The sequence below is a fragment of the Prevotella falsenii DSM 22864 = JCM 15124 genome (assembly GCF_000613945.1).
GTDB classification, from domain to species: domain Bacteria; phylum Bacteroidota; class Bacteroidia; order Bacteroidales; family Bacteroidaceae; genus Prevotella; species Prevotella falsenii.
Genome location: NZ_BAJY01000014.1, coordinates 1 through 57,671, shown reverse-complemented (window position 1 = coordinate 57,671; position 57,671 = coordinate 1). Strand labels below are relative to the sequence as shown.

The 57,671-nt window shown below is 42.6% G+C and carries 41 protein-coding genes, 2 tRNA genes and 8 pseudogenes (1 of these 51 running past the window's edge); 23 read left to right on the top strand and 28 right to left on the bottom strand.

The genetic code is table 11. The features are described from left to right. Together JCM15124_RS06930 and JCM15124_RS06925 are read right to left on the bottom strand one after the other, a co-directional pair. Positions 1-239, bottom strand: partial view of a DUF3575 domain-containing protein gene (locus JCM15124_RS06930; RefSeq protein ID WP_024998834.1) — the start only. Its footprint begins 694 nt before the window's first position; only the first 239 of its 933 coding nucleotides appear in the window; the start codon lies at positions 237-239; its stop codon lies beyond the left edge, outside the window. A gap of 74 nt (positions 240-313) precedes the next feature. After that, positions 314-395 (bottom strand) — tRNA-Leu (locus JCM15124_RS06925). Between the two features lie 584 nt (positions 396-979). Between JCM15124_RS06925 and JCM15124_RS06915 the strand changes: the two genes are divergently transcribed. The 8 genes and pseudogenes from JCM15124_RS06915 (at position 980) to JCM15124_RS06875 (ending at position 10,605) form a co-directional block, all read left to right on the top strand. Then, positions 980-2,323 (top strand): TolC family protein, encoded by a 1,344-nt coding sequence (locus tag JCM15124_RS06915; RefSeq protein ID WP_024998833.1) that lies wholly within the window; start codon positions 980-982, stop codon positions 2,321-2,323. Positions 2,324-2,366: 43 nt separating this feature from the next. Then, positions 2,367-3,671: an efflux RND transporter periplasmic adaptor subunit gene (locus JCM15124_RS06910; protein WP_024998832.1), complete on the top strand. Its 1,305-nt coding sequence runs from the start codon at positions 2,367-2,369 to the stop codon at positions 3,669-3,671. A 132-nt stretch (positions 3,672-3,803) separates the two neighbouring features. After that, on the top strand, positions 3,804-4,640 hold the full coding sequence (locus tag JCM15124_RS06905) for an ABC transporter ATP-binding protein (RefSeq protein WP_024998831.1): 837 nt from the start codon (positions 3,804-3,806) through the stop codon (positions 4,638-4,640). 124 nt (positions 4,641-4,764) lie between these two features. After that, positions 4,765-6,002, top strand: a pseudogene (locus JCM15124_RS13650) (ABC transporter permease). A 355-nt stretch (positions 6,003-6,357) separates the two neighbouring features. Then, positions 6,358-7,305 carry a sensor histidine kinase gene (locus tag JCM15124_RS06895; protein ID WP_232220114.1) on the top strand — a complete coding sequence of 316 codons (948 nt, stop codon included), beginning with the start codon at positions 6,358-6,360 and terminating at the stop codon, positions 7,303-7,305. A 13-nt stretch (positions 7,306-7,318) separates the two neighbouring features. Beyond that, the gene (locus JCM15124_RS06890; protein ID WP_024998829.1) at positions 7,319-8,050 is read left to right on the top strand and encodes a LytR/AlgR family response regulator transcription factor; all 732 of its coding nucleotides are present in this window, start codon (positions 7,319-7,321) and stop codon (positions 8,048-8,050) included. Positions 8,051-9,070: 1,020 nt separating this feature from the next. Beyond that, positions 9,071-9,889 carry a hypothetical protein gene (locus JCM15124_RS06880; protein WP_024998827.1) on the top strand — a complete coding sequence of 273 codons (819 nt, stop codon included), beginning with the start codon at positions 9,071-9,073 and terminating at the stop codon, positions 9,887-9,889. A 329-nt stretch (positions 9,890-10,218) separates the two neighbouring features. Beyond that, on the top strand, positions 10,219-10,605 hold the full coding sequence (locus JCM15124_RS06875) for an FMN-binding protein (protein WP_024998826.1): 387 nt from the start codon (positions 10,219-10,221) through the stop codon (positions 10,603-10,605). A 90-nt stretch (positions 10,606-10,695) separates the two neighbouring features. On the opposite strand, the gene JCM15124_RS06870 is transcribed toward JCM15124_RS06875, so the two are convergent. After that, positions 10,696-11,709, bottom strand: a complete 1,014-nt coding sequence (locus tag JCM15124_RS06870) for an aspartate-semialdehyde dehydrogenase (protein WP_024998825.1) — start codon at positions 11,707-11,709, stop codon at positions 10,696-10,698. Positions 11,710-11,884: 175 nt separating this feature from the next. Here JCM15124_RS06870 and JCM15124_RS13645 point away from each other — a divergent pair. The 4 genes and pseudogenes from JCM15124_RS13645 (at position 11,885) to JCM15124_RS13640 (ending at position 16,167) form a co-directional block, all read left to right on the top strand. Further along, positions 11,885-14,004, top strand: a pseudogene (locus JCM15124_RS13645) (cation:proton antiporter domain-containing protein). Between the two features lie 4 nt (positions 14,005-14,008). Then, complete coding sequence (locus JCM15124_RS06860) at positions 14,009-14,686, top strand: ABC transporter ATP-binding protein (protein ID WP_024998824.1); 678 nt, start codon at positions 14,009-14,011, stop codon at positions 14,684-14,686. A 23-nt stretch (positions 14,687-14,709) separates the two neighbouring features. Continuing rightward, positions 14,710-15,567 carry a CvfB family protein gene (locus tag JCM15124_RS06855; protein ID WP_024998823.1) on the top strand — a complete coding sequence of 286 codons (858 nt, stop codon included), beginning with the start codon at positions 14,710-14,712 and terminating at the stop codon, positions 15,565-15,567. 15 nt (positions 15,568-15,582) lie between these two features. Next, complete coding sequence (locus JCM15124_RS13640) at positions 15,583-16,167, top strand: tetratricopeptide repeat protein (protein ID WP_024998822.1); 585 nt, start codon at positions 15,583-15,585, stop codon at positions 16,165-16,167. 447 nt (positions 16,168-16,614) lie between these two features. On the opposite strand, the gene JCM15124_RS06845 is transcribed toward JCM15124_RS13640, so the two are convergent. The 14 genes and pseudogenes from JCM15124_RS06845 to JCM15124_RS13620 all read right to left on the bottom strand — a co-directional run bounded on the left by JCM15124_RS06845 (position 16,615) and on the right by JCM15124_RS13620 (position 32,854). Then, entirely contained in the window at positions 16,615-19,572 is a 2,958-nt protein-coding gene (locus JCM15124_RS06845; protein ID WP_024998821.1) for a leucine-rich repeat domain-containing protein, read from the bottom strand. 1,029 nt (positions 19,573-20,601) lie between these two features. Next, complete coding sequence (locus tag JCM15124_RS16560) at positions 20,602-21,306, bottom strand: leucine-rich repeat domain-containing protein (protein WP_232220117.1); 705 nt, start codon at positions 21,304-21,306, stop codon at positions 20,602-20,604. Beyond that, the gene (locus tag JCM15124_RS16555) at positions 21,303-21,866 is read right to left on the bottom strand and encodes a leucine-rich repeat protein (RefSeq protein WP_232220113.1); all 564 of its coding nucleotides are present in this window, start codon (positions 21,864-21,866) and stop codon (positions 21,303-21,305) included. Before JCM15124_RS16555 ends, JCM15124_RS16560 begins: the two co-directional genes overlap by 4 nt. 70 nt (positions 21,867-21,936) lie before the next feature. After that, a complete protein-coding gene (locus JCM15124_RS15885) occupies positions 21,937-22,152 on the bottom strand; it encodes a hypothetical protein (RefSeq protein ID WP_156930685.1) in 216 nt (71 codons plus the stop codon). A 246-nt stretch (positions 22,153-22,398) separates the two neighbouring features. Next, positions 22,399-22,530, bottom strand: a complete 132-nt coding sequence (locus JCM15124_RS16950) for a hypothetical protein (protein WP_262499271.1) — start codon at positions 22,528-22,530, stop codon at positions 22,399-22,401. After that, complete coding sequence (locus JCM15124_RS13630; protein ID WP_232220112.1) at positions 22,496-22,918, bottom strand: ADP-ribosylglycohydrolase family protein; 423 nt, start codon at positions 22,916-22,918, stop codon at positions 22,496-22,498. The genes JCM15124_RS16950 and JCM15124_RS13630 overlap by 35 nt, the downstream gene beginning before the upstream one ends. A 140-nt stretch (positions 22,919-23,058) precedes the next feature. Then, the gene (locus JCM15124_RS06820) at positions 23,059-24,474 is read right to left on the bottom strand and encodes a tetratricopeptide repeat protein (RefSeq protein WP_024998818.1); all 1,416 of its coding nucleotides are present in this window, start codon (positions 24,472-24,474) and stop codon (positions 23,059-23,061) included. Between the two features lie 81 nt (positions 24,475-24,555). Then, positions 24,556-25,515 (bottom strand): PstS family phosphate ABC transporter substrate-binding protein, encoded by a 960-nt coding sequence (locus tag JCM15124_RS06815; RefSeq protein WP_024998817.1) that lies wholly within the window; start codon positions 25,513-25,515, stop codon positions 24,556-24,558. A 9-nt stretch (positions 25,516-25,524) separates the two neighbouring features. Further along, positions 25,525-26,411, bottom strand: a pseudogene (locus tag JCM15124_RS13625) (energy transducer TonB). A gap of 34 nt (positions 26,412-26,445) precedes the next feature. After that, a complete protein-coding gene (locus tag JCM15124_RS06805; protein ID WP_024998816.1) occupies positions 26,446-27,105 on the bottom strand; it encodes an ExbD/TolR family protein in 660 nt (219 codons plus the stop codon). A 2-nt stretch (positions 27,106-27,107) separates the two neighbouring features. Continuing rightward, positions 27,108-27,761, bottom strand: a complete 654-nt coding sequence (locus JCM15124_RS06800; protein WP_024998815.1) for an ExbD/TolR family protein — start codon at positions 27,759-27,761, stop codon at positions 27,108-27,110. Between the two features lie 31 nt (positions 27,762-27,792). Then, positions 27,793-28,632, bottom strand: coding sequence for a MotA/TolQ/ExbB proton channel family protein (locus JCM15124_RS06795; protein ID WP_024998814.1), 840 nt, complete (start codon positions 28,630-28,632; stop codon positions 27,793-27,795). A 1,020-nt stretch (positions 28,633-29,652) separates the two neighbouring features. Further along, positions 29,653-30,861 (bottom strand): bifunctional 3,4-dihydroxy-2-butanone-4-phosphate synthase/GTP cyclohydrolase II, encoded by a 1,209-nt coding sequence (locus tag JCM15124_RS06790; RefSeq protein WP_024998813.1) that lies wholly within the window; start codon positions 30,859-30,861, stop codon positions 29,653-29,655. 74 nt (positions 30,862-30,935) lie between these two features. Beyond that, positions 30,936-32,854 (bottom strand): annotated as a pseudogene (locus JCM15124_RS13620) (LptF/LptG family permease). Between the two features lie 242 nt (positions 32,855-33,096). Here JCM15124_RS13620 and JCM15124_RS06780 point away from each other — a divergent pair. Beyond that, positions 33,097-33,170, top strand: a tRNA-Met gene (locus tag JCM15124_RS06780). 81 nt (positions 33,171-33,251) lie between these two features. Here JCM15124_RS06780 and JCM15124_RS06775 read toward each other — a convergent pair. Further along, a complete protein-coding gene (locus JCM15124_RS06775; protein ID WP_024998812.1) occupies positions 33,252-33,620 on the bottom strand; it encodes a winged helix-turn-helix transcriptional regulator in 369 nt (122 codons plus the stop codon). A gap of 245 nt (positions 33,621-33,865) precedes the next feature. On the opposite strand from JCM15124_RS06775, the gene JCM15124_RS06770 reads away from it, so the two are divergent. Both JCM15124_RS06770 and JCM15124_RS06765 read left to right on the top strand, forming a co-directional pair. Next, positions 33,866-34,318 (top strand): cupin domain-containing protein, encoded by a 453-nt coding sequence (locus tag JCM15124_RS06770; RefSeq protein ID WP_024998811.1) that lies wholly within the window; start codon positions 33,866-33,868, stop codon positions 34,316-34,318. 438 nt (positions 34,319-34,756) lie between these two features. Further along, positions 34,757-35,308, top strand: coding sequence for a 3'-5' exonuclease (locus JCM15124_RS06765; RefSeq protein ID WP_024998810.1), 552 nt, complete (start codon positions 34,757-34,759; stop codon positions 35,306-35,308). A gap of 108 nt (positions 35,309-35,416) precedes the next feature. Here JCM15124_RS06765 and JCM15124_RS06760 read toward each other — a convergent pair whose 3' ends face one another. After that, positions 35,417-36,322 (bottom strand): DMT family transporter, encoded by a 906-nt coding sequence (locus JCM15124_RS06760; RefSeq protein WP_024998809.1) that lies wholly within the window; start codon positions 36,320-36,322, stop codon positions 35,417-35,419. A gap of 177 nt (positions 36,323-36,499) precedes the next feature. Beyond that, entirely contained in the window at positions 36,500-37,282 is a 783-nt protein-coding gene (locus JCM15124_RS06755) for a tRNA threonylcarbamoyladenosine dehydratase (RefSeq protein WP_024998808.1), read from the bottom strand. A 142-nt stretch (positions 37,283-37,424) separates the two neighbouring features. On the opposite strand from JCM15124_RS06755, the pseudogene JCM15124_RS13615 reads away from it, so the two are divergent. Next, positions 37,425-38,706: pseudogene (locus tag JCM15124_RS13615) on the top strand (MFS transporter). A 15-nt stretch (positions 38,707-38,721) separates the two neighbouring features. Here the strand turns inward: JCM15124_RS13615 and mutY are convergent. Then, positions 38,722-39,704 (bottom strand): annotated as a pseudogene (mutY, locus tag JCM15124_RS13610) (A/G-specific adenine glycosylase). A gap of 778 nt (positions 39,705-40,482) precedes the next feature. On the opposite strand from mutY, the gene JCM15124_RS06740 reads away from it, so the two are divergent. The 6 genes and pseudogenes from JCM15124_RS06740 (at position 40,483) to rodA (ending at position 47,416) form a co-directional block, all read left to right on the top strand. After that, positions 40,483-41,076: an IMP cyclohydrolase gene (locus tag JCM15124_RS06740; protein ID WP_024998807.1), complete on the top strand. Its 594-nt coding sequence runs from the start codon at positions 40,483-40,485 to the stop codon at positions 41,074-41,076. Between the two features lie 116 nt (positions 41,077-41,192). After that, complete coding sequence (locus JCM15124_RS06735) at positions 41,193-42,215, top strand: rod shape-determining protein (RefSeq protein WP_024998806.1); 1,023 nt, start codon at positions 41,193-41,195, stop codon at positions 42,213-42,215. A gap of 84 nt (positions 42,216-42,299) precedes the next feature. Further along, the gene (gene mreC / locus JCM15124_RS06730; protein ID WP_024998805.1) at positions 42,300-43,181 is read left to right on the top strand and encodes a rod shape-determining protein MreC; all 882 of its coding nucleotides are present in this window, start codon (positions 42,300-42,302) and stop codon (positions 43,179-43,181) included. 88 nt (positions 43,182-43,269) lie between these two features. Continuing rightward, positions 43,270-43,773, top strand: coding sequence for a rod shape-determining protein MreD (gene mreD, locus JCM15124_RS06725; protein WP_024998804.1), 504 nt, complete (start codon positions 43,270-43,272; stop codon positions 43,771-43,773). Then, positions 43,770-45,891: pseudogene (gene mrdA, locus JCM15124_RS16945) on the top strand (penicillin-binding protein 2). The gene mreD and the pseudogene mrdA overlap by 4 nt, the downstream one beginning before the upstream one ends. Positions 45,892-45,940: 49 nt before the next feature. Beyond that, positions 45,941-47,416: a rod shape-determining protein RodA gene (rodA, locus tag JCM15124_RS06715; protein WP_024998803.1), complete on the top strand. Its 1,476-nt coding sequence runs from the start codon at positions 45,941-45,943 to the stop codon at positions 47,414-47,416. A gap of 1,065 nt (positions 47,417-48,481) precedes the next feature. On the opposite strand, the gene JCM15124_RS06695 is transcribed toward rodA, so the two are convergent. The 4 genes from JCM15124_RS06695 to JCM15124_RS17110 form a co-directional block, all read right to left on the bottom strand. Next, positions 48,482-49,936 carry a trypsin-like peptidase domain-containing protein gene (locus tag JCM15124_RS06695; protein WP_024998801.1) on the bottom strand — a complete coding sequence of 485 codons (1,455 nt, stop codon included), beginning with the start codon at positions 49,934-49,936 and terminating at the stop codon, positions 48,482-48,484. Between the two features lie 418 nt (positions 49,937-50,354). Further along, positions 50,355-50,939, bottom strand: coding sequence for a LemA family protein (locus tag JCM15124_RS06690; protein WP_024998800.1), 585 nt, complete (start codon positions 50,937-50,939; stop codon positions 50,355-50,357). Between the two features lie 41 nt (positions 50,940-50,980). After that, positions 50,981-51,571: a TPM domain-containing protein gene (locus JCM15124_RS13600; RefSeq protein ID WP_306303133.1), complete on the bottom strand. Its 591-nt coding sequence runs from the start codon at positions 51,569-51,571 to the stop codon at positions 50,981-50,983. Then, positions 51,520-51,909: a hypothetical protein gene (locus tag JCM15124_RS17110; RefSeq protein WP_306303132.1), complete on the bottom strand. Its 390-nt coding sequence runs from the start codon at positions 51,907-51,909 to the stop codon at positions 51,520-51,522. Before JCM15124_RS17110 ends, JCM15124_RS13600 begins: the two co-directional genes overlap by 52 nt. Positions 51,910-52,207: 298 nt before the next feature. On the opposite strand from JCM15124_RS17110, the pseudogene mfd reads away from it, so the two are divergent. Further along, a pseudogene (mfd, locus tag JCM15124_RS13595) lies at positions 52,208-55,677 on the top strand (transcription-repair coupling factor). A gap of 54 nt (positions 55,678-55,731) precedes the next feature. On the opposite strand, the gene JCM15124_RS06675 reads toward mfd, so the two are convergent. The 3 genes from JCM15124_RS06675 to JCM15124_RS16180 form a co-directional block, all read right to left on the bottom strand. Then, a complete protein-coding gene (locus JCM15124_RS06675) occupies positions 55,732-56,403 on the bottom strand; it encodes a hypothetical protein (protein ID WP_024998799.1) in 672 nt (223 codons plus the stop codon). 2 nt (positions 56,404-56,405) lie between these two features. Next, positions 56,406-57,269, bottom strand: a complete 864-nt coding sequence (locus JCM15124_RS06670; protein ID WP_084608929.1) for an AAA family ATPase — start codon at positions 57,267-57,269, stop codon at positions 56,406-56,408. Positions 57,270-57,416: 147 nt separating this feature from the next. Beyond that, a partial coding sequence (locus tag JCM15124_RS16180) for a hypothetical protein (protein ID WP_036885216.1) occupies positions 57,417-57,671 on the bottom strand: 255 nt, incomplete at its 5' end.

The window sequence follows — 57,671 nt, the reverse complement described above, 5'->3', positions numbered from 1 at the left end:
GAAACACCAAGTGTCCATTTGTTCCAACTTTTGTTACCCAAAGTGTATTCTAAGCCGAAATTAGGAGTTAGCGTAACCCAATCCACGGCATTGGTACGCAAACTGATTCGTTCACCAAATTTCAAGTTGTCTACTTTGCTATAATAAAGTGCAGAACTCTGCCCATAGGTTGCCACAAGCATTGGGTTGGCAAATAGTGCCGCTACCAATGTGAGTAAGCATTTCTTTAAATAAGTCATAACTCTTAAGAAGTAAGTACTGTTAGTGGAGTTATCCTCTTTTAAGTGAAAAATACCCTCAGTAAAAGGAAAAGTGCGCTTGACAGGAATCGAACCTGCACGATGGAAATCACCAGATCCTAAGTCTGGCGCGTCTACCAATTCCGCCACAAGCGCATTAGTGGGTGCAAAGATACGCTAACTTTCGTTAAAGACCAAATTATTTATCTTATTTTTCTTGCATAATGTTCTTCTTTTTTATTTTCGGCTTATAATAAAGGCTTTGTTATAAACCATTTTTGATTGTACTTCATAATCGTTTATCAGAGCATTTAGAGTTGCAGTGTAGTAGTTGGAAATAATCAATAGAAAGCTAAAACCTTATGTTTTAATGACCGGTTTGGAACAAAAAGAAGACAATAATACCGTAAACATTTTTCGCAAGAATGTCTCTTGTGTAACTCGCTTGTTATCAATGCGTTGCAAAACCTATTGTTTTGCGTTCCAAAACCGTAGGTTTTGCACGGTAAAAGCGTAGGTTTTGCGTTGCAAAACAGCCGCTTTCGCAACGCAAAAGCGATTATATCACTTTTTAACAGAATATTCTTTACAAAACCGGAGGAATTTCAACACAAATCGGTTATTGAACAAACTGAATTCGGAACATGATTTATAAATCCTAATTTTTCACAAAAAATCGTTTCAATAGCATCTTTTTTTGTTTTTATTTTTCTATCTTTGCATAGGTAAAAAGATTAAATATGAGCAAGGTAAAGATTTTATTCTTATTGGCTTTAGGCTTCTGTCTGCTGTCGGTTACACAGGTTGAGGCTCGCAAATGGACGCTTCAGGAGTGCATAGACTATGCTTTGGCGCATAATGTTACGCTCCGGCAGAATATTCTTACGAAAGCATCAGCCTACGAGAGTGTGCTTCAGTCGCAGGCAGAATTATTTCCATCGGTCAGTGCCTCCACTTCGCAGAACATGTCTTATACACCGTTCCCGCAGGCAGGGCGCGCTACGGTTGCCAATGGCTACGTGGAGAACAGCATTGACAAAGTATATTACAATGGAATGTATGCCATCAACTTCAACTGGACCATTTGGAATGGCAACCAAAATCGCATGAAGATTAGGCAGAACAAACTTACCGAACAGCAGGCTGCCATCGATTCAGCCATTACAGCCAATTCTATTCAGGAGCAGATAGCACAGATTTATATTCAAATTCTCTATACTGCCGAGGCTATTAAGGTGAACCAACAGAGCTTGGAATGGAGCAAGGAAAACGAGGAAAGAGGTAAGACGATGGTTGATGTGGGTACTTTCAGTAAGGCAGACCTTTCGCAACTTACTGCCCAACGTGCCGGCGATGAGTACAACGTTGTGGCACAACAGAGCAATCTTCGCAACTATACTCGTCAGCTGAAACAGCTTTTGGAAATAACAGACGATGATTTTGAGGTCGCCATACCGGACCAATTAGACGGTGATGCACTGGCTGAAATACCGGTATTACAAGTTGTTTATGAACGTGCTTTGACCTCTCGTCCGGAGATGAAAGGGCGTCAATTGGCGGTGGAAGCAGGGGAATTGAGCATCAAACAAGCCAAGGCGCAGCACCTTCCTACCATCGGACTTAATGGCGGAGTGTCGTCGAACGTTACTACGATGAGCAGTAATGCCTATGGAACACAGCTGAAGAACAATTTTGCAGGGGCGATTGGCGTAACGGTTAATATACCCATTTTGGACCAACGGCAGACCCGTACGGCAGTAAACAAGGCTCGTATCAGTTTGGAAAGCAGTCAGCTCGCCTTACAGAACCAGCGCACTCAGCTCTATTCGACAATTGAAAACTACTGGATTCAGGCAAGTATAAATCAGGCAAAGTATAAGTCGGCAGTAGTCAATTCGGAGAGTCAGCAGACCAGTTATGAGATGCTTTCCGAACAATTCCGCCTTGGATTGAAGAACATCGTGGAACTTCGAGAAGGTATGAACAACTTAATTACTGCCCGGCAAAATGAATTGCAGAGCAAGTATCTTACGCTATACAACCTTCAAATGTTGAACTTTTATGAGAATGGACAGGTGAAATAACAATGCAAACACATTGTCCTTTAACTCCCAATAATAAAGATATATGAAAAAGAAAATCAGTAAAGTATGGATTCTCGTAGGTGCGATAGTCATCGTTGCCATAGCTGCTTTCTTCCTTACGAGGGGCGGTGATACGGAAAAAGTGTCGTTTGAGACCGCTGCTGTCGGTGAGGCAAATATCCAAAACAGCGTTACGGCAACCGGTACCATAGAGGCTGTAACCACAGTAACGGTAGGTACGCAGGTTTCCGGTATTGTCAATCATCTCTATGTCGATTACAATTCTGTTGTCAAGAAAGGGCAAGTGATTGCCGAACTTGATAAAACCAATTTGCTCAGCCAGCTCAATTCAGCCAAAGCAGCACTTGCCGGTGCCAAGGCAAACGTAGCCAGTGCGCAGGACAACGTAGTGAAAGTGCAGGCTGACCTACGCAGTGCCGAGGCAAACATCGGTTATCAGCGAGCTAACTTCAACCGTTATACCACACTTCACAACAAGGGACTCATCAGTGCGACTGACTATGAGAATGCCCGCCTTGCCTATCAGCAGGCTGAAGCCTCTGTTGCTGCTTGCCGTCAGCAGGTGGCGCAGGCGCAGGCACAAGTGGTAACGGCACGCCAACAGGTGGCTCAATCGCAGGAACAAGTTAATCAGGCGCAGACCAATTTAGGCTATGCTACCATTACTTCGCCTATTGATGGTGTGGTTATTTCAAAGAGTGTGGAAGAAGGACAGACTGTTGCTGCCAGCTTCAGTACGCCGGAACTCTTTACCATTGCCAAGGATTTGACCAATATGCGTGTTATTGCCGATGTCGATGAAGCCGACATCGGCGATGTGAGAACGGGCGAACGTGTGTCTTTTACCGTTGATGCTTACCCTGACGACACCTTCTCCGGGACGGTAACACAGGTGCGCCAAAAGGCTACTACAACCAATAATGTCGTTACTTACGAAGTGGTTATCAGTGCTTCCAATGCTGATTTGAAACTGAAACCGGGCTTGACAGCCAACGTTACCATTTACACACAGGAGCGCACGGGCGTACTCAGTGTCCTTAGTAAGGCTCTCCGCTTCACACCAACGAAGGAGACTATTGGCAAACAATATACCATTCAAGACATTGCGAACGCCAAGAACAAGGTGTGGACGCTTGAAGGTAACGTTGTCAAAGCTCACCGTGTAAGCATCGGTATGACAGATGGCAATCACACCGAAATACTCTCCGGAATTGCTAAAGGTAAGAAAGTCATCACCGGTTTGTCTGTTTCGACTTCGGATAATGACAGCGATGACGATAACAGTGAGCGCAGTCCGTTTGCACCGGGACCGAGAAAGAAGAACTAAGACCTCCCGATTTCGAAGAAAAGGAGCGTCTGATGGAAGTCGATAAAAGAACTCTTTTAATCTTTGCGGGCACTTATCTCTCGCTTATCATCGTCTGAAACTTCTCTTTTTCAAGACCAAAACAGAAATAAAATGTCAGAAATAACAGCAAACAAGCATATTAATTCTTCCTCTCTTCAGGAGGATAATGATGGCAATTCTCACTCTGTCGAGAGAAAAGAAAGCGGTAAAGTCGTTATCCAACTCGACAAAGTGGAGCGTGAATTTGTGGTAGGTGAAGAGATTGTTCATGCTCTCCGCGGTGTTTCCTTCAAGATATACGAGGGCGAGTTTGTAACCATTATGGGTAAATCAGGTTCCGGAAAGTCCACATTGCTGAATCAATTGGGTTGTCTTGACACACCCACTAAAGGCGAATATTACCTTGACGGAGTTTCTGTCCGCACAATGTCGAAGGCACAGCGAGCCGTTCTCCGTAATCGTAAGATAGGCTTTATCTTTCAGAACTATAACCTCTTGCCGAAGACTACCAGTGTTGAGAACGTGGAACTCCCGTTGATGTACAACACCGAGGTTACTGCAAAAGAACGCTTCGAGCGTGCCGTAGAGGCATTAAAGTCTGTCGGGTTAGGCGAGCGGCTGTATCACAAGTCCAATCAGATGTCGGGCGGACAGATGCAACGAGTTGCCATTGCCCGTGCCTTGGTGAATAATCCGGCGGTTATTCTCGCCGATGAGGCAACGGGTAATCTTGACACACGCACCTCTTTTGAGATTCTTGTCCTCTTTCAAAAGCTCCATGCGGAAGGCAGGACGATTATCTTCGTAACCCATAACCCCGACATTGCCAATTACTCCAGCCGTAATATACAACTTCGCGATGGCAGGGTGATAGCCGACGACTATAACCATAATATCCTGTCGGCAGCAGAAGGGTTGGCTGCTTTGCCCAAAAACAGTGATGAATAAACATGGAAGTTAAGGAAATAAAAGGGCATATATTGCCAAAGGGGTGTACTTTTCCTCTCGCAAAAGCAGTTGTCTTAATTCCTTTAACCTCTCACAACGAATTGTTGTATTTAACTTTTTAGAAATGAATATTACCAATCTTTTCAAAATAGCCTTACGTGCCATAGCCGCCAACAAGATGCGTTCGTTCCTCACGGCATTGGGTATTATCATCGGTATAGCATCTGTTATCACGATGCTCGCTATCGGTCAGGGAACCAAATCAAGCATACAGAGCAATATTGCCGAGATGGGTTCGAACATGATAATGATTAATCCGGGTGCCGACCGCAGGGGTGGTGTGCAACAAGATGCTTCCTCTATGGAGACGCTGAAGCTGACCGACTATCAGGCACTCAAAGATGAATGCAAGTATATCAAGGCGATTAGTCCGATTGTTTCAAGCAGCGGGCAGTTTATTTATGGCAACCAAAACACACCATCGTCTATCACGGGAGCCAATCAAGACTATCTTGAGATTCGTCAGGTGGAGGTTGCTGATGGCGAAATGTTCACCTCGGCAGACATCAAGTCGTCAGCTAAGGTCTGTCTATTGGGGCGTACCGTGGCTGATAATCTCTTCCCTGATGGTGCCGACCCTATCGGAAGATAGTTCGTTTTGGTACGATACCGTTCCGTGTCATCGGTGTGATGAAGAAGAAAGGCTACAACACGATGGGTATGGACCAAGACGATTATGTGTTGGCTCCCTATACATCGGTCATGAAGCGTATTTTGGCGCAGGATTATCTTAGTCAGATTATCGCTTCTGCTGTAACTGAAGGTGTAACGGAGCAGGCTACTGCGGAGATGACGTCCATTCTTCGCCGAACCCACAAGCTGAAAGACGCTACCGATACCACTGAGGGCGATAGCGATGATTTCAATATACGCTCGCAGGAAGAACTTTCGTCAATGATGAATTCCACCACCAATATGCTCACTATTCTCTTGGGCTGCGTGGCAGGAATTTCGCTTATCGTGGGCGGTATCGGTATTATGAATATCATGTATGTCAGCGTTACCGAGCGTACCCGTGAGATAGGACTGCGTATGAGTGTGGGTGCACGTGGCATCGATATTCTCAGTCAGTTCCTCATCGAAGCCATTTTGCTCAGTGTTACAGGTGGCATCATTGGCGTTTTGTTGGGTGTCAGTGCTGCCTATGGTATCAATATTGCGGCTCATTGGCCCATTGAAATTCAGCTTTGGACCATCATCATGTCCTTCGCTGTCTGCACCTTTACGGGCGTATTCTTCGGTTGGTATCCTGCCAAGAAGGCGGCTCAACTCGACCCGATTGAGGCTATCCGATACGAATAGTCGGGGTCTATCCGATACGAATAGCCGGGGTCTGTTTCCCCATAGAATGCTATTATTCTTGGCTTTTGTCATGTTGTATCGCAACAAAAGGTAACAAAAGGCATATTCCTTGCCGCAAATAGTGTGTAAAGAAAGAATGTTTTTGTATCTTTGCAGAAGTTTTCATTGTTGAAATGTGAACGGTTTACCTTTAAATGCATATATGATAAATCTATTACGGAAACCAACACGCACGTATAAAGAGAATATTGTGTATTTTCTTTTATGGTTGCTTGTCTTTGCTATCCCCATGGCAACGATGTCTTTTCGTACAAATAGCAATTTTGAAAATTACAATTGGACACATATTCTTAATGTGTGGACAATCACATTAATGTTTCTTTGTGCATTCTTGGTACACAATTTTGTGTTGCTGCCGCAGATTGTTTACCGCAGATGGCGTAGTCGTTATGTTTTGGGAACGATTGTTTTGATGGCTGCTTTTGCGTTTGTGCAATATCTTTTTCATACCGTTGTGGCTATGAATGCTTCGACAATGGTGGTTCAGCTTGAAAACCTTGAAGACACTGTCATACGCAATCAGACGGATATTGTGTCGCAAGTGCTTGTCGTGAATATGTTTATCTTGGTGTTGATGTTTGGAATGAACTTCGGCGTGAAGTTGTTTTTCAAGTCTGACGAAGACCAACAGAAGCTGTGCGACTTGCAGGAAAAGAACTTGGAACAGCAGTTGGCTAATCTGAAATACCAAATAAACCCGCACTTCTTCATGAATACGCTCAACAACATACATGCATTGGTAGACATCGACCCCGAAAAGGCAAAGTGGGCAATCATCGTCATGTCGAAGATGATGCGGTATATTCTGTATGAAGGCAACCACACCTTTATACCGTTGCAGAAGGAAAGCGACTTCATACATAGTTTTGTTTCGCTGATGCGTATGCGCTATACCGAGAAGGTAAGCATCAAACTCGATGTGCCCGAACATTTCTCGGTGGGCGAAATTCCGCCGTTGTTGCTTATCTGTTTTGTTGGAAATGCCTTTAAACACGGCGTTAGCTACCGGCACGAAAGCACGATAGACATATCGCTTGCCGTAGAAAACGATACGATAAAGTTTCGTTGTATTAACAGCAAAGTCTCGGAATCTGACGCTGAAAAAGGCGGAATGGGGCTGGAGAGCGTCCATCAGCGTCTGAACCTGATTTATCCAAACCACCATACACTTGTAGTAGAAGATAGGGAAGATACTTTCAGCGTATGGTTGGAACTACCTTTGACGAACAGAAAAGATAATTAAAGAAGAACCAAATATGGAGAACCGAATAAGAACCTTGGCTATCGACGACGAACCTTTGGCACTGAAACAACTGTCTGCCTACATAAAGAAGAACGCTTTTTTAGAGCTTGTCGGCGAATGCCAGAACGCCATTGAGGCGAAAGAAGAGATGCAGAAGCAGGCTGTCGATGCTATCTTCATCGATATAAATATGCCCGATATGAACGGTCTCGACTTTGTTCGCTCGTTGGAAGTGAAACCATTAGTGGTGTTTACCACCGCATACAGCGACTACGCCGTGGAAGGATATAAGGTAGAAGCAATAGACTACCTCTTGAAACCCTTCGGACAGGCTGAACTGAATGCGGCTGCCGAAAGTGTGAAACGGCAATACACGCTCTTGCACAGAGCTGCGGGAAAGACGTCATCGCCCGACGACGATACACTTTTTCTGAAGAACGAGTACAAGGCTGTCCGCATAAACGTGAGCGACATACGCTATATTGAGGGAATGGGCGAATACCTGAAGATACATTTCATAAGCGGGCGAAAGCCGTTGGTGGTATTGTCGAGTATGAAGAAAATGGAAGAACACCTGCCCAATGGCTTCATGCGCATACACCGTTCGTGGATTATCAATCTGATGGATATAAGCGAAGTGAACAAGAACCGCATTCTGATGAACGACGGCATGTTCGTTCCCATTGGCGACATGTATCGCAACAGCTTCGCAAAATACATCGGTTCAAAGTTCTTGGACAAGTAAACGCACACCTTTCTGATTTGAATTTCTGTAGCCGAACCACTTAGATTTTTTGGCTGTTTCTTATGTGAGTTCGGCATAAGAAAATAGGTTGAACATACAATCTCGCAGATGTTTTTAAACAACTTCCCTAATGAAACAGTGAGAGATTTTCTGCTTAACTTTGTAAAGATAATTCTGTTAAAAAGTGATATAATCGCTTTGACGTTGCGAAACCGTAGGTTTTGCAATGTAAAACCTACGCTTTTACCGTGCAAAACCTACGGTTTTGGAACGCAAAACAATAGGTTTTGTAATGCGCTGATGCAAAGATAGTTACGCAACAGCTACGCTTACGAAAAATATTTACACATTTATTGTCTTTTTTTCGTTCTTTTCTCGTTCCTCGAAAAGTGCATTTTATCGCCATGGCAATGCTTAAATAAATTTGGCATTGCACATTTGGCAGCTTACAAACGTTCTTTTCTCGTTCCTCGAAAAGTGCGTTTTCTTGCCATGGCAATGCTTAAATAAATTTAGCATTGCGCATTTGGTTAAACGAAAACGTTCATGAATAACGTGAGTTCGGTGTAAGCGTTAGAGGATGAGGACACTTCATTTCTTTCCGGTTATAAGCATGATTAAATCATAAACGGTTCTTTCTTTATATATCTTGTAAGTAATATACTGTCATAATTCTTGTGCTAAAATTACACTATTTCTTGCGTTTGTCGAAGAAAAAGTTTATATTTGCAATGAATATTAGGTAAGAATTGAACTTCTGAAACCCGTAGATGGTGAAACTATTTATAAGAGACATCTCTACATTTCTTTGTATGGCATCTCTTCTATAAGGAGGTGTGGATGGAGTTTTCCATATTGCCAACCCCCTTAGCATTAAGTCGGGGGTTGCCTTGCGAAGGCTGTAAAAAGGCTATTAATATAGAAGTCTATAAATGGCTGTTTATAATAATCAATCTAAACGCCCACGTCTCCAATATGGCGTTGCTCAAGAAGGGTTTAACAGGGAGGCATTACTAACTCATGAGAACATTTTCAGTTAAGAACATCTGCGCAGCGATAGCTGTGCCGTTCATCGCAATGTATGTCATGCCTGTGCAGGCACAGACCGAATACGACCTTTATATTGCAGGTACAAAGGTAACTTCTACTAATTGCGGCGACCTTTCTGTGATTAATGGTGTTACGGGAAAAGCAACCTACACTCCGGCTACCAAGACGCTGATACTGGAGAATGCAACAATCAATGGAGGAGAGGAAAATGGCATAACATCGAACACGGAAGGCTTGACAATCAAGATTGCCGGTACCAATAATATAATCTCAGATGAATATACAGCCCTTCAAGTAGACAAATCGGCGACCATTACCGGCGGAGGTGTACTTAATTTGCAGGCTGAAAGTTCAAGTGCTCTCTATGTAAGAATAACCGATCTCACTATTGACAACTGCACTGTGAACGCTAAAGGGCTATATGGCATTGCCGGAATTAATGGCACTTATGATGAGAAAGTTACTATTAGGAATGCTGATGTAACTGCGGAGGGCACAAAGAAAGGGTCTGTCTGCGACCTTGCCGGTTTGATATTGGAGGGTTGCAATATCACGCAACCTGCGGGAGCTAAGTTCGATGCGGAGATACATGCTGTTGTATTGGACGGAGAGAAGGTAAAGAGTAAAGTCGTAATAACGAAAGATCCAACTTCCATCGACTCACCAAATGCCGACGCTGTGGCTGCGAAAGGAATCTATACACTGCAGGGCGTAGGTTTGCAGGGTACGTTCGAGAGCCTGCCCAAGGGTGTGTACATCGTCAATGGCAAGAAGATAATAAAGAAGTAGCTAAGTTTCTTTGTTACGGGCAAGGCTTTAACAACTGTTGAAATGCTTATTTAATCAAGATAAAAAACAGTGTGTTTTGCCGTAATGGAGTTACAATCTCTATACCAATGGGGGAGGGCGATGAAAGAGAATAACCCTATTCAGACACCCCCTCCGTTGCTTTTTGCCTTTTTCTGTGTATTATCAGTCCTTTGTTCTTTTTTCATAGACACCGTAAGGACTCAACTTTTTTATGCAATCACCCCTGTAATTCGATTATTTTATGTAAGTTTGCATACGAATAAATAAGTAACGACATTCGTCAATAATCAGTAACAACAGTAAGAAATATGAAGAAACAAATTTTAGCTTTTGCCGTTGTAGCTTTAACAACAGCGGGTTTGGCCTTTGCAGCCGTGGGGCAAGACAATGTGATGCGTAAGCAAGAAGACGGCACGTATGTGGTAAACACAACAACACTGGCAACCAATGTGCGCGGTTATAAGGGTGCAACGCCTTTGGAAGTGTATATTAAAAAGAATAAAGTGGTAGCACTGAAAAACCGCGAAACGCCAAAGTATTTCGAGCTGGTAACTTCCAATATGTTGCCTAAATTCGATGGTAAAAGCATTTCGAAGGTCGGTTCGGTAGACGGCGTAAGCGGTGCAACTTTCTCGTCGAGAGCCGTAAAAGCCAACGTGGAAGCAGCCGTGAAGTATTATAAGGCGCACAAGTAAAATACGTTGCCGCCAACAGCTCAAGAAAGCAGCATCACCGTTCCTTAGGTTCGGTAATGCTGCTTCTTTTGTATAATAATTGGAGGAGGCTTACTTTACGTTGCCCACCTTAATCAGATATTCGGCAATCTGCACGGCATTGAGGGCTGCCCCCTTGCGTATTTGGTCGCCCGTGAGCCAAAGCGTAGTGCCGTTTTCGTCGGCAAGGTCTTTGCGAACGCGCCCAACGTAGATGTCGTCTTTGCCTGCACTCTCCAACGGCATGGGGTAAACGTAGTTTTGCGGGTCGTCTACGAGCGTAACGCCGGGTGCAGCTTCGAGTGCCTTGCGTATTTCGGCAATCTCCAAAGGCTTTTCCGTTTCTATCCAAACCGACTCCGAATGACTGCGGAGCGACGATACACGCACGCAAGTGGCACTGGTGCGAACATCGGAGTGCATGATTTTCTGCGTTTCGTAGAACATCTTCATCTCCTCCTTGGTATAGTCGGTTTCCGTCATCTTGTCGATTTGGGGAATTACGTTGTAGGCCAATTGGTGTGGGAACTTGCTGATGGTCTTTGCCTCGCCCGTTTCAAGAATTTCCCTGTACTGCTGTTCCAGCTCCTGCATCGCTGCTGCACCCGCTCCCGAAGCACTCTGATAGCTGCTGATGCGTATGCGCTTGATGTGGCTTAGCTGCTCGATGGGATTTAAAACCACTACCATCATAATGGTGGTGCAGTTCGGGTTGGCAATGATGCCGCGTGGACGAGTCAGTGCGTCTTCGGCATTGATTTCCGGAACAACCAATGGCACATCTTTGTCCATACGGAACTGGCTCGAATTGTCAATCATTACAGTGCCGTACTTCGTAATTGTGTCGGCAAATTCAGCCGATGTGCCGCCGCCTGCACTGATGAAAGCAATGTCAATATCCTTGAAATCGTCGTTATGCTGAAGAAGTTTCACTTCGTATTCCTTACCCTTGAATGTGTACTTTCTGCCCACAGAGCGACTTGAACCGAAAAGAACAAGGTCGTCTAATGGGAAATTTCTTTCTGCCAATATGCAGAGGAACTCTTGACCTACTGCACCGCTGGCACCTACTATTGCTACTTTCATTATCCTTGTATTTGTTGTTTTAATGAGGTTACGCTTGCCTATAATAGTCTTGATGGACCGGACGTGGAGCGTAAACCTATATAGTTTTCAATTGCAAAAATACAAAAAACTCTCTACTATGCCTACTCAACCCATAACTTTTTGCTATCTTTGCAGATATTTAATTATATCAGACATGTTCAATATAGCCCGGTATTTTCCAATCACCGACCCAACATTGATATTCTTTGTTGTATTGATGATGATTTTGTTGTCGCCCATCATTATGGGACGACTGCGCATTCCGTACATCATCGGAATGGTTTTGGCAGGTGTGTTGGTAGGCGAGTACGGATTTAACATACTGAAACGCGATGCGTCGTTTGAATTGTTTGGCAGCGTCGGGCTATATTACATTATGTTTCTTGCCGGTCTTGAAATGGACATGGAAGGTCTGAAGAAGAATAAATGGCGTGTTCTGTCGTTCGGCTTGCTTACCTTCGTTACTCCCTATGTGCTGACTTTCCTGATGGCAACCTATCTGTTGGATTACTCGCTGATGTCGTCTTTGCTGCTGGGTTGTATTATGTCGTCGAGCACGCTTGTGGCTTATCCGATAGTAGGCCGTTACGGTCTTTCGCAGCACCCTGCGTCTACGCTTAGCGTCGGGGCAACAATGGTGTCGCTGTTCTTGGCACTCGTTATCATGGCGATGATAGTAAACTCGTATCAAGGCGGTAGCGGCGGCGTATTCTGGTTATGGTTTATGCTGAAGTTTGCGCTCTATTTGGCAGGTCTTATTTACTTTATTCCGCGCCTCACTCGGTGGTTTCTGCGCCGTTATTCCGATGCGGTGATGCAGTTTCTCTTCGTTTTGGGCGTGTTGTTCTTTTCTGCAGCCCTGTCCGATGCCATTGGCTTGGAAGGTATCTTCGGTGCTTTCTTCTCCGGACTTATACTCAACCGCTTCATTCCGCGCCTTTCGCCGTTGATGAACCATATTGAATTTACGGGTAATGCACTGTTCATTCCTTACTTCCTGATAGGTGTGGGAATGCTGATAAACGTGCGTTCGCTTTTCGAGGGTACGCACATTATTTGGGTAGTGTTGTGCATTGTGTTCTTCGGAACGGTGGGAAAGGCTGTTGCTGCCTATTTGGCAGGTTTCTTGTTCCGCTTGAAACGAGAAATGTCCAATATGCTTTTCGGTCTGACAAGTGCCCATGCTGCAGGCGCAATCGCAATGGTAATGGTGGGTTTGCAGCTCGAAGTTGCGCCGGGAGAGTTCCTTTTCAACGATGAAGTGCTGAACGGAATCGTCATTATGATACTCTTTACCTGCGTAATATCTTCGCTTGTAACCGAGCGGGCGGCTCAAAAGATTCGTTTAACGAAGAAAGAAGAACCCGAAATGGTGAAAACCGATGGCGACGAACGTATTCTTGTGCCGGTGAAATATCCGGAGTATGCCGAAAATCTGCTTTCGTTGGCAATGATGATGCGCAATTCCAAGCTGAAAAGCGAGATAGTCGGACTGAACGTTGTCTACGACGATGTGAATGCAGCAACCAATCAGGAAGAAGGACGACAACTCTTGGAGCATCTGCATAAGCAGGCAACGTCTGCCAACGTGCCGATGGTAACGCAGGTGCGCATAGCTGCCAACATTGCCAACGGTATAAAACACGCCTTCAAAGAGTTCCAAGCATCGGAAATTGTAATGGGTCTGCACTCCCGACAAGCTATATCGAAAGGCTTTTGGGGGCAGTTTACGCAGAGCTTGTACAACGGTTTGAGCCGGCAAATAACGATTGCCCGCATTGTACAACCGCTGAATACGATTCGTCGCATACAAGTAGCTGTGCCTTCGCGGGCAGAGTTTGAACCCGGTTTTTACCGTTGGTTGGAACGGCTTGCACGTTTGGCGTCGAATACCGACTGTCGTATTGTGTTCCACGCTCGCCAAGAATCTCTCGAACTTATTATGGGATATATTCGTAACCGCCACCCAAATGTGCGTGCCGAATATGCCGAAATGAAGCATTGGAACGAACTTCCGCATTTAGCGAACGAGGTAAACGACGACCATTTGTTTGTGATTGTTACGGCACGAAAGGCACAATATCTTATAAGAATGCGATGGAGCGCATTCCGGAAGAAGTAAATCGCTTCTTCAAGAGCAAGACACTTATGATAATATTCCCCGACCAGTATGGCAACCGTATGGACGGAATGACGTTTGCACAGTCGCAACACACCGAAGAACGCAGTGCTTACGATGTCGTCCGTAATTTTATGCAAAAGAAAATAAGATAGAATTATGATAGAAATAAAAGGTGTTACCAAGAGTTTTGGTTCGCTGCAAGTGCTGAAAGGCATTGACTTGCGCATTGAGAAAGGCGAGGTAGTGAGCATTGTCGGTCCTTCGGGAGCAGGCAAAACCACGCTGCTGCAAATTCTTGGTACGTTAGATAAGCCCGATAGTGGCTCGGTTGTAGTGGACGACATAGAAACCGGCACGCTATCGACCAATAAACTAAGCGAGTTTCGCAACAAACATCTTGGCTTTGTGTTCCAATTCCACCAGCTTTTACCGGAGTTTACTGCAATCGAAAATATTATGATTCCTGCTTATATTGCAGGTATGAAACCCAAAGAAGCACGCAAACGTGCCGAAGAACTGCTGGCATTTATGGGATTAAGCGACCGTGCGACCCACAAACCTAACGAACTTTCGGGAGGAGAAAAGCAGCGTGTGGCAGTGGCAAGGGCATTGATGAACAACCCTGCCGTAATTCTTGCCGACGAACCGTCGGGTAGTTTGGACTCGAAAAACAAGGAAGAATTGCATAAACTCTTTTTCGAGTTGCGCGATAAGTTCGGACAAACTTTCGTCATCGTTACACACGACGAAACATTGGCTGCACTAACCGACCGCACCATACACTTGAAAGACGGACATATAGTGAAAGAGGACGGCGAAGTCGGGGCGGTATAATAAAGTAAGAAAGGAAACAGAAAATGGCAAAACTAAGAATAGGAGATTACAATACGCTGACTGTGTTGAAGGTGGCATTGCGCGAAGGCAATGGCGACCCATTCGGATTGTATCTCGACGGTGGGCGTGCAGGCGAAATATTGATGCCTCAAAAGTATGTTCCCGAAGGTGTTTCGGTGGGCGACGAGTTGCGTGTCTTTGTGTATCTCGACCAAGAAGAACGCCCTATTGCTACAACCGAACAGCCACTTGCCGTAGTGGGCGAGTTTGCATACTTGGAATGTTCGTGGGTAAACGAGTACGGTGCATTCCTTAATTGGGGCGTAACGAAAGACCTGTTCTGTCCGTTCCGCGAGCAGAAGAAGCGTATGCAGATAGGCGAATCGTATATCGTGCACGTACATCTCGACGAAGAAACTTACCGTTTGGTAGCATCGGCGAAAGTGGAACATTATTTCGAGGAAGAAAAACCGGCGTACAAACAAGGCGAGAAGGTCGATTTGATGATTTGGCAAAAGACCGAACTCGGTTTCAAAGTCATCATCGACAACAAGTATCCTGCCCTTGTTTATGGCGACCAAGTGTTCCAATACGTCCACACGGGCGACCGTATGAAAGGTTATATAGCCTCTGTTCGCCCTGACGGAAAGATTGACTGCACGCTGCAACCAATAGGGCAGCAATATGCAAAAGACTTTGCCGAAGTGCTTCTGCAATACTTGAAGGACAACGGCGGTGTGTGCAACCTTGGCGATAAAAGCGATGCTGAAGACATAAAACGCCTCTTCCAAGTGTCAAAGAAAGTCTACAAGAAAGCCGTTGGCGACCTTTACAAGCGTCATCTTATCACGGTCGAACCGCTTGCAATTCGCCTTGTGTAACGTCTTAATCGAAAAATGAAGACGTTGGTTTTAGGCTTTTGCGCTCTGTTTATGCCTTTGATGGGAGTTGCACAAGAGGAAATTCCGCACAGAATGGCTGCCAATTATGTAGGAAAACCTGCAACCGAAGCAGATAAATTGCTTGAAAAAGCCGACGAAGCATTCGATAACGAAGATTATGAAACGGCTTTTAGGTTCTATCAGAAGGCTGCTGAAGCAGGCAGTATAGACGCATATATCAGTCTTGGAAAATGCTATGAGAATAGTTGGGGCGTAGCATTTAACGCTCAAAAGACGATGGATTGGTATCGGAAAGCAGCTTATGCAGGTTCAGCTTTAGGGCAATACCATCTTGGCATTCTTTATTTTGAAGGTTGGAATGGTGAAAAACCCGATAAGAAAAAGGGCTTAGAGTGGCTCTTTAAAGCTGCAAATGGATGCGAACCATGGGCTATGTTCTATATCGGAAACTGTTATAAACGTGGCGATGGTGTAGAGAAAAACATAGACGAAGCCATACGATGGTATAAAAAAGCAGCTGAATATGGCGATGAAGATGCACCACAGGTTCTTAAAGAACTCGGTGTCAAAGATAGATAAATGTTTCTTGGATATTCAAGAACGGAATAAATTCTATCCCTAAATGCAAATATGATTTACACGTAAAACCACCATGATTTGTAAAGAAAAGTATAAGTAAAAAACGATACCTGCGCTTTTGTGTTGCAATAGTGGCTCTTTTGCGTTGCAAAACCTACGCTTTTACCGTGCAAAACAGCCGCTTTTGCAATGTAAAATAGGCACTATTGCAAACCTTTGATAACCAAATAGTTAAGCAAAAGTAATTTCTATGTAAAATCTTTATACTTTTACCACCTTCTTCTTGCCTATAAAACAGATTGTTTCCATTAAGTTTCTATTCTGCGAAAGTGTTGCAGACTGAATATTATTCGTAGCTGAATGGCAGCCAATAGTTGTACATACAATATAAAAGGAGAGTTGTGGAATGGTTCCACAACTCTCCTTTTATATTTGTTTGATAAATGCTTAAAGCACAACTTTCGTCATCGTTGTATTGTTGGTAGCATCGTCGGTGCAGCGAACAATGCAGGCTCCGTTAAACTGAACACTTATAACGGTGTCTTGCCGGGTAAGGTGTTGCTGTGCCAAAAGCTTTCCGTCGAGTGTGTAAACACGTATGGTAGACCGGGCAAACGGGCTGTGTATGCGCAACAAACCTTCGCTTGCAGCAATGGAGAGCGTATTGTCGGCATCGGCATTGTTTATTCCGTCGGTGCAGCCGCTACCATCTCCTTCCACATAAACCTTCCAGTTCTTCTCCGTTGCGATAGATGTTTTGCTTGTCAATGCGGCTTCGTCCTTCTTCGTACCGTTGTATAGGTTGTACTTCTTTGGCATCGAAGGCAGGGTGGGCAGCTCGTTGTATAGGGTGTTAAGCTCGCAGGCGGTCATGCCGTTGGCAGTAACGCCGAGTTGTTTAAGGCTCGGACATTCCTTCAAACTTACGCTGTGGAGTTGGTTGTACGACAGTTCCATCTCTTCCAAACTGCTCAAGCCCTTTAGTTCAACCTTTGTCAGCTTGTTCGTTCGCAGGTTGATTACCTTCAACGCAGAGAGGTTGTTGAAAGCAATGGCTTCAAAAGCATTCTTGGAGAGCAATGCTTTTTCTAAGGTTGCATTGTTTTCGGGGAATGCAATCGTGGTGAGTTTACACTCGGTTGCATCTAACAGTGCTATGTCCTTGTTCTGCGAAAGGTCGAGCGTTGTGAATAGATTTTTGCTACACCACAGTTTTTTCAAACTCTTCAAAGGCTTCAAATCGACTTCGCTTATCTTGCAAGAGCTAAATCCAAGTTCTTCCAACTCCTTATTGTTATTAAAGTTGATCGATGTAATACCGGTGTTTCCTTTGAGCATAAGGAACTTTAGCTTGGTAAGTTTCGATAGGTCGATGCTTGTAAGTTTGGTTTCCATAGAGTACAAAGACAGCAACTCGGGAGAACTAACCTTGAGCGATGCGATGGGGTTGCTTGAACAATTAACGTCCTTAAGCCGGTTGAATGCTGTCAGGTCGAGGCTCGTAAGTTTGTTGTTCGTGCAAGAAAGCTCCTCCAGCGGTGCATCTTGCGGAATGGTGAGCTTCTCAATTGAACACTCGTTGGCTATGATATGCTTTATTTTATGGCAGTTGCTTAAGTCTAATTCCGTGATGCGCTTCATGCGAGAACAGTCCACGTAGGTGAGGTTCGGACACTTGCTGACATCTAAATCAGACAGGAAGTTTTGCGAAGCCACCAACCTGACGAGGTTTTTGCAATGCGAAAGGTCAAGTTCTGAAATGCTGTTGCTGCCGAATATCTCAAGATTTTGAAGTTCGGTGCTGTGGCTTAAGTCGAGTTCCGATAAGTAATTGTAGGCAGCTTGCAGTACTTCTAACTTGGGACAGTTAGATATATTCAGCGTTTTTAGCTTGTTTGCCATACAGTTCAGCTTCGTAATGTTGCCCTTTATCTTTAGATCGGCACCTTTTATTTCCGACTTTATTTCACTGAAATCAGTACCAAGGGTGTAGTTTACCTCTACGCCGTCGCCCCAGTCGATGCTGATAGGCGTGTTTGCCTCTTTTGCTGCGAGGGCAAAACTTATTTCGCCGGATTCCTGTGCGGTAGTCATTGTAATTTCGGCCGGCTGTTCGTTGGTAACGTTTACGCCACAAGACTGAAGCACAGATGCCAAGTAAGGTTGCTCGGTGCAAGGGTCAATGATGGAAGCAACGAGGCGATACTTGTCGGCTGCGAAGTTTTCGATGGCAAATGGCTCGGTAACAAACGTGTATGTCCGGTCGTTGTTCACCTTGAGTTCGTAACCGTCTACCGGGCTAATCATCTTTACAAACTTGTTATACACGGTGCCGTCAGGAATTTCCACGTAGCCGTCATCGTCGGTTTCAGGAATAAAGTTGTTCTCTACGAGATAGATGTTCATACGCAAACCCTTTGTTTCCTGTTGTTCGGAAATCTGTCCGCTGATGTTGCAAACCCACTTTCCGTCGCTCTTCTTTGTTACAGAAGGGGTCATTTGTGCAAAGGCAGGACCATAGAAACCACGTTGCAGCAAGTATTCGTAAACGTCAGTAACCTTTGAACTAATCTTCATTGCAGGCGAATAGGTGCTGAGGTCTTCCAGCTGTGTGTGGTTGTTCAGCGTACCGTATGGTGTCATTAGGTTTCTGTTCACCATCATTCTTGGTATTTCGCCTATCTTATATATCTTCGCCAATTCGTTTTCCTGTTGGCTTGCCTTGAATGTTGCTTCTCCGGATTGGCTCACGAATGTTACCAACTCGTAGCGATTTTTCTGCTTTGTTTTGTGTTGCAGGGTTACAATGCTTGTGGCAAGCCCACGATAAAGGTCGTATGCCTTTTTGTCGGTAGGGTCTGCAAACACCTCTACATAGTGTGTCGGCATACGGTAAGTGCCTTCGACAAAGTATTGACGGAAAGGTTTAACACGCACACCCATATCTACTTCCATACCGTTTATTTTGTAAGGCTTTATGGTAATGATGTGTGGGCGTGTGTCGTTTGGTGCTTCGAACGAGATAAAGCCCACCCCGTCTTGCATCGACTGCCCCGGTGAAAGCTGAATATCGTCGCGTGTCTTATACTTAACGTTTGTGCGGTCGTTGTCGAACCAATATTCAAATTCTACGGAATTGATGGTAGTGTTCGACTGATTGTCCATGTAGAATACATAAAAGATAGGTGCGTAGGGTGCTCCCACCTTTTGTGGAAAATAGTTTGCACCATAAAAATCGTCAAATTCCAATCCTTTCAGTTCCGGAGGTAAATTTCCGACAGGTGCTTTCTGTTGGTTCAGTTGCAGTTTCTTGGAAGTATTTTCCTGTGTTTGAGCTTTGGTTGGCACAGACAGGAATAATGCCGCAAGCAAGAAACCAATTACGTGTAAATGCTTTCTTTCCATATTTCCAATAGATTATAGTTGTTAAATGGGGGAGCTACTTTTTGTTTAAGTAAGGCAGCTGACTCCCTTTCGCTGCTTTTAGTATGTACTTTTAGGTATTAATCAATACTAACGTAGTGGTATTGCAAATATAATTATTATTTTTTACATACGAAAATGTATGCTGAAATTATTATGTAAAACGTGAGTTGGTATAAGAATTATGTCGGTATATTATTCATTAAGATACTTAAAGAAAGAACCGGTTGTGATTTAATATACTTATTATCAAAAAGAAATGAAGTATCTTCGTCTTCAAATTCTTACACCGAACTCACGTTGTATATGAACGTTTTCGTTTAGCTAAATGAGCGATGCTAAATTTATTTACGCATTGCCATGGCGAGAAAACGCACTTTTCGAGGAACGAGAAAAGAACGTTTGCGTTCAGCCAAATGAGCAATGCCAAATTCATTTGAGCATTGCCATGGCGAGAGAATGTACTTTTCGAGGCACGAGAAAAGAACGAAAAAAAGGCAATAAAAGTGTAAATATTTTTCAGAAGAATTGTCATTGCGTAACCATCTATGCGCCAGTGTGTTACAAAACCTATTGTTTTGCGTTCCAAAACCGTAGGTTTTGCACGGTAAAAGCGTAGGTTTTACATTGCAAAACCTACGGTTTCGCAACGCCAAAGCGATTATATCACTTTTTAACAGAATTATCTTTACAATATTAAACCGAAAAACGCTCATTGTTTCATCAGCGGACTTGCTTAAAAACAACTGCGATATTAGCCTGTTTAACCTGCTTTTTTATGCCGAACTAACGTTATATACGAATTCTGTAAATAAAGAAAAATCGGGTCTAATCAAATATTCGGTTTTAGTACAACATCACCGTACTCCCGGTACAACGCCGTTGTACCGAGAATGTAACGTGGTTTTACTGCCGGTACAATGGAATTGTGCCGACAGTAAAACGGTGCTTTTAAAAATCTATAATATTCCGGTAGCTTCTCAAAAATGATGAGTATGCTATGTTTCTCTGCTACTTAACATACATTTTCTTACCGTTGATGATGTATATGCCCTCTGTGGGTTGTGCGTTAGCCGGCAGGTGTTGGCCGTTAATCGTAAAGATACTTGTCTTCAAGTCCTTGTTTTGATTGACAGGCAGACTGATGCCGGTGAGTTCGTGTTCGGTGATATTGGTGAAATCTTTCCACTGCTCGGCAGCGGCATATTCTGCCTTATGCCCCTTGGGCACTTTCAGTTCGCACTTCGTCTTATCTATGCTTTCAAAGACACTTTCCCCCATAGCCATGCCTTCTAACGGTGTTTCGCGTAAGCAAGTTACGGTCTTTAATTGTTTGCAGCCATCGAAAACGTACGAACCTATTTCCTCCAAACTTGCAGGGAATGTTATTTCGGTCAGCATTTCGCAACTATTGAAGGTATTAGCCTCAATGCCTTTCAGTTTTTCCGGCAGTGTAATGTTTTTTATTGAAACACAACTGTCGAATGCCCAAGTGCGAATATACTCTATGCTGGCGGGTAGTGAAACTTCCTTTAAGGCTGTGCATGTGCTGAACATATATTGTTTAAGTTCGGAGATGTCAGCTTTGATAACAGCCTTTTCCAAGCTCTTGCAGCCATAGAAAGCAAAGTCCTCGAGGTCTGTTACACTATGAGGAACTGTTATTTCGCGCAACTTCGTGCAATGACCGAAAGCAAGCATGCCTACTTTGTTCAGGGTAGAAGGAAGTTTAATCGACTCAATCTTATTGCAAAGGAAGAACGAGCTGCGCCAAGTTCTTCTGTTCCTTCCATAATTTCATAATTGGCTGATTTCATATTGGGATAAGCAATCAGCTTGTTTCCGCTCTTATTGAAAAGTACACCATCAATATCTTTCAGTATTGAATTGTCTTTATCGACCGTAATGCGTTTCAAGTTCGTGCAAGAAAGGAATACTTGTTCGCCCAAGGTGGTTACGCTGGCAGGAATGGTAACTGATGTAACCTTAATGCAACCGCCGAAAGAGTTGTCGGCAATGCCCGCTACTGCGTACTGTTTGCCTTGGTATTTTACGTTAGATGGAACAACAATATCGCCTTCAAGCGGCTTATTGTATAGCGTTCCCGTAGTTTCCAAGAGTTCGTCAAGCTCTGTGGTAACTTCTACAAGTTGCTTTGTTGCATCTGTAATCTTGTAAAAGAGAATTCCTTCTTGGAAGTCATAGTTTTTCTTTTGTGCACATACCTGCAAGACAGAGAGCAGGAGGAATGTGATGATAGGTAAAGTTCTTTTCATAATTTTTCTTATTGTGCCGCTTGCAGCGACGGTTATTTGATTGTAAATGAATGCGTAATAGCAGACTGAATTAGGCGAAACTGTTTCCTCGGCGAGTTGTACTGTGCTTGGTGTGTGCCTCATTTAACCTCAATCGGTCGTTAGAGTGCTTGACTGATTTTGTTCGATTGTTGAGCAGCTGTGCCGGCATTTCATCGAAGGCGTAGCGGGCTACGGCGAGATGTAATGGCTGCTCAGATGCCGGCAAGCGGACTAAAGCAGTAAGGAAGCATGACAGTAATAACAAATCTATGCAAATGCGTCCTAATGACCGATTTGGGTTTAAGACCTCTGCACGTTTGTTCTGCTCGGCACGAAGATAATTTTCAATAGGGAACTGCTTTCTTTTTAAGTAGGTCAGCTTACTCCCTTTTGTGCTTTCTGTATATGCTTTTAATTATTATTTAACCTTTATGCAATAGTGATGCAAATATAATTATTATTTTTTACAATCAAAAAGGAAATTAAATATTTGTTTTAGAATGATGCGTTTTTATGGTTTGTAGTAATAGTTTTTTGTATGTTTCTCAGGTATTTCTTTCAGCAATCCAATTACTGCTGTGCGCATTACAGCACCATTGGCAGCGTTTTTAGTGAGCGACATTCGCCAAATCAGCTCTGCCACTTGGTTGTGCCTTCTCTACATATTCGGCTACCGACGCTACTTTAAAGGTGGTTTGCCCCATACCCCGTGTTTCGGGAGCATAGAGCCACTGCTTGAAATTCCTTGCAATGGTGTGCAGATTTATGCCCTTATTCTCAATAATGGCGTTGGCAATGCACAGCATCATGCCGGTATCATTGCTCCAACTACCCGGTCGGAACTTTGCCCGATGATAGTCTCTGACGATTTGGCTGTACTCCTTCAGTCCGTCCGGATATTTCTCTTGTGCCTCTGCTTTCGTCATAAACTCTGTGGCTAAACCGAGCGCGTCGCCGATGGCTTGCCCAAAGAATGTTCCGTATATTTTGTCTTTTACTTCCATTTTCTGTGGCTTTTCAATTTTACTCACAACTTTTTGTAGGTAATCTGTTGTCATATAATGCTAATTCAATACCATAAGTTGAAAATGGTGGCAACACATTTAAAGATAGGAAACAAAATAAGGCGGCAGCTTGCGCTGTCGCCTTATAATTAAAATATGGTTTATGATTAAAGACCTAAAGCCTTCTTTGCATTTTCGTTATTTGGGTTTATGGTCAATACCTTATTAAAATATTGCTTAGCTACTTCAGCATTGCCGGTTTTTGAATAGTAGTAACCAAGACCATAGTAAACCTGTTCCAAGTATGCCTTAGAGTCGTCGTCAAGCTGTGGCTTAGCTTCTTCGAATGCTGCAATCTTCTTGTAGATGTCAGCAACCTTGTCAGCATCGTTCTTCATCTGTGCTGCATTAGCTTGGTTAGACCAAATCCAGTCTGAAATAGATGGGAACTTAACTACCATTTGGTCGTAAATGGCAATGGCTTTATCCAAATAGGCGTCTTTTACAGCCTTGTCGGTTTCAGTTTCTGCCTTCTCTATCCATGTCTGAGCGAGCTTAGCCCAATCGTTAGAGTTGGCATTCTGATTTTTTGAAAGATAATCCATCTGTACCTTCAAAGCCTTGTCGCCATCGCCCTGTGCTGCATAAACTTCAGCAATGGTCTTCATCGGTTCAAGATTGTCCTTGTCCATTTCGAGTGCCTTGTTAAGGTTCTCCATTGCCTTATCGTATTCTTTATTGCCGGCTAATGCCTTGCCGTAAACAGCATAGTCGTTGGCAACCTTCTTGCCTGAACCTGCAAACATCTTGTTCGCAAAATCTAAAGCGTCGGTGAAGTCAGCCTTTTCAACTGCCGCCATCATACCAACACGTGCAATATATTCACTGTTGGGAAATCTTTGCAAACCGGCTTTCACAACTTCTAATACCTTATCATACTTGCGGAGAATGAAAGCAGTGTAGCTATACTTATAGAAGTTATCTTCTGTTAAGTTTGCACGATTGGCTTTTTCGTACCAAGAAAGTGCTTCATCATACTTTCCGTCGCTGAGCATAATTTCTGCTGCAGTTGCTTCTACCGGGTAATTAGGCTCTACTTTGCGTAGTTCCTCAAGTTTCTGAACTGCAACTTCAGGGTTTACGTGGCGATAAACTTTGGCGTAACGTTCGTAAGCTGCTACGTTGTGAGGGTCAAGGCTGATAGCAGTAGCATAGTGTTGTGCTGCTGCACCTGCATTACCCAAGCTGTCTTGCAATGCTACAATATCGCCAAGAAGGAGGTAACCCAATGTTCCGTTCATCTTTTTGTTGGTAACGATGGAGTTTGCAACCTTCATTGCTTCGGTAAAATTGCGCTGTGCCAAATATACATTACCAAGAGCTGTGAGGGCTTGCTCGTCTTTCTTATAAACCTTTAAGTATTCTTTTATAAGATCCTTACCTGCTTTTGCATCGTTAGGAGCAGCCTCGATAGCACTGATAATTGGGTTAAGCGCAGCCTTATAGCCATCGTTTTGAGCTATTGCAGGAGTTGATAAGCTTAGTATCAAAGCTCCGGCTAATAAATATTTCTTTGTTTTCATAATCATTTTTTATTTAGTTAAACTTAATACCGGATTAGTAACAAAGACTTAATACAGCATAAAAAGTTTAATATGATGCTATCAGTTCTTTACTTTCACTTTACGAATAGTGATATCTCCACGATAGGGAAGTAAACCGGTTTTCAATATTATCATTTGTCCTATTGGTCCGGCAATAAAGTTTGCAAATGCCCATGGCAATGCTTTATGTGGGTCGGCAACAATGGCATAGATAGTTCTGACAAATGGATAACGCCCATCAAGGAAATAAGCTTGATAAGGTTGCCAACTGTTATAATCTTCTGCCTTACTTGTTTTAGATATTGCCATTACGCGAATATCGTTTCTAAATGTGGTGTTGGTAGAGTCGCTTCGGTCGTTCAACCAATTTGAACCAATCACACCTATTGCGTTTGGAGTCTTTTTTACATATTCTATTACAGCCTTGCTGTTCTTAGCTGCAATAATGTTCTGACTCTTAATGTTCTTTCCTTCTAATATTGAATCAACAACGAAATGAAGTGTTGCTGATGCTTTATTGTCGAATACAACTTCTATTTTTCCCTTGTCTGAATGAGGGTAAAGCTGATTCCAGTCCGTAACTTCGCCCTTAAGAAGGCGTTTTACGTCGGTAACCGTGATGCATGAATCTAAGTTACTTTTATTAATGATAAATGCTACGCCATCATATCCAATGGGGAATACAGACGGAATAGGTCCTTTACCTCTTAATATTGCATCTTCACCTTTCTGTAGAACGTGAGATGTAAACAAAAGATTAACCTTTAGGTCGAGCAGCATCTTCATTCCGGTGTTATCGTCAGTATAGACCGGCAAGAGATGCGTTTGAGGATAGCGATACTGATATACTTGCAATTCCTCTTCGATAAATTGACTAAAACTTTCGTCAGCGGCGAACTTAATCGTCCCTGACGTCGGTGTATCTGTTCTACCGTCCTTAGCCTTTCTCTCCCCACAAGAGGAGAGAGAGACTGCGGATAGTATCAATCCTACGAATATGTAGAATATGTTTCGTTTCATAAATTTGAATTAGTTCAGTTTAAATGTAACAGGAAGCTGGAACCAAACGTTTGCAGGCTGACCATTGTTCATACCCGGAATCCACTTTGGCATACTGTTCACTACGCGAAGAGCTTCACGGTCGAGTGCCGGGTCTACGCCACGTGCTATCTGCGCTTGGCTAACAGAACCGTCGCGACCGACAACGAACTTCACGATTACCTTTCCCTGAATGTTATTTTCAGCAGCTACTGCAGGATATTGCAAGTGAGAAGTGAGCCATGCATTTACATTTCCCTTGAAAGCCGGCATCTGCTCAGCGAAAGTAAAGATCTTCTTTTCAATATCTTCCTTTGGAGCTTCTATCTTAGGAGCCTCAGCTACAGGCTTCTCAATCTTCGGAATGATTTGCTCTGGCGTTGCCACTGTACTTCTATCAGCTACGACACCACGGTCTTCAACACCTTCTTTTGTTTCGGCACCGATAGCTTGGTCTCTTTATTCATTTTGACCATTGGTGGCATTTCTTCCTTAACATCTTTGTCATCTTTAATGACAGGTGCTGTGAACTTTACAGTAGCACGAGTTTCAGGAACAACTTTTTCTGGCTCAATCTTCTTGGGCTCTTCTTTCTTTTGTTGTTTCTTACGCTCTTCTTGGTCTTTCTTAGCTTGCTCAAGAGCTGCTAATTCCATCTTTGCTGCGTATGCTTCTTGCGCTGCAATTTCATCATTGTGTTTCTTAATCTGGTAAGCCAGATAGCCTCCACCAAGGAATGCAGCAACAAGCAGAATAGCTAATGACTTGATATTTCGCTGTGAAACTGACTTACGAAGTTGGTATGCTCCGTATGCTTTGTTTTTATCAGCGAATACCATATCGACCCATTTAGGATCGTATAGATCTATTTTTGCCATGTCTTTTTTCTTTAATTGTTATACATCAATAACATTAAGCCTTAATACCCTTTGTCAAAAGCAAAGCCTTTTCTTCCGGGGTAAGCTTATCAATGACATAAGTTGCAATATATGAAATCTGCATTTCATCGAGAATATCTACAAGATGACTGTAAGAAGCCTTATCAGTTGGTTTGATAATGACGGTCAAGGTTGGAATCTTTTTGCCATTTACATTACCTAACTTGATGTTTGTAAGTTCAGCTTGATAAATGCTGTCAGGGTAAGCCTTTTCGTTAGCAGCCTTCTTCTTTTGCAATTCTTGTACGGCAATGCGCATATCGTTGTAAGGAACGCTTGCGCCATTGTCTACTTCCTTGTGTTGAAGAACGTAACGAATACCGGTCTTGCCGGTGCTCCAATCGGCTTTCTTCAACCAATTAGGATTGTCAAGCTGTGGTTTACCTTCACCGTAGAACATCTTGTCATCTTCACCAATAAAGATGGTAATAGAGTGAGACTCCTTTGCTTCATTCTTCTTTGCGTCATCTATATTCTTGTCATTACTTGGCATGGTAAGCTCCATAGTTGAAGGCTTGCTAAGTGATGTACAAAGCATGAAGAATGTAATAAGCAACATAAGCATATCCACCATTGGCGTAAAGTCTACGCGAACGGTCATCTTTTTCTGCTTGCTTTCTTTTTTATTTGCCATTATTAGTTCTCCTTAGAAGCTGCTTGTGCAGCCTTTTTAGCGTCCAACTGTGTAATCATATAGTACTGACTTTCGTCCATGTCTTGGAGTTCGTTCATTACCTTCTTAACTGTACCATAAGGAGTGTTTGCGTCAGATTTCAAAGCAATTCTAACTTTAGGATTTACTTGGCGGGCTGCATTTACCCACTGTTGAAATTCTGTCATCTCCTGTCCTTCGATACTATCGAGAGGGATACCCATCTTTGGGAGTTCTTCACTACGAACTTTTGCAGACTTGCTCAAGTAGGTTGGGAGCTTGTCCAATGGTGCTCCAAATGTAGATTCAGCCAAGAAAGTTTTCTTCTGCTCTGGTGTAAGTTGTGCAACCATATCTACAATTTGACCTAACTCTTTAGTATTGTCGTAGTTCATAAATACCTGGCCTTCGCCAGTCGGCTGACCTGCAGCATTCTTTTCAGGGCTGATAAGCACTGTGAGAACACCATTTTCCGGCACTTTCATATCAGACACTGAACCCGGTGTATTAACTTTCACAGGCTCGTTCTTTACGAATGTAGAGGTGAGCATGAAGAAAGTAAGCAACAAGGTCATAACGTCTGACATCGGCGTCATGTCAATCCAAACGTCTTCTTTCTTAATTTTTACTTTACCCATAGCGATAATGTATTTAAAGGGTTAGCAAAAATTAAGCTTCTTCTGTGTGGTTTACTTCGTATGTCTGAGCAATTGAGTAACCAACCTCGTCGAGTGCGTAAGTCAACTTGTCTACCTTGTTTGAGAAGTAGTTGTAAGAAACTACTGCAAACCAAGAAGTAGCAATACCGAATGCAGTATTAATCAACGCCTCAGAAATACCGGCAGAAAGTGCAGCAGAGTCAGCACCACCACCTGCAGACAAAGCAGAGAACGACTTGATCATACCGGTTACGGTACCGAGAAGACCTGTAAGTGTACCAAGTGTAACGAGTGTTGCAATGATAGGGAGGTTCATTGTCAGAGTTGGCATCTCAAGCTGAGTTGCTTCCTCGTGAGCCTGCTGAATCTTAGCAACCTTCTGTGCTTTCTTCAAGTTTGCGTTTGCACCGTTTTCCATTGACTTGTAAGCGTTCAAAGAAGCCTTTACAACGTTTGCAACAGAACCTTTCTGCTGATCGCAAAGCTGATTAGCCTTGTTCATATCGTTTGCATTCAATGCAGACTTAATGTTTACAACGAACTTAGGGAGAGCACCCTTACCAAAAGCGGTCTTCAAAGCCAACCAACGTTCGATTGACATAGCGAGCACAGTGAGCAGCAAAGTGTGGATAACAGGAACCACGATACCTCCTTTAAAGATAGTACCCCATACGTCAGCCGGGTGTTCCTTTGTGCCTGGATCTTGGAAGTGCATATCGTTAGCAAACCATGTAAAGAACAATACGAATGCTACGACACCGCAAACTGCGATAATCCAAAATGCGCCTCTAACTCCTGTGAAGCCCTCTGATTTCTTTTGTGGGGCTGCTTTTTGTTGTGTAGTTGCCATAAATGATAAATTTTTAATTTTTTAGTTATAAATGAATTGAATTATTAATATCTAATTGATTTTAAACTGATTGGATATTTAGCTGCCAAATGAATGCCAACTTTTTCCGCACATTTTCGGCAAAGATAACAATTAATAGAGAATTATATTCAGAATTAACATCTTTTAACTGTTGCTTTTTGCTTGTTTTACTACGTTTTTTGCATTATTGCGACACTTTTATAAAATCTTTCTGTTCTATATGTCTTATTCATACCTTGCATGTTTTTAAGTTAAACATTTGTTGTTGAATACAAATATACTTTGTATTTATTATTTCGTTGCTTCATAATAGTTTGTTTCTCTTGCATCACAAATCTACTTATTTAGTATGACTTAAACGAAAAAACAAAGACATTATTTCATTTTCAACCCATGAAATAATGTCTTTAATATATATTAAGGTGTATTTTCTCTATAAGTTTAATGTGAATTCGGCACAAGAGAGCAGATTAAACAGGTAATCTCGCAGATGTTTTTAAGCAAGTTCTGCTATTGAAACCGTGAGAGATTTTCGGTTTAATTTTGTAAAGATAATTCTGTTAAAAAGTGATATAATCGCTTTGGCGTTGCGAAACCGTAGGTTTTGCGTTGTAAAACCTACGCTTTTACCGTGCAAAACCTACGGTTTTGGAATGCAAAACAATAGGTTTTGTAATGCGTTGATGATGAGATAGTTAGGTAACAGGTATTGTTGCGAAAAATATTTACGTTTTTATTGTCTGTTTTTCGTTCTTTTCTCGTTCCTCGAAAAGTGCGTTTTCTCGCCATGGCAATGCTCAAATGAATTTAGCATTGCTCATTTGGCTGAGAGAAAACGTTCATGAATAATGCGAGTCCGGTGTAAGAATTTAAGCCCGGAGATACTTGATTTATTCTTGATTATAAGCATATTAAACCATAATCAACTCTTTCTTTAAGTATCTTAATAAGCAATATGCCGGCTAATCTTATACCGAACTCATGTAAGTTTAGCACTTTTTATAAGTGTAAATCGTGTCCCATTCTATCTTTTTTTGTTTTCAAATAGCGATAGTCATATTCGTTCGGGCGTACTTCTATAGGAACATTCTCTTGTATTTCCAAGCCGTATGCTTCCAAGCCTACACGTTTTGTCGGATTGTTGGTTATTAAACGCATCTTGTGCACGCCGAGATGGCGCAACATCTGAGCACCACAGCCATAGTCGCGTTCATCGGGTTTAAACCCAAGATGCAAGTTGGCGTCTACAGTATCAAGGCCTTGCTCCTGCAGTTTGTAAGCAGCCATCTTGTTCATCAATCCTATACCTCTGCCTTCTTGCTGCATATAAATCAGCACACCCTTTCCTTCTTTCTCTATCATTTCCATTGCTTTGTGCAACTGTTCGCCACAATCGCATCTCTCGCTTCCGAGTATATCGCCGGTAGCACAAGAAGAATGCACACGCACCAATACAGGCTCGTCTTCTCCCCACTCGCCTTTAATGAGTGCCATGTGTTCTACGCCGTTAGAAGTCTGTCGGAAGGGAATTAAGCGGAAGTGTCCATATTTCGTAGGCATATCAACTTCCACACCAACTTCGATGCTTGTTTCTCGCTTTAGGCGGTAAGCAATAATATCTTTGATACTGATAATTTTCATATCCCACTCTTTGGCTTTTTCAATGAGTTGGGGCATACGTGCCATTGTTCCGTCGTCGTTCATAATTTCCATTAGCACACCTGCCGGGAAGCAGCCTGCCATCTTGCATAAATCGATGGCTGCTTCGGTATGTCCTGAACGGCGCAACACACCGTTATCTTGTGCATACAATGGATTTATATGTCCGGGACGTCCAAATGTCTGTGGTGTTGAATTTGGGTCAGCCAGTGCCTTTATGGTTTCGGCACGGTCGTGAGCAGACACACCCGTTGAACAACCTTCCAGTTTATCTACGGTTACGGTAAACGGTGTGCCCAGTACCGATGTGTTATCAGTTACTTGATGTGGCAAATCTAATTCTTTGGCTCGCGAAAGCGTTATCGGGACGCAAAGTACGCCACGAGCATTTTTCAACATAAAGTTCACCTTTTCAGGGGTAATCATTTCAGCAGCCATAATGAGGTCTCCCTCGTTTTCTCGGTCTTCATCATCGACTACAATAACGAATTTACCTTCTTTAAAGTCTTTTACTGCATCTTCAATGCTACTGAGTTTGAAGTTCTCCATAATTGTATTCTAAGTTTAAGGTCTATGTTAGTTATATAACGCGACCTTCGGTTTGATTATAATTGTTTTAATTGTTACTGTTTCTGTTGCTGTTTAACTATTATTTTATCGCTTTCAGCAATAATGTTTTCATTCGTTTGTTTTATTGTTTTCAAATCACGATACAAACGCAAACGAAAACCCCACATTCTGAAATAGAAGAACAAGCCGACGGGAAGAATGATGGCAGAAGTAATGTTCAGCCACTTGTACTCAAAAGGACGGGTATGCGCCTTTGTTACCAATACAGGGTATTGGTTGAGTTCGGAGAGTATCACCTTATTGCGTGTATTGGCTAAATCTTCGACAACCGTTTCAAGGTCGTTGCTTAAGCGTTCTATTTCGTGGTCGGGTTGATATTTAAAGAATGTCCTGATAAAATTAGGTGGCGACTTTAAGTTGCTTTTCTTCACATACGCTACTATGTCCGTATTCATTTTTCTTAATACATTGGCATCATCAGCATACTTCGGCATATTAATAATGACTTCTTTGCTGCTGATGTTTCGTTTTATCCGCAGACCCAAAATGCGCATGGCAAGATTGCGATACAGGTCGATATTGAACACTCCCGAGTCGTTGTTTGCTTTATAAGTAATGAATATGGCTGTTGGAATAAGAATTGCAGGCGAGAGCCTCGTCCGAACCATATAGCCCAGTCGCCTTGCCTTGCCATTCGGTAGCCCGTATTATTTAATATGTAATAAATAATAAAGACCAACACACTTATTATAATAGGAACGCCCAGACCTCCCTTTCGGATAATTGCGCCCAAAGGTGCACCGATGAAAAAGAAGATAAGACAAGTCAGCGACAATAGATACTTATTTATTTCTGCAATATCGTGCATTCGTATAAGTTTATCGCCATCGCTGGTTATCATACTCTTAAAGTCAAGGTCGGAAACCGCCTGCTGCGTATTCATCAAAGCACGGTCAATGGTTTGTCTGCGCTCTTCGGGGCGCATTTTGCTATAAAGCGAGTCTAAATCAAAATCTTTGGTTGAAGCCAGCGTCATGGCTTTTTCCATTTCTTTCCGCTTTAGCTTCAAAACAGGATACAGCGTCTGCCGTGCATCTTTATAGTACGCATTACCTATGCTGTCGTAAACTTGAACTATCGAATCCTTGTCATGGCGTATCTTGGCAATGCTTTTTGTACGGGCATCGTCCGATATTCCCGCCATATCGGTTAAATTAAAGTCGGCATCGAAGTCTATAACCAACTTTTTATGCACAAAAGATTCGCGGCGATAAGGTACGCTGGCACTACTGCCCAACTCCTGCGAACGCATATTCTCGAACCACTCGCCGTTCCACAGGTTCAATATAAGGTGTTTCTTCTCGGCTGTCGATTGTAATAATCCCGAATCGGCAAGTATGATGGCTTGGTCTTCATACGAATCGGTCATGCGGTAAATCATTATATTATATAGGCGTCCCGTTTCCAAATCGCGCTTTTCAACATAAAGATTGGTCTCCGGAATACCATTATAGAAGACGCCTTCCGGTATTTCCAATTCAGGACTCTTCTGTTTCATCGATATTAGCAACTGATTGAAATGCTTTTTTGCATTAGGTCCGATACTGTCTTGAAAGTAAAACGACACAAGTGCTATGAATAATGTAAATACCATTACTCCTCTAAAAGCCTTAATAAGCGATATACCTGCAGCCTTGATGGCTGTAAGTTCGGAACTTTCGCCAAGGTTTCCAAACGTAATGAGCGACGATAGCAACACGGCAAGCGGCAACGCTTCCGGTACCATCATCAAGCTCATGTACCAAAAGAACTCGCCAAGTACATCAAGCGTAAGACCTTTACCAATCAGTTCATCAACATATTGCCACAAGAACTGCATCATCAGCACAAACAAGCTAATGACGAATGTTCCTGCGAAAAGCATTCCAAACTGTTTTATTATAAATATGTCTAACTTTTTAATGCGAAACATTTCCCATTGCGCAATGTACATTTACGCACAAATTGCTTTGCAAAATTACACAAAATTATCAGAGTAGCCACCTATTTTTCATTTTTTATATCCTAACAAAGGTCTTAATACGGTTATACAACCGCTTGAGAACTATATTTTAAAAATATCATCAATAAATCTTCAAATAAATTTTGTCAGTTCACTTTTTTTTATATACCTTTGCAACCGTTTTTAAAAAGCAACTTGTTAAAGGGTTTGATGGCGGGATAGCTCAGTTGGTTAGAGCGTCGGATTCATAATCCGGAGGTCCGGGGATCGTGGCCCCGTCCCGCTACATAAAAAGGAGTTACGTTTTCGTAACTCCTTTTTTTATTTCCATTGATGAGCCTTTGGTCAGCTTTTCAAGAAGCTACCATCATTTCAATAAATAACGTTGTCTCGATTCCATAATGTCATTCATATTTTCACTTGCCCACACCAGCAAATTGTCTATAAGGGGCAACAGACTTTCTCCTTTATCGGTAAGCGAATATTCTACACGTGGTGGAATTTCGGGGAAAGCCTCACGATGTACCAACCTATCACTTTCAAGCATTTTGAGAGTAGCTGTCAGCATCTTTTGGGATATATCCGGAATATTGCGCTGCAACTCTTTAAAACGCTGATTTTGGTTAGCTTCTAATGTGAAAAGTACTAACATCGACCATTTATCCCCTATTCTCGACAACACATTCCGGACAGGACAATTGGGGAAAAGAGCATCTCTTACTTCATTTCTATTCATAGCTAATAGGGGTTTAAAATTATATTACTATACAAAAGTAACTATTATAGTTTGAGTAGCTCTTATTTTATAGTTAAACAGTGCTAAAAATAAAACACTTAACTTGCTCATTTTCAATATTGCTTACTTCTAAGTAACCGGCTTACATTTGCGTGCCTACTTGCATAAACCATTGAAACACACTATCTTTGCATTGTCAAAACAAGAATAGTAACAACTCTTTTAAAGAATAAACAAATAGCATTATGAAAACAGTAGAAACAATTAAAACAGGTAAGAACTTCACAGCTGTGAATGTTGGTAAACTCAACGAGATTAAAGACTACGTTCTCCCAATGGGCGACATAGAAATTCCGGGTAAAGTATTCGTAGGTCAGGCATTGCAGGCAACGGGCAGCGAACTATCATTCCAAGTGCTCGTTCCTAATCAAGATAGCGGTTTCCTTCACACACATAAGACACACGAGGAACTTTACTTCATTCTTAAAGGTGAAGGTGAGTATCAGGTTGATGGAGAAATATTCGCCGTATCAGAAGGCAGCATTGTTCGTGTGGCTCCTGATGGTAAACGCGCATTGAAGAATACCGGTAAAGATGAAATGTTGATGCTTTGCATTCAATACAAAGCCAATAGCTTTGCAGAAAACGATTCACCGGCCGGCGATGGCGTTATATTGAATGATAAACTGACTTGGTAGTTGGTTTTCCACTTCCTGCGTATTCGATTTGCAATATTCTCAACACGACTTTGCGTATCGTTTATTAGGCGAAAATCAGGGGGTAAAAGTGTAAACATTTTTCACAACAGTATCTTTTGTATAACCAACTATCTGTCAGCGTTTTACAAAACCTATTGTTTTGCATTCCAAAAGCGCAGTTGTCATTTTTTAAGGATATTATCTTTACAAAATCAGAGATATTTTTCAGTATTTTTCTTGTGCGATAAAAAGAAAATCATTCCTCCCCAAAAGTATTGGCACAGAATTGTAGGTGGCGTTCATTATATCTTGCAATATTCCGTTTTTTATATATGTTTTTTGTATATTTGTATCGAAATTAAATTCTTTGAAATCGAGTAATTGCAAAGCGACGAAGTGGTTTGAAGAGAATAAGTTGAACTATTAGAAGGATTGGAAATGAACAATATAGATTTTATTGCTATTGATTTTGAAACAGCCACTGCCAATCGAGCTTCCATTTGCGAAGCCGGCATCTGCGTGGTAAAGGGCGGTAGAGTGGTAGAAACCAAATCGTGGTTGGTTCGTCCCGAAGACAATCGTTACAGCTATTGGAATATTCGTGTGCACGGCATTCAGCCGTCAGACACTGCCAACGCACCAATGTTTCCCGAAATATGGGCTGAAATAACCCGCTACTTGCAGGAATGCCCTGTTTTGGTAGCCCATAATGCTTCGTTCGATATAAGTTGTATTCGCCATTCTTTAGAGTTTTACAGTCTGCCCACGCCCAAAGTAGACTATTATTGTTCGCTTCGTGCAGCCCGACACATTTACGATTTTGATTGCAACAAGCTTGATTATCTCTGCAACCGGTTTGAAATACCTTACGGTACGCACCATCGTGCGGGCGACGATGCGGAGATGTGTGCCCGCCTTTTCCTACGCGAAATAAAAGATGCAGGCCGGGTAGAGTTGAAAGAAATGGATTATTGTAATGGCAAGCTATAAATGAAAGTTAGCCATTCAGGTGGAAATCAATAGCTGAAGTAATTTTATATTTCAAACAAAACAGCCTCTGCACATTCAGTGCAGAGGCTGTTTGCTGTTTTGTTTCTCTTATTTTTTATTGGCAAAGAATACGCCAATCAGAATTAACACACTACCGATGGCTGCTTCCATTGTCATTTTCTCGCCCAAGAAGATGGCACTGATGATGACAGTACAAATAGGACTGAGATAGTTGTAGTTGGCTATTTTCACTGCGCCCACCTTCTCTGTAACGTAGCTCCATGCGCCAAAGCAAAAGAACGATGCAACCAAACCGAGGAAGAGAAGGTTTAAAGTAACCGGAATATCGGTAAGGAAGTTCTCTAATGGGAATTGCCACGGTGTAATAATAAATAACGGCAAGCTCGTCAGCGAGCCATAGAAGAACATTTTGCGGGTAAGGAATGCCGCACCGTATTTCTGTCCTAATGGGCGGAGCAACAAGCAGTAAGCACCAAAACAAGCTGTTGAAAGCAGTGCCAGAGCATCGCCCAACACACGGTTGCTTGCAGTAGCGCATTCGTTATTGCCGCCAAATATAATGAACGACACACCTATCAAGGCGATAATCGAGCCTATAGCGAGAGATTTTGTTAGTTTTTCTTTGCAGAAAAGTATCGCCAAAAACATTGTAAACAGTGGCGATGTACAGAGAATGAAGCTAATATCATTCACGCTACCCACTTGAACTGCAAAGTTTTCGGGGATAAAATAGAGCGAACCTCCTAAAATACCACATGCCACCATAAGCAATTCGTCCTTGATATTGTCGGACCATAACCGCTTATACGACAATGTCCACATAGCAAGATAGGCGATGACGTAACGCGACAGAAACACTTCGTCGGGACGCATACCACCTTGGATTACTACTTTCGTGTTTACAAGTGTAGCACCCCAGATACTTACAACCAAGATTGCGATGAGATGATAGAGGACAACTCTATTTTTACTCTCTTTGACAGTGTTAGGCATAAAACTATTTTATGTTGATTTAAAGTAGCGCAAAGTTAAGGACTTTTAGCGTATAAACAAAATTCTTCGCTTCTAAATCTTGCCGAAACTTGAAATTTATGCGTTTTTTATGTGATATTTAACACTTGAGACGCTATTTGAGTTGTTTGCATTCCTTCTTTCGTTCCAACGGAATATCTATTTTCCGATGCCCGTTTTGCGCATCGTTTTTGCAGCTTTGCACAAGTCTTTTATCACCTCTCCACCCATTATTAACCCTGCCACGGCAGGTACCCATGCGTTTGAAGCCGGTGTAGAACGCTTCTTGTGTGCAATGGTTTCTATGTTTGCAGCATCGTTGTCGGTATCTCTGTTTTCTTCTGAATATAAAGATGATAGCGGTTCTTCAGGACTGTAAACCACCTTTACGTTACGCACGTTGGTCTTGCGGAGTTTCTTTCTCAACACCTTTGCCAAAGGGTCGTTAATCGTTTTAAACAAGTCGGTTACCTCAAACTGTGTTGCGTCCAATTTGAAAGCAGCCCCCATGCTGCTAATCATGGGTATTCTTAGGTTGTGGCAGCGTGTTATGATGTCTATCTTTGCTGCCACGGTATCGATGCAATCCACCACATAGTCGTATGCTGTAAAGTCGAATTGGTCGGCAATTTCAGGGAGATAGAACGTTTGGAACTTTTTTACGATGCACGTTGGGTTTATGTCTTTAATGCGTTCTTCTGCTATATCAACTTTTGCTCGTCCGAGTGTAGAGTGCGTGGCAATAATCTGTCGGTTTATGTTCGATAGTCCGATGTGGTCGTCATCTACTATTCCTATTGTCCCTACGCCGCTGCGAGCCAACACTTCTACAACGTAACCGCCCACGCCACCGACACCGAAAACCAGCACGCTGCTGTTTTTTAAGGTGTTCATGGCGTTGCTGCCCAACAGCAATTCGGTTCTTGAAAATTGCTCTTTCATACCTTTTAAATTCCTTTGTGGCTGCAAAGTTAAGATAACATTCCCATAAAATGGCAGCAGTTTCTGTTTTTATGTTAGCTTTTTTCTTTATCTTTGCAAGCGATGTGCGGAGTTGTACATTATTATAAATGTAGATTTGAAGATGCAAGAACAGAATAATAAAAAGAAAATATCGCCTTGGGCGTGGGTTTCTACACTCTATTTTGCCGAAGGATTGCCCTATGCAGCAGTAACCTTGGTGTCGTTGGTGTTTTATCAACAAATGGGACTGAGCGATGCTGAAGTTACTTTTTACACATCGTGGTTCTATCTTCCTTGGGTGATAAAGCCTTTGTGGAGTCCGTTTCTCGACCTTATCCGAACCAAACGCTGGTGGGTACTGTCGATGCAGATGTTGCTTGGCGCAGCGTTTGCAGGTGTAGCGTTCACCATTAACACATCGTTTTGGTTGCAAGGCACTATTTGTTTCTTCTGGCTGTTAGCCTTTTCGAGTGCCACACACGATGTCGGGGCAGATGGCTTCTATATGTTGGGGCTTGATTCGCACGAGCAAGCTTTCTTTGTGGGCATTCGCTCAACGTTTTATCGTATTTCATTGGTTGTCGGAAAAGGTGGTTTGGTAGCCCTCGCAGGACTGCTGCAAGAATATATGAAGGTACAACTTTCGTGGGCATTGGTGTTCTATGGCTTGGCAGCAATGTTTATCGGACTGAGCCTTTATCATAAATACGTATTGCCAAAACCGGATGCCGATGCCGAACGCACGCAACTTTCGGCTTCAAAACTGTTGAACGAATTTGGGGGAACATTTGCAAGTTTCTTCCGTAAGAAGCAAATTCTGATGGCAATTGCTTTATGCTTCTGTTCCGTTTGCCCGAAGCACTGTTAAATCCCGTAGGTCCTTTGTTCCTTAGAGCATCAGCCGATAAGGGCGGCTTAGGTCTTTCTTTAGAGTCATTTGGTGTTGTAAATGGTATCGTTGGGGTGGTCGGACTGCTTCTTGGTGGCATTTTAGGTGGCTTGGTAGCCAGCAAAGACGGACTGAAAAAGTGGCTTTGGCCTATGACACTTGCCATTACCTTGCCTAATATCGCCTACGTTTATCTTGGTTTTGCAATGCCGTCTACGCTTTTTGCCATCGGTGCAGCCATCTTTGTAGAAAACTTTGGCTATGGTTTTGGCTTCAGTGCCTATATGCTTTTTATGCTATATTTCAGTCAGGGAGAGCATAAAACCAGCCATTATGCCCTTTGCACGGGTTTTATGGCACTTTCAATGATGTTGCCCGGTTTATTTGCGGGTGCCTTGGCTGACGCTGTAGGTACGACATCTTCTTTGTTTTGGTTATGGTGTCGTGCATTTTCCCCTTCATTGTGGCATCTTTACTGAAGGTAGACCCTAAGTTTGGTAAGAAGAACGCATAGAACATATTAATTATTTCACAGACTTTTAACGAGCAATTCTATAAGGCGAGGTAGGGCATAACGGTCTATCTCGCTTTCTTTTATCCATATATAATCGGCAGGTAAGGTGGGAGGAACGTCGGTTTCCAACAGATAGAAATCTGCAAAAATGATTTGATGGGTAAGTATGTGCTTTACGTCCTTCTTTATTAGTGTAGCTTTTTCAATGGCATTGCCCGACAATTCCTTCGTTGGCAGTTCCCACAAGCCTTGCCAAATATCGCCGGCACCGCGGCGGCGAATGGCAGTTTTGCCGTTACACCTTATATATATAAAGGAGAAATGGCGTTCGCGTTGTTTTGTTTTCTTTGCTTTCACAGGCAACCCGGCTACTTTATTGTTGGTTGCAGCAAAGCAACTTTCTACCAATGGGCATACTTTGCAGTTGGGCGAAGCGGTGTACACTGCATTGCACCGAAGTCCATCATTCCTTGATTGTAAGCTGCGGGAGCCTCTTTCGGCAGGTATTCCTGCGCCATAGCCTTGAAAACCTTTTTTCCTTCGGTAGAATCTATCGGTGTGTCAATGCCGAAATAGCGAGCAAGAACACGGTAGACATTGCCGTCTACTACTGCTACCGGTTCTGCGAATGATATTGAGGAAATTGCAGCTGCTATATATTCGCCAACTCCTTTTAGTTGTATTAACTCGTTATAAGTCTGCGGGAAACGTCCTAAATCTACTATCTGTTGTGCCGCTTTATGCAAGTTTCGTGCCCGAGAGTAGTATCCTAATCCCTGCCACTCCCTTAAAATCTCATCTTCGGTAGCTTTTGCTAATTCGTGAACATCGGGCCATCGTTTCATAAAACGCTCCCAGTAGGCTGTTCCCTGTGCTATTCTCGTTTGCTGCATAATAACCTCGCTCAGCCAAATAGCGTATGGGTTCGTGGTTTGTCGCCACGGAAGCTCTCGTCCGTTTATGGCATACCAGTTCAAAATAGTCTTGCTAAAGTTCATGGTGCAAAGGTACTTAAAATATAGAAAGAAACTCCTTTTGAAGTTATATACTTGCATTGGAAAACCTGTATTTGCTATTGTGAATTGATAAGAATGAGAAGTTTGCAGTTCGGAAATTATGGTAAAAGTATTGAAAACCTTTAATTTCTGCATTCCGATGTTTTGATTTTGTAGAGGTGTATAGGTGGAACTATTTTCTTATTCTTGCTGAAGACCGTGAATGAAAAACAGCTTTGCTTTTGTAAAGATAATTCTGTTAAAAAGTGATATAATCGCTTTTGCGTTGCGAAACCGTAGGTTTTACAACGCAAAACCTACGGTTTTACCTTGCAAAACAGCCGCTTTTGGAATGTAAAACAATAGGTTTTGTAATGCGTTGATAGATAGAGCGTTAGTCGATTGATATTCTTGTGAAGAATATTTACATTTTATATCCTTCCGTTTACTTATATAAATAAGGTGTGCAGACCAAATTATGTGGCGAACTAAAGAGCGATTTCTGTTCAAAGAACTAAATCAATATACTTGTCGATACTGAATTTCTACTGTTCCAAAAATTACGAACAGACTTCTTTAAAAAGCTGTTTTATCCGTGCGAATTGATTTATTTGTTTTTGGTTTATATATAATTCGCAGTATCATAGATTAAGATGTGAAGACTTTTTGAGTTGATGTTGATTAATAATGTAGTTGAATTAAAGTTTTTTTATCTAAAAATCTTGTTTACTTATTACACTATTTCGTATCTTTGCAAAACAAATTGAAATAGTAGGCAACTATGGTTGGTACAAAAGAAATTAAGACTGCGTTAATCTCCGTATTCCACAAAGATGGTTTGGAGGATATTTTAAAGAAGCTGAACGAAGAGGGAGTGAAGTTCCTCAGTACCGGTGGTACGCAGCAGTTCATAGAGTCTTTAGGCTACGAATGTCAGAAAGTAGAGGATATAACTACTTATCCTTCAATCTTGGGCGGTCGTGTGAAAACCTTGCACCCCAAGGTTTTTGGTGGCATCTTGGCACGTCGTGATTTTGAGAACGACCAAAAAGAAATGGCTGAATACGAAATTCCGACTATCGATTTGGTTATTGTTGATTTGTATCCATTTGAACAAACCGTAGCAAGCGGTGCGAGCGAAGCTGATATTATCGAGAAAATAGATATTGGCGGCATTTCCTTGATACGTGCAGGTGCAAAGAATTTCAACGACGTTGTTATCGTACCAAGCAAAGCAGAATACCCTGTGTTGTTGCAATTGCTGAACAAGCAAGGTGCAAAGACAGGACTTGAAGACCGAAAAATGTTTGCAGAGCGTGCATTTGGCATTAGCAGCCAGTACGATACGGCAATACACAATTGGTTTGCGAAGTAAGTAAAAACAATGTTTGCAGACTATAAACGTTTGTAAACAGCAAGCATATAAGAAAGAAAATAATAAAATGACGATGGGGAATGTCCCCGTTTTCACCACATATCAAATATTTTAGAATGGGATTTTTTTCATTTATCCAGGAAATAGCAATGGACCTGGGAACAGCAAATACTATCATTATCAGTGATGATAAGATAGTTGTTGATGAACCTTCTGTAGTGGCACTCGACCGTCGCACGGACAAGATGATAGCCGTTGGTAACGACGCCAAGATGATGTACGAGAAGGAACACCCCAATATTCGTACCATTCGCCCGCTTCGCGATGGTGTGATTGCTGACTTTACGGCATGCGAACAAATGATGAGGGGACTTATTAAAATGGTGCATAGCGGTAATCGCTTGTTCTCTCCGTCTTTGCGTATGGTGATAGGCGTGCCCTCAGGTTCAACAGAAGTAGAGTTGCGTGCCGTTCGCGACTCTGCCGAACATGCTGACGGACGCGATGTTTATCTTGTTTTCGAACCGATGGCAGCTGCCCTTGGTATGGGACTTGATGTGGAAGCACCGGAAGGAAATATGATTGTTGATATAGGTGGCGGTAGCACCGAGATAGCTGTTATTTCGTTGGGTGGTATCGTTTGCAACAACTCTATTCGTGTTGCGGGAGACGATTTGACTGCTGATATTCAAGAATATATGAGCCGTCAGCACAATGTGCGCGTCAGTGAACGTATGGCGGAACGCATTAAGGTGCATGTTGGTTCAGCTTTGACCGACTTAGGCGACGAGGCTCCGGAAGATTATATCGTTCACGGACCGAACCGTATTACAGCGTTGCCAATGGAAGTGCCGGTTTGCTATCAGGAAATAGCGCACTGCTTGGACAAGACTGTGGCAAAAATAGAGAATGCAGTTCTCTCTGCTTTGGAGAATACACCGCCGGAATTGTATGCCGATATTGTAAAAAATGGTATCTACTTGAGTGGTGGCGGTGCTTTGTTGCGTGGAATTGATAAGCGTTTAACCGATAAGATTAACATTCCGTTCCATGTGGCTGAAGACCCATTACACAGTGTTGCCAAGGGAGCAGGTATCGCATTGAAGAATGTAGACCGTTTCTCATTCCTGATGAGATAAACAAGCTGAATAGGGCTGACTGTTGAAGAAATACACTGAAAGTATCTTCAATGGTCGGTTTCATTTTGTTGATAAGCTGTAAGAATGAATAACCTGACTGAATTTCTTGCCAAATATAAACATTGGTTTCTTTTTGTTTTGCTGGAAATAGCCAGTTTGGTGCTTCTGTTCCGCTTCAACAACTACCAAGGAAGTGTGTGGTTCACCTCTGCCAATATAGTGGCAGGCAAAGTTTACGAATTAAGTTCTTCGGTAACATCTTACTTCTCGATGGGTAAGCTAAATCGTGAACTGACGGAACGAAATGTGCAGTTGGAACGCCAAGTAAAGGAACTTTCAGAGCAACTTTACGAAAAAACGCGCGACCCTAAGTTTGCGCAGAAAGGGCAATACAGGTTTCTTTCTGATTTTAAACTTATAAATGCAAAGGTTGTATCTAATTCGCTTGATAAGGAAGAGAATTTTATAACCATCGACAAAGGGTCGTGGGACGGAGTCCGAAAGGATATGGGCGTGGCTTGTGGAAACGGTATTGTTGGAGTGGTTTATCTTGTCGGAACGCATTATTCCATCGTATTGCCGGTCTTAAACTCTAAGTCAAACATCAGCTGTTCTATACAAGGAAGAAGTTATTTTGGCTATCTGCGATGGAAAGGAGGTGCAAAAAACATTGCTTATTTAGACGATATTCCACGCCACGCAAAGTTTAAGTTAGGCGATAGGATAGTTACAAGCGGCTATTCTGCTATCTTCCCTGCCGGCATTTTAGTAGGTAAGATAAAGCACGTTTATAACTCTGAAGATGGACTTTCGTTCCGTTTGGCTATACAATTGTCTACCGATTTTGGCAATTTGCGCGATGTCTGTGTCATTGACGATGCTACGGTAAGAGAGAAAAAGAAGGTGATGGACGCTGCGAAAGATTCGATAAAGCATCTTAATACTGATTTTAGCGAAACAAATTAAATATAGCTACGCATTACATATTTGCATTAATGGCAAGTTGTAATAGTAAATCAATCATTTTGTAAAAAGCTATTTTAGGATTTAAAGCATGAGCATAGATTTTATAAAGACTTTGGGTTGGTTTGTAATTTTAGTACTTGCGCAAGTATTTGTACTGAACTACATTCATTTGTTTGGTTTTGCAACACCATTGCCTTATATCTATTTCATCTTTCTTTTCAGAAGAAACTATCCTCGATGGGCAATTATACTGTGGGGCTTTCTTATGGGCTTAGTGATAGATACCTTCTCTAACACGCCCGGAGTGTCGTCAGCTTCACTTACTTTGATTGCAGCTATACAGCCTTATATATTGCAGCCATTTATATCACGCGATAGTGCTGAAGACCAGAAACCGGGTATATCGACACTTGGTTATGGACAATACATTTGGTATAGCATAATTTTGACCCTTATTTATTGCACAGTGTTCTTTACGTTGGAGATGTTTAGCTTCTTCAATATCCTTGTTTGGTTGCAGTGTGTGGGCGGTAGTGCCTTGCTGTCTTTATTCTTTGTGTTGGTAATTGAGCATGTGAGGAGTCGCGCATGAAGAACTTTGACTTTGAGAAACGCCGTTTGGTGCTTAGCGGAGTGGCGGTTGCAATCATTACCGTTTACTTGATACGTCTGTTTGCGCTTCAAATAGCAAGCGACGACTATCGGAAACGTGCCGATTCCAATGCTTTTTTGAAGAAAATAGAGTTTCCTTCGCGTGGTATTATTACTGACAGAAAGGGGAAACTACTCGTTTATAACCAGCCTGCGTATGACATAATGGTGGTTATGAACGAAGAAAAGGGGCGTCTTGATACCTTAGAGTTTTGCAAGGCTTTAAATATTACAAAGGAATTCTTTGTTCAACGCATGGTGGATATAAAGGACAGAACAAAGAACCCCGGATATTCTCGATTTACTCAACAGCTGTTTATAAGTCAGTTGAGCGATAAAGAATTTAGTTCCTTTCAAGAAAAATTGTATCGTTTTCCCGGTTTTTATATCCAAAAGCGTAGCATTCGTCAATACCATAGAACGATTGCGGGGCACGTTTTGGGCGACGTGGCAGAGGTGAGTCAAGGCGACGTTGAGGAAGACGAGTATTATCAGCCGGGCGATTATATCGGCAAGATGGGCATTGAACGTGAATATGAGAAGTCTTTGCGTGGGCAAAAGGAGTGCAAATTCTGCTTCGCGACGCTCATGGGCGTATCAAAGGAAGGTATAAAGAAGGGCAATACGACCAAAAACCCAAGGCCGGAAAAGATTTGCAGTTAGGAATTGATGCCGATTTGCAAGCACTTGGAGAACGCTTGATGGAAGGGAAATTGGGTGCCATTGTAGCCATTGAGCCAAAGACAGGGCAAATTCTGGCAATGGTTTCTTCGCCAACATTCGACCCTCGTGAAATGATTGGCAAGATGAGAGGTAAGAACCAACAGCGAATGACACTCGACCCGGCAAAGCCATTGCTCAATCGTGCCATTATGGGACAATATCCTCCGGGGTCTACATTCAAAACAAGTCAAGCCATTACTTATTATAGTGAAGGCATTGTAAACGACTCTACGCGTTTCCCTTGTCCGCATGGATTTTCCTTCAAAGGACTGCATGTAGGTTGCCACGGACACGCTTCTCCTATTTCTATTGTGCCTGCATTGAGTACCTCTTGTAATGCTTACTTCTGTTGGGGACTGTATTATATGTTGTCGAACAGGAAAAAGTATAAAACGCTTGATGATGCAATGAACCGCTGGCGCGACTATATGGTTTCAATGGGATTTGGTTATAAGCTGGGAATTGACCTGCCCGGTGAGAAGCGTGGGCTTATTCCGAATGCAGAATTTTATAACAATGCCTTTGACAGATGGAACCCGTTATCGGTTATTTCCATTTCGATAGGCAGGGCGAAATAAACCTGACACCGTTACAGATAGCCAATCTTGGGGCTATCATTGCTAATCGTGGATATTACTATACGCCACACGTTGTACGAAAGATACAAGGAGAGCAGTTGGATAAGAAGTATCTGGAAAAGCATAAGGTAATGGGAACGCCCCGTTCGTTTAATGAAGTAGTGGCAGGTATGGTGTCTTCGGCACGTGGCGGTACTTGTGCCCACGCGGTTCACCCCGGTTATACACTTGCCGGTAAGACGGGTACGGCGCAAAACCGCGGTAAAGACCACTCGGTGTTTATGGGCTTTGCACCTGTGGAATCGCCTAAGATAGCCATTGCCGTATATGTGGAAAATGGTGGATTCGGTGCTGTTTATGGTGTACCGATAGGTTCGTTAATGATGGAGCAATATATCAATGGCAAGCTAACACCGCACGATGAAGCTCAAGCTGCGTCAATACAGAAACGCCATATCAGCTATCCTTTCAGGCAAAAGTTGAGTATGGCTGATTCGTTGCGTTTAGATTCGATAAAGCGTGTAAACCAAATAAAAGATTCTTTGCGACTTGTTCGTGAGAAGCAAAATATGGAAGCCAAGCAACGTGAACGAGAATTAAAAGAAGCAAGAGACGCGAAAGAGAAAGAGAAAAATCAGCAGCCGTTGAACGACCCTATCATAAGAATGGAAGATGAAGTAAAGATAAGAACCGAAAACGACGAGAAAGAGAAAGACAAAACCAATAAGGGAAAGAAGAAAGACAGAGAAAATCGTTAGGCAGACGGCGAAGAAACAAAAGGTTTAACAACGAATAAAAGGCAAGATAATGGCAAGTAATTATAAATCGAACAAACAGTCAGGCGTGCTTCGTTCATTAGATTGGTGGACGATAGGCATTTATTTGGCATTGCTTTCTTTTGGTTGGGTAAGTGTCTGTGGTGCGAGTTATACTTATGGCGATACCGATATTTTGTCGTTGTCATCGCGTTCCGGTATGCAAATTGTTTGGATAGGCACTTCCATTTGTCTTGGTTTTGTGTTGTTAATGATGGACGACCGCATTTACGACACGTTCGCTTATGTGATTTACGCATTGCTGTTGCTTCTGTTATTTGCCACAATCTTTAATCCCCACACCATAAAAGGGTCGCGTTCGTGGCTCGTTTTAGGACCTTTACGTTTACAACCCGCCGAGTTCGCTAAGTTTGCAACGGCTTTGGCAATTGCCAAGTTTATGTCGGCATACGGTTTTACCATTTCCAATTGGAAACATTTGACCGCTGCTGCAGGTATTATAGTGTTGCCAATGTTGTGCATTGTAGGGCAGCGCGAAACGGGGTCGGCACTTGTTTACCTATCATTCTTCCTGATGTTTTACCGGGAAGGTATGCCCGGTTCGTTCCTTTTCACGGGCGTGGCAATGATATTGTATTTCGTTGTAGGCGTTAAGTACGACAGTGTGCTGCTTTGGGACACTCCCACTTCGGTAGGAAAGTTCAGTGTGCTTCTGTTGGTGCAACTGTTTAGTGCCGGAATGGTGTGGACGTATTTGCACGAAAAGATAAAGACACAGAAGATATTGTTATTCTCTCTTGGCATCACTCTGTTTTGCTTCTTATTCTCCGAGTTTGTAATACCTTTCGATATTGTCTGGGTTCAACTCGTTATTTCAGCAGGCTTGATAGGCTATTTGGTCTATAATGCTATGAGTACCCGCATTGTCCACTATCTTTTCATTGCCTTGTTTGCTGTTGGTTCGATAGCATTCTTCTATTCTGCCAACTATGTTTTGAACGATGTAATGCAGCCACACCAACGTGTGCGTATCAATGTGCTGTTAGGATTAGAGGAAGACCTTGCGGGTGCGGGCTACAATGTGCACCAGAGCGAGATTGCCATTGGTTCGGGTGGATTGCAAGGAAAAGGTTTCTTGAATGGAACACAAACAAAGCTCAACTTTGTGCCGGAGCAGGATACCGACTTTATTTTCTGTACGGTAGGCGAAGAAGAAGGCTTCCTTGGTTCGGCTGCCGTGCTGTTATTGTTCTTAGCTTTAATACTTCGTCTGATGTATATAGCCGAGCGGCAACCCTTCAAGTTTGGGCGAGTCTACGGCTATTGTGTCGCAAGCATTTTCCTTTTCCATGTCTTCATCAACGTAGGAATGGTGCTCGGTTTGACGCCTGTTATCGGTATTCCGCTGCCATTCTTTAGTTATGGTGGCTCTTCTCTATGGGGGTTCACACTGCTGCTATTTATTTTCTTGCGCATAGACGCAGGTCGAAACCTGATAAGGCAGTAGTTTTGCAGAACGGTGGAAACTCATTGGGATTTCCTCTATCGGGTCTATCATGAAGCATTTATATGCAGGGTATGTGCCTGAAAAGTATCCTTGCTTTTGTAAAGATAATTCTGTTAAAAAGTGATATAATCGCTTTTGCGTTGCGAAACCGTAGGTTTTGCAACGCAAAACCTACGGTTTTACCGTGCAAAACAGCCGCTTTTGGAACGCAAAACAATAGGTTTTGTAATGTGCTGATAACGAGTAAGTTAATCGAAGGATATTCTTCTGAAAAATCTTTACGTTTTCGTTGTCTGATTTCTGTCTATTAAACGAGAAATACGGGCTGTAGTGTAGGAAGGTTAAAAGGCATTTTCTATAAAAAAAAGTATTGCTTTTATGTTGCAAAAGAGCTGATTTCGCAACCGAATAATGTTAATTCCGTTTTCTTGCCTTATTGGTTTTCTGTTGCAAAATAGCCACTTTTGCAGCCTATTGGAAGCACGTCGGAGACGAGGAAGTATTGGATTTGCATTGCAAAATAGCCGCTTTTGCAGTTGAAATTAGCACAAGTGGTAGTAAATGGGGATTGGTTTTACGTTGCAAAAGAGCCACTTTCGCAGCGTCAAAGCGAAATAATCGTTTTCTTAATGAATTATCTTTGCAGAATTAAGGTTATTTTTAGCCTTTGCTGTTCGTTGTGTGTAGGTGTGCAATTCATTGCGTTCCTCATATCGACGCTGTTGTTTCTTCGGTGTTTGGAATATAATAAATCACGTCCTTACCTGTCAATGTACATTATAAAACCTATCTTCTTGCGGTATTGAAGATATTGTTGGCAATTGCTTTAAGCAAGAAAAAGAAAATCAAATCCCTCAAAAAATATCGACTGAACCACTTCTGCACTGTTGAAATAAAAAAGCCTCGCTGTTTGTATAAGAACGGCGAGGCTTTTCTATATCAGTATTTCTGCGTTTGGTTTGAACTGTTGGCAGACCGCTTGAAACAATTCTTTTAGTTTAACCGGAGCCGTTTCAGTGTAACGGTCTGTTGTGTAGGCTTAGACCAAACTTAGGCAAAAATGGTTTATTCTGACAACGGAACTGCGAAGTAAGCTTTCTTTCCGGTAGGATAGATGCCCTGAATGTAGAGCACAGGTTCGCTGCCGGTAGAGGCAGACTTAACTATCTTCTGCAGTGCATCGATAGAATTAACAGTCTGGTCGTTCACCTTCTGAATAATGAAACCACGGTTGATGCCTGCTTCGCGCAATGCACCGCCATTTACTTTTATTACTTCAAGACCATACTTTATGTTCAGCTGCTTTTGCATAGCTTCGGTTACAGGGCGGAATTGTCCGCCAAGAACGTCGATGTCGGCTTGTGCAATAGGCTTTGTCGTACCTTGAGCATTCTTCAACGTTATGGTTTTTGATATTTCTTTCTTGTCGCGTAGGAAAGTTATAGTAGCTTTGTCGCCGGGGCGTTTTACGTTCAGGAGTTGCTGAAGTTCCGACATCTTGGTTACTTTCTTGCCGTCGAACTTCGTGATAACGTCTTTGCTGCGCAATCCTATCTCTGCTCCGTTTCCGTCTTCGCTTACCTTATCGACAAAGACACCTTCGTTTGTGCCAAGGTCTACGGTCTTTCCTTCTTCCTTTTGCGCATTGATGTAGTTGAGAACATCGCCGCCCTGAATGCCCAACATTACGCGCTGAACACTTCCATACTTCTTAATGTCCTCTACAACTTTGTTCATAATGACGGTTGGAATGGCAAAACCGTAACCGCTGTAAGAACCTGTCTGCGAGTAAAGCATGGCGTTGATTCCCACCAATTCGCCCTGAACATTTACAAGCGCACCACCGGAATTACCTTGATTGATGGCAGCATCGGTCTGAATAAAGCTCTCTACACCTTGTGTTGCGCCCAATCCGCGTGCCTTTGCACTTACAATACCTGCCGTAACGGTGTTGTTCAAGTTGTAAGGGTTGCCCACTGCAATTACCCATTCGCCCACTTTCAGATTGTCGGAATTGCCAATCGGGAGCGTAGGAAGGTTGTTTGCACTTACCTTAATCAAAGCAAGGTCGGTGCTTTTGTCGGTTCCCACCACGCGAGCCGAATATTCGCGGTTGTCGTTCAGAGTAACCGTGAGTTCGTCGGCACCTTCTACAACGTGATTGTTTGTAACGATATAGCCGTCCGGAGATATGATGACGCCACTACCCGTAACGCTTCGTTTTGGTGTCTGTATTTGCTGTTGGCGTGAGCCACCGCCCGGATTGCCAAAGCCAAAGAAGTCGAAAAATCCGCCAAATGGGTCGTCGGGTACTTCTATTGTTTTTGTTTTCGAGTTCTGTGCGTTCTTAATGTGTACCACTGCCGGTAATGCCTTTTCGGCAGCATAGGTAAGGTCTACCGGTTGTCCCGGTGCGCTTACCGGTGCTTTGGCAGCATATACCTTGATGAAAGCTCCTGCTGAGAATGTCAGTGCAAGCACGCAAGCTGCACCAACGAAAAGTTTTTCAATCTTTTTCATAATCTCTTTATCTTATTAAATTAATATTGTTGTTTTTACAATCCTAATATGCCAAATGACAATTTGTCAGCTGGTAAACCTGTGTTAAAGGTCTTTGTTATCTCGAGGCAGTTGTTCTTTGTTTGCCACCTCGTTGCAAAACCAAGTGCAAATATAGACCCAAAAAATGTAAATGTGCTAATTTGTCAGTTTTCTTTATTCGTATTTAACAAATAAAAAAGGTAACTTAACTATGTTTTATTAGATTGGTAGTAAAATTTACATTCGTTCAGTATAGTGGTTTTTCGTAAAGAAAAGGAGTTAAACCAATACCGATGCTGCTTGTCTCAGAGATGTTCAATGTGTCCATACATCAAGTTCGATGTGTCCATACATCGAACTTGATGGCAAGCAAGGGTAGTGGTTTAACTCCTAAAACTTAGATGTCCAAGTCCGGAGCTTTCTCTGCGCCTTCGGTAGCAGTAAACTTAGTCATCTTGTCGAAACCGAACATACCTGCCAACAGTGAGTTGGGAAAGTGGCGAACGGTTTGGTTGTATGCTTGTACGCTTTCGTTATACTTCTTGCGCGCTTCGTTAATGCGGTTTTCCGTTCCTTCTTCTTGAATTTGCAAAGCCTTGAAATTCTCGCTTGCTTTCAGTTCCGGATATGCCTCGGCAACAGCTATCAAACGTGAGAAAGCCTGCGCAACTTGGTTTTGCGCTGCTTCAAACTGTTTCATTTTCTCGGGTGTCAGGTTGTCAGCATCGAGGTGAATTTGTGTTGCAGCATTGCGTGCCTTGGTTACAGCATCGAAGGTTTCCTTTTCGTGCTTGGCGTATGCTTTCACAATCTTTACCAACTGTGGCATCATATCGGCTCTGCGCTGATATTGCGCCTCTACATTGCTTAAGGCAGTAGTTGCTGCTTCTTGTTTGTCTACCATGCCATTGTAGCCTGAATAAGCCCATAAGCCTAAGATAACCACAATTGCTATTACGATTAAAAGTGTTTTATTCTTCATCTTTTTTTGTTTTAAAATATTATTTTTCTTGCTTAAATGTTCTACCAACCACCGCCGGAACCACCGCCGCCGAAGCTGCCTCCGCCAAAACTTCCGCCACCGAAGCCGCCGCCGAAGTGGCTGTCGTTGATGTGTCCGGGGTTACCCCAGAATATAAAGTTGGTGGTACTGCCGCCTCGTCTGCCACCGCCACGACCGTTGTTTCCACGATTTCTTATCGACCAAATTATCAAAAAGAAGACAACAGACAGAATGATGACAGCTGCGATAGCGTCTTTCATACCGTCTTCGGAGCTTTCAATGCCTGTTTCTCCCGTCTTGAATTTGTTGTAAACAGCCTTCGCCGTGGACAGCATCGCCATATCGGCATCGCCTTTCCGCATATTTCTTACAATGCAGCTGCGTGCAATATCATCGCATTCAACATCGGTCAGGTCGCCTTCCAAGCCATCACCGGGTGCAATAAAGTATTTCCTGTCGTCTACTGCAACCACGACAACCAGTCCCCGGTCGGTCTTTTTGTTGCCCACGCCATACTTGTTTCCGATGTCTTGCGCCACACGAAAAGGGTCGCCGTTCTCTACGTGCGGCACGATAACGAACACCGCTTGCACGCCGGCTTCCTTTTCCAACCTGCCGATATAGCGTCGGTGGAGTCGCGCATGGCTGCCGACATAATGTTTTCGGGGTCGCAAACATATCGCCTTGCGTCTTGAAGATGCACCATTGGTATATTGTCGGCATTCCAATCTTTCGCTGTTGTCGGCAGCGTAAAGATAGAAAAAGGAATGCGCATAATGTAAATATCGCCTTGTTCATGTGTGCAAAGATAGCAAAAAAAGATAGAAATCAGATGCTTTGACAGGACAATATATTTTCCTATTCGCTCGAAGCAGCTTTCTTCTGCCATGTATTGCTTGGCGAGTGTGTTTGTAACAGCTTGTTTTTCAGTTGTAAACTTGCTGAACAATAGTACTTCTGCAACCTTTGAACAACCTTTTTTACACCGCTATTATGGCGATTAAATAAAAACGATAGTACTTTTTGAGAAAAACGTAGGTACTTTTTCAGGAAAACGTCCGTACTTTTTTACTAAAACGTAGGTACTTTTTATTTGTTTACCTCTGACGTTCTAAAAAACAAGCATAAACGAATGGTGGAGTAGGGGCTGAATTCTTCGCTTCAAAGCAGACTATATATAAGGTAAAAGTTGTACCTTTGTACTTCAAAAAAGAAATCCGACAGCTTGCCGGAACGCAACAATTGCGATGAATATACAAGACATACAGAAACTATATGGCGTTTTGCCGCAGGGCGACGCTCTGATGAAAACAATGGAAGAAAAGTCGGTTCGCACGGTTTTTCTTCAAGGATTATTGGCTTCTGCCACACCTATGTTCTTTGCTTCGATAGTAAAACGATGGCAAAAAACGATACTTTTCGTACTGAACGACAACGATGAGGCAGGCTATTTCTACAACGATTTGAAAACTCTTGCCATGCCTGAAGATGGGCAAGAGCAGGCTGCCGAAGTGCTATTCTTCCCTTCTTCGTATCGCAGAGCGGTGAAATATGGGCAGCGCGATGCAGGAAACGAGATACTGCGCACGGAGGTACTGTCGCGTTTGTCGGTCGTCGGCGAGGCGAAAGCTACGGCTTCGTTGCCTCTTTGCATCGTTACCGAGCCTTCGGCATTGGCAGAATTGGTGGTAGCCAAGCATAAGTTGGACGAACATACCTTGTCTGTGAGCATCGGGCAGACGGTGAATTTAACCGAAACAGAGAAGACTTTGCGCTCGTATGGCTTTCGGCAAGTAGACTACGTGTACGAGCGGGGCAGTTTGCCGTGCGTGGCAGCATTCTCGATGTCTATTCCTTTTCGAGCGAACTGCCTTACCGTATCGACTTTTTCGGCAACGATGTAGACACAATCCGCACTTTCGAGGTGGAAACTCAGCTGTCGAAAGACAAGAAAGAAAAGGTGGAAATTGTGCCGGAATTGGCTGCATTGAGCGAAGAGAAAATACCTTTTTTGCAGTTTCTTCCGAAAAATTCTGTCCTTGTAATGAAAGATTTGCTGTACATTCGCGATACCATCGAACGCATTTACAACGATGGTTTTACCGTACAAGCACTGACGGAGCAGCTCGAAGGTAAAACGGAAACAGAGCAAAACGAGTTGAGAAAGCAGTTGCAAGCCAATCTTCAACTCATCACGGCGCGCCGGTTTACCGATGATGCCTTGAACTTTAAGCGCATAGAGTTTGGCGCAAACCGTGCAAACGATGAAGCAAGCAAGGCGATTATACGTTTTAATATTTCGCCGCAACCACTCTTTCACAAGAACTTTGAGTTGCTTACACAGTCGTTGAAAGACTATCTGCTGCAAGGATACAAACTCTATATACTTGCCGACAGCGAAAAACAAACAACTCGGTTGCGCGATATTTTCGACAGTATGGGTGCCGACAGCAAGGCAGAAGCCACCTCTGTGGCAGACAATATACCCTTTATGCCTGTGAACAGAACCATTCATGAGGGGTTCATCGACAACGATTTGAAAGTTTGTTTCTTTACCGACCACCAGATTTTCGACCGTTTCCACAAATACAGCTTAAAGTCCGACAAGGCTCGACAGGGCAAAATGGCTCTTACAATGAAAGAGTTGCAGGAAATGGAACCCGGCGATTTCCTTGTTCATGTAGACTTCGGCATCGGTAAGTTTGCAGGTTTGGTGCGAGTTCCGGCAGGCGAATCCTATCAGGAAATGATACGTTTGGTGTATCAGCACAACGATATAGTGGACGTTTCCATTCATTCGCTCTACAAAATCAGCAAGTATCGCCGTGCCGATAGTGGCGATGCACCTCCCCGGCTGTCTGTTCTGGGCTCGGGAGCATGGGACAGACTCAAGGAAAGAGCGAAGAAACGCATCAAGGATATTGCTCGCGATTTGATAAAACTCTATGCCAAACGACGCCACGAAAAGGGCTTTTCCTTCTCGCCCGACTCGTTTTTGCAGCACGAGTTGGAGGCTTCGTTCCTTTACGAAGATACGCCCGACCAGCTGAAAGCTACGCAAGACCTGAAACACGATATGGAAAGCACTCGCCCAATGGACAGGTTGGTGTGCGGCGACGTTGGCTTTGGCAAGACCGAAGTGGCTGTGCGGGCAGCTTTCAAGGCAGCTACCGACGGCAAACAAGTGGCAGTGCTCGTGCCAACCACGGTGCTTGCGTTCCAACATTATCAAACTTTCAGGAAGCGATTGAAGGATATGCCCGTTACGGTGGACTATCTTTCGCGTGCAAGAACCGCCAAACAAACCAAGCAAGTATTAGCCGACTTGGCTGAAGGAAAGATTGATATTCTTGTGGGAACGCATAAATTGATAGGAAAGAACGTAAAATGGAAAGATATTGGCTTGCTGATTATCGACGAAGAACAGAAGTTCGGCGTATCGACAAAGGAGAAACTGCGCCAACTGAAAAACAATATCGACACGCTTACTATGTCGGCAACGCCCATTCCTCGCACTTTGCAATTCTCATTGATGGGCGCAAGGGATATGAGCATTATGCGAACGCCGCCACCCAACCGTTATCCTATTCAGACGGAAATAGCTTCTTTCTCGTCGGAAGTAATCGCCGATGCGATAAACTTCGAGATGAGCCGCAACGGACAGGTATTTTTCGTGAACGACCGTATAGCAAACTTGCCCGAATTGGCTAATCTTATCAAGAGAAACGTGCCCGATTGCCGTGTAGCGATAGGGCACGGACAAATGAAACCCGAAGAGTTGGAAGAAGTTATCATCGGTTTTATGAACCACGACTACGACGTGTTGCTTTCAACAACCATCGTTGAAAACGGTATAGATATTTCCAATGCCAACACCATTATAATAAACGATGCGCATAAGTTCGGACTTTCCGACCTACACCAAATGCGTGGACGTGTGGGACGTTCCAACAAGAAAGCCTTCTGCTACTTGCTTGCACCGCCATTGGCAGCATTGAACCCCGATGCACGCCGCCGTCTGGAGGCTTTGGAAACATTTTCCGACCTCGGAAGTGGCTTCAGTTTGGCGATGCAAGACCTCGATATTCGTGGGGCAGGCAATCTTCTCGGGGCTGAACAAAGCGGCTTTATGGAAGATTTAGGCTATGAAACCTATCAGAAAATATTGAACCAAGCAGTTACCGAACTCAAGAACGACGAGTTTCAAGACCTTTATACAGAAGAAATGGCAGCAGGAAAAGAACTTACGGGCGACGACTTCATTGACGATTGTGCCGTAGAAAGCGACCTCGAAATGTATTTCCCCGACACGTATGTGCCCGGAAGTTCGGAACGAATGTTGCTCTATCGTGAGCTTGACAACATCGAAAACGATGCCGACCTTGATGCTTACCGCAAGCGATTGGAAGACCGTTTCGGTCCTGTTCCACGTCAGGGAATCGAGTTAATGCAGGTTGTTGCGCTCCGCCGACTGGGCAAACGCCTCGGTTGCGAGAAGCTGATATTGAAGCAAAGCACCCTCCAGATGCAGTTTATATCAAATCCCGACAGTGCCTATTACAAGAGCCGGGCGTTCGGAAAGTGCATCGACTACATCGGCAACAATCCTCGCCGTTGCAACATCAAGGAGAGAAACGGCAAACGTTCAATGGTCGTTACCGGCGTAAAGTCGGTTGGCGACGCCGTGTTTGTGCTGAGAGAGATAGACAAAGGGTAAATAAAAGTATAAAGAAAGTTTTATTAATAGCAATGATTTTGTGAATTAGGCTTTTTATAAAAACTCGCTTGTGTCCATTGTAATACTTGTATTCGGTTCTTCTACATCAATATGGTATAATTCCAATTCATCAAATAAAGCGTTACTTCCTAATGGTACATCTTTCAACCTATGGCATTGGTTTGGTTTTATAGTTATATTCTTTCCTTTATTCTTTATAAAGTGTTTTGTAAGTTCTGTTTCTGTTATATACTTATTATTTGGGGGCAATAAGTTACTTCTATCTAAATCTCGTAAAGATTTTTCTTCACAAGGACGTGAGAAAATGAAACCTTTTACTTTGATATTGCCTTTTATATAATTAGGTAAAAGCCCTAAAATCATATTCAACTTAATATAAGTAGATATGATTTGGTTGCTTGCTTTATAAATATGACAGGGTATAAAAGATGATTTAAGTTCAATAAGAAACAAATATGCTTTATCCTCACTTTGAACTAAAAAAGCCCCATCACAGTCTAATCTAAAAATACCAGCAGCTTTGGAACGTTGAAAGAATCCTGATAAATCTTTAGCTATTTGAGGATCTATACATTGAAAATCTGATTTATCCCATATTACCTCTTTGACTTTAGAATCAACAGAATTCTCCTTGACTGTATGCTTCCCACTTTTGTATTCAAAGTCATATTGTGGTAATAATTTCTTTAAATCGTTCCAAAACATAATTATTCTTCCTCTTTATTTTCAACAATATCGTTAGTTAATGCTAAATCATTCTTGATAGCATTATAAAATGATTCAAATGGTATTTCGTCATCAGCCATAATGTCTTGTTCTACAATTTGAGATGTTCCGTCTTCATTCCGTTTTAGCAAGTATGCGCCAACATTTTCAGGATTCAATAGATATGTTTCTTTTATATTCCATTTAGACAACAACTCCTTAAAGGAACTTTCTTCCATCTTATCCTTTAATAGGAAAAGATTGATAAGGTTGTTTAAACGTTTGATGAGGAAATCACTGTGAGTTGTTATTTGCATGTGTCCCCCTTCATTGACGATACAAGAAATCATATCTGCAACTTTTATTTGTCTATTAGGGTGCAGATGTGCTTCAGGTTCTTCAAATAAAAAAGAGACTCCCTTAGTGGAGTATTTGTTTAAGAATAGTGTTAAAGGAGCAAGCTCTTTGATAGAAGATGCTGCTGCGGTTAAAGGCATATCCGCTCCATGAGTAGAGTATATAATTCTGCCTTCTTCACGTTTTAATTTTCCTTCGTTTACTATTGAGCTACATTCTATAATATCATTATTTGGCTCTTCTGGTCGTGGATTAGCTTCATTTAGTACTTTTTTAAAATCAAAGAACTCATTGTACATACCAGAAAGGAATGCCGGGCGTTCATTTATTTCCATTAATGCGCCTCTTGAAGGAGGTAATAAATAGGTTGAAGACATATCACGGAAATTTTCAAATAGTAGATGTTTTAATTCAGCTTTAAGTAGTGCTGTAAAAGGAGTTTCTGTTTTCTCAAACCTTTTTGAAAGCATTGTATAGGTAATATTACTTGAACTGAGTCTATAAATCATATCCTCTTTTCCTTGTATACCTCCTAATTCTTCTATATAAGTAAATTCAAAGTCTTTATAACAGCATGGAAATGAAATTTCAATATCACCTTGAAAATCATCATTTCCAATGAGATACCCTATATAGGCTATTGCATCTTTGTTAATTCAATCAAGAACTTCTTTCTTTGGAATTGTAAGAATCGTATCGCCAGATGTTGCGTTGGCGAAAATAGATTCAAAGTCATATTTCTTATAAGATACAAAGAAATCTTTTAGCCGGTCATTTGTTTCTGAAAGCAAATAATAAATGTAATGGACCAAAAAAGCAGCATAGCTTTTGCCCAATCCTGATTCACCAGATAAAACCATTAAGGGCTTTATCTTTATATAAGAGTCTTTTATTGCACCAAGTTGGTTGGC

Bases quoted from the DNA above. Each gene is read 5' to 3' on its own strand.
- JCM15124_RS06915 (WP_024998833.1), top strand. From the start codon at position 980: ATGAGCAAGGTAAAGATTTTATTCTTATTGGCTTTAGGCTTCTGTCTG.
- JCM15124_RS06910 (WP_024998832.1), top strand. From the start codon at position 2,367: ATGAAAAAGAAAATCAGTAAAGTATGGATTCTCGTAGGTGCGATAGTC.
- JCM15124_RS06905 (WP_024998831.1), top strand. From the start codon at position 3,804: ATGTCAGAAATAACAGCAAACAAGCATATTAATTCTTCCTCTCTTCAG.
- JCM15124_RS06890 (WP_024998829.1), top strand. From the start codon at position 7,319: ATGGAGAACCGAATAAGAACCTTGGCTATCGACGACGAACCTTTGGCA.
- JCM15124_RS06880 (WP_024998827.1), top strand. From the start codon at position 9,071: ATGAGAACATTTTCAGTTAAGAACATCTGCGCAGCGATAGCTGTGCCG.
- JCM15124_RS06875 (WP_024998826.1), top strand. From the start codon at position 10,219: ATGAAGAAACAAATTTTAGCTTTTGCCGTTGTAGCTTTAACAACAGCG.
- JCM15124_RS06870 (WP_024998825.1), bottom strand. From the start codon at position 11,709: ATGAAAGTAGCAATAGTAGGTGCCAGCGGTGCAGTAGGTCAAGAGTTC.
- JCM15124_RS06860 (WP_024998824.1), top strand. From the start codon at position 14,009: ATGATAGAAATAAAAGGTGTTACCAAGAGTTTTGGTTCGCTGCAAGTG.
- JCM15124_RS06855 (WP_024998823.1), top strand. From the start codon at position 14,710: ATGGCAAAACTAAGAATAGGAGATTACAATACGCTGACTGTGTTGAAG.
- JCM15124_RS13640 (WP_024998822.1), top strand. From the start codon at position 15,583: ATGAAGACGTTGGTTTTAGGCTTTTGCGCTCTGTTTATGCCTTTGATG.
- JCM15124_RS06845 (WP_024998821.1), bottom strand. From the start codon at position 19,572: ATGGAAAGAAAGCATTTACACGTAATTGGTTTCTTGCTTGCGGCATTA.
- JCM15124_RS16555 (WP_232220113.1), bottom strand. From the start codon at position 21,866: ATGAAAAGAACTTTACCTATCATCACATTCCTCCTGCTCTCTGTCTTG.
- JCM15124_RS06820 (WP_024998818.1), bottom strand. From the start codon at position 24,474: ATGAAAACAAAGAAATATTTATTAGCCGGAGCTTTGATACTAAGCTTA.
- JCM15124_RS06815 (WP_024998817.1), bottom strand. From the start codon at position 25,515: ATGAAACGAAACATATTCTACATATTCGTAGGATTGATACTATCCGCA.
- JCM15124_RS06805 (WP_024998816.1), bottom strand. From the start codon at position 27,105: ATGGCAAATAAAAAAGAAAGCAAGCAGAAAAAGATGACCGTTCGCGTA.
- JCM15124_RS06800 (WP_024998815.1), bottom strand. From the start codon at position 27,761: ATGGGTAAAGTAAAAATTAAGAAAGAAGACGTTTGGATTGACATGACG.
- JCM15124_RS06795 (WP_024998814.1), bottom strand. From the start codon at position 28,632: ATGGCAACTACACAACAAAAAGCAGCCCCACAAAAGAAATCAGAGGGC.
- JCM15124_RS06790 (WP_024998813.1), bottom strand. From the start codon at position 30,861: ATGGAGAACTTCAAACTCAGTAGCATTGAAGATGCAGTAAAAGACTTT.
- JCM15124_RS06775 (WP_024998812.1), bottom strand. From the start codon at position 33,620: ATGAATAGAAATGAAGTAAGAGATGCTCTTTTCCCCAATTGTCCTGTC.
- JCM15124_RS06770 (WP_024998811.1), top strand. From the start codon at position 33,866: ATGAAAACAGTAGAAACAATTAAAACAGGTAAGAACTTCACAGCTGTG.
- JCM15124_RS06765 (WP_024998810.1), top strand. From the start codon at position 34,757: ATGAACAATATAGATTTTATTGCTATTGATTTTGAAACAGCCACTGCC.
- JCM15124_RS06760 (WP_024998809.1), bottom strand. From the start codon at position 36,322: ATGCCTAACACTGTCAAAGAGAGTAAAAATAGAGTTGTCCTCTATCAT.
- JCM15124_RS06755 (WP_024998808.1), bottom strand. From the start codon at position 37,282: ATGAAAGAGCAATTTTCAAGAACCGAATTGCTGTTGGGCAGCAACGCC.
- JCM15124_RS06740 (WP_024998807.1), top strand. From the start codon at position 40,483: ATGGTTGGTACAAAAGAAATTAAGACTGCGTTAATCTCCGTATTCCAC.
- JCM15124_RS06735 (WP_024998806.1), top strand. From the start codon at position 41,193: ATGGGATTTTTTTCATTTATCCAGGAAATAGCAATGGACCTGGGAACA.
- mreC (WP_024998805.1), top strand. From the start codon at position 42,300: ATGAATAACCTGACTGAATTTCTTGCCAAATATAAACATTGGTTTCTT.
- mreD (WP_024998804.1), top strand. From the start codon at position 43,270: ATGAGCATAGATTTTATAAAGACTTTGGGTTGGTTTGTAATTTTAGTA.
- rodA (WP_024998803.1), top strand. From the start codon at position 45,941: ATGGCAAGTAATTATAAATCGAACAAACAGTCAGGCGTGCTTCGTTCA.
- JCM15124_RS06695 (WP_024998801.1), bottom strand. From the start codon at position 49,936: ATGAAAAAGATTGAAAAACTTTTCGTTGGTGCAGCTTGCGTGCTTGCA.
- JCM15124_RS06690 (WP_024998800.1), bottom strand. From the start codon at position 50,939: ATGAAGAATAAAACACTTTTAATCGTAATAGCAATTGTGGTTATCTTA.
- JCM15124_RS06675 (WP_024998799.1), bottom strand. From the start codon at position 56,403: ATGTTTTGGAACGATTTAAAGAAATTATTACCACAATATGACTTTGAA.
- JCM15124_RS06670 (WP_084608929.1), bottom strand. From the start codon at position 57,269: ATGATTTATAGACTCAGTTCAAGTAATATTACCTATACAATGCTTTCA.